42 protein-coding genes and 1 tRNA gene (2 of these 43 running past the window's edge) are annotated in these 57,671 nt (G+C 64.0%); 26 read left to right on the top strand and 17 right to left on the bottom strand.

Features of this window, described 5'->3' with window-relative positions; all coding sequences use genetic code 11:
- Nucleotides 1-2,483: the 5' portion of a FecR domain-containing protein gene (locus L867_RS0123525; RefSeq protein WP_028739108.1), read on the bottom strand. 1,126 nt of this gene lie to the left of the window's left edge; 2,483 of the gene's 3,609 nt are visible here — the first part of the coding sequence; the start codon lies at nt 2,481-2,483; its stop codon lies beyond the left edge, outside the window.
- A 114-nt stretch (nt 2,484-2,597) separates the two neighbouring features.
- On the opposite strand from L867_RS0123525, the gene L867_RS0123520 reads away from it, so the two are divergent.
- A complete protein-coding gene (locus L867_RS0123520; protein WP_028739107.1) occupies nt 2,598-3,140 on the top strand; it encodes a Pycsar system effector family protein in 543 nt (180 codons plus the stop codon).
- Between the two features lie 32 nt (nt 3,141-3,172).
- On the opposite strand, the gene L867_RS26250 is transcribed toward L867_RS0123520, so the two are convergent.
- Nucleotides 3,173-5,458: a putative bifunctional diguanylate cyclase/phosphodiesterase gene (locus L867_RS26250; RefSeq protein WP_104368058.1), complete on the bottom strand. Its 2,286-nt coding sequence runs from the start codon at nt 5,456-5,458 to the stop codon at nt 3,173-3,175.
- A gap of 343 nt (nt 5,459-5,801) precedes the next feature.
- On the opposite strand from L867_RS26250, the gene L867_RS0123510 reads away from it, so the two are divergent.
- From L867_RS0123510 to L867_RS0123435, 16 genes are all read left to right on the top strand, one after another.
- Entirely contained in the window at nt 5,802-7,877 is a 2,076-nt protein-coding gene (locus L867_RS0123510; RefSeq protein WP_028739106.1) for a capsular polysaccharide biosynthesis protein, read from the top strand.
- Between the two features lie 276 nt (nt 7,878-8,153).
- The gene (locus tag L867_RS0123505) at nt 8,154-9,245 is read left to right on the top strand and encodes a nucleotidyltransferase family protein (protein ID WP_051439181.1); all 1,092 of its coding nucleotides are present in this window, start codon (nt 8,154-8,156) and stop codon (nt 9,243-9,245) included.
- A gap of 156 nt (nt 9,246-9,401) precedes the next feature.
- Nucleotides 9,402-12,032 (top strand): hypothetical protein, encoded by a 2,631-nt coding sequence (locus L867_RS0123500; protein WP_028739104.1) that lies wholly within the window; start codon nt 9,402-9,404, stop codon nt 12,030-12,032.
- Nucleotides 12,029-13,078 (top strand): N-acetylneuraminate synthase, encoded by a 1,050-nt coding sequence (neuB, locus tag L867_RS0123495; protein ID WP_028739103.1) that lies wholly within the window; start codon nt 12,029-12,031, stop codon nt 13,076-13,078. The genes L867_RS0123500 and neuB overlap by 4 nt, the downstream gene beginning before the upstream one ends.
- Nucleotides 13,075-13,722 (top strand): acetyltransferase, encoded by a 648-nt coding sequence (locus tag L867_RS0123490; RefSeq protein WP_028739102.1) that lies wholly within the window; start codon nt 13,075-13,077, stop codon nt 13,720-13,722. Before neuB ends, L867_RS0123490 begins: the two co-directional genes overlap by 4 nt.
- 3 nt (nt 13,723-13,725) lie before the next feature.
- The gene (locus L867_RS26630; RefSeq protein ID WP_028739101.1) at nt 13,726-14,667 is read left to right on the top strand and encodes a GNAT family N-acetyltransferase; all 942 of its coding nucleotides are present in this window, start codon (nt 13,726-13,728) and stop codon (nt 14,665-14,667) included.
- A gap of 11 nt (nt 14,668-14,678) precedes the next feature.
- Nucleotides 14,679-15,848, top strand: coding sequence for a UDP-N-acetylglucosamine 2-epimerase (gene neuC, locus L867_RS0123480; protein WP_037174262.1), 1,170 nt, complete (start codon nt 14,679-14,681; stop codon nt 15,846-15,848).
- Complete coding sequence (locus L867_RS0123475; protein ID WP_037174259.1) at nt 15,848-16,531, top strand: PIG-L deacetylase family protein; 684 nt, start codon at nt 15,848-15,850, stop codon at nt 16,529-16,531. The genes neuC and L867_RS0123475 overlap by 1 nt, the downstream gene beginning before the upstream one ends.
- A gap of 197 nt (nt 16,532-16,728) precedes the next feature.
- Nucleotides 16,729-17,901, top strand: a complete 1,173-nt coding sequence (locus tag L867_RS0123470; RefSeq protein WP_028739098.1) for a glycosyltransferase family 29 protein — start codon at nt 16,729-16,731, stop codon at nt 17,899-17,901.
- The gene (locus tag L867_RS0123465) at nt 17,898-18,851 is read left to right on the top strand and encodes a Gfo/Idh/MocA family oxidoreductase (protein ID WP_169734112.1); all 954 of its coding nucleotides are present in this window, start codon (nt 17,898-17,900) and stop codon (nt 18,849-18,851) included. Before L867_RS0123470 ends, L867_RS0123465 begins: the two co-directional genes overlap by 4 nt.
- Entirely contained in the window at nt 18,836-19,825 is a 990-nt protein-coding gene (locus L867_RS0123460; RefSeq protein WP_051439180.1) for a Gfo/Idh/MocA family protein, read from the top strand. The genes L867_RS0123465 and L867_RS0123460 overlap by 16 nt, the downstream gene beginning before the upstream one ends.
- The gene (locus L867_RS0123455; protein ID WP_037174256.1) at nt 19,822-20,835 is read left to right on the top strand and encodes an NAD-dependent 4,6-dehydratase LegB; all 1,014 of its coding nucleotides are present in this window, start codon (nt 19,822-19,824) and stop codon (nt 20,833-20,835) included. Before L867_RS0123460 ends, L867_RS0123455 begins: the two co-directional genes overlap by 4 nt.
- 1 nt (nt 20,836) lies before the next feature.
- Nucleotides 20,837-22,012, top strand: a complete 1,176-nt coding sequence (locus L867_RS0123450) for a LegC family aminotransferase (protein ID WP_028739094.1) — start codon at nt 20,837-20,839, stop codon at nt 22,010-22,012.
- Entirely contained in the window at nt 22,009-22,986 is a 978-nt protein-coding gene (locus L867_RS0123445) for an SGNH/GDSL hydrolase family protein (protein ID WP_028739093.1), read from the top strand. The genes L867_RS0123450 and L867_RS0123445 overlap by 4 nt, the downstream gene beginning before the upstream one ends.
- A 92-nt stretch (nt 22,987-23,078) precedes the next feature.
- A complete protein-coding gene (locus tag L867_RS0123440) occupies nt 23,079-23,801 on the top strand; it encodes an acylneuraminate cytidylyltransferase family protein (RefSeq protein WP_028739092.1) in 723 nt (240 codons plus the stop codon).
- Between the two features lie 120 nt (nt 23,802-23,921).
- Nucleotides 23,922-25,508, top strand: coding sequence for an MBL fold metallo-hydrolase RNA specificity domain-containing protein (locus L867_RS0123435; RefSeq protein ID WP_028739091.1), 1,587 nt, complete (start codon nt 23,922-23,924; stop codon nt 25,506-25,508).
- A gap of 21 nt (nt 25,509-25,529) precedes the next feature.
- Here L867_RS0123435 and L867_RS0123430 read toward each other — a convergent pair whose 3' ends face one another.
- Nucleotides 25,530-25,892, bottom strand: coding sequence for a YbaN family protein (locus L867_RS0123430; RefSeq protein ID WP_028739090.1), 363 nt, complete (start codon nt 25,890-25,892; stop codon nt 25,530-25,532).
- A gap of 375 nt (nt 25,893-26,267) precedes the next feature.
- On the opposite strand from L867_RS0123430, the gene L867_RS0123425 reads away from it, so the two are divergent.
- The 4 genes from L867_RS0123425 (at nt 26,268) to aguB (ending at nt 31,503) form a co-directional block, all read left to right on the top strand.
- Entirely contained in the window at nt 26,268-27,521 is a 1,254-nt protein-coding gene (locus tag L867_RS0123425) for an NAD(P)/FAD-dependent oxidoreductase (protein WP_028739089.1), read from the top strand.
- 431 nt (nt 27,522-27,952) lie between these two features.
- On the top strand, nt 27,953-29,311 hold the full coding sequence (locus tag L867_RS0123420; RefSeq protein WP_028739088.1) for a glutamine synthetase family protein: 1,359 nt from the start codon (nt 27,953-27,955) through the stop codon (nt 29,309-29,311).
- Between the two features lies 1 nt (nt 29,312).
- Nucleotides 29,313-30,620, top strand: coding sequence for an NAD(P)/FAD-dependent oxidoreductase (locus L867_RS0123415; RefSeq protein ID WP_028739087.1), 1,308 nt, complete (start codon nt 29,313-29,315; stop codon nt 30,618-30,620).
- A gap of 10 nt (nt 30,621-30,630) precedes the next feature.
- Nucleotides 30,631-31,503 (top strand): N-carbamoylputrescine amidase, encoded by an 873-nt coding sequence (aguB, locus tag L867_RS0123410; protein WP_028739086.1) that lies wholly within the window; start codon nt 30,631-30,633, stop codon nt 31,501-31,503.
- A 286-nt stretch (nt 31,504-31,789) separates the two neighbouring features.
- Here the strand turns inward: aguB and L867_RS0123405 are convergent, their stop codons facing one another.
- The 3 genes from L867_RS0123405 to rirA form a co-directional block, all read right to left on the bottom strand.
- Nucleotides 31,790-32,269 (bottom strand): gluconokinase, encoded by a 480-nt coding sequence (locus L867_RS0123405; RefSeq protein WP_051439193.1) that lies wholly within the window; start codon nt 32,267-32,269, stop codon nt 31,790-31,792.
- Between the two features lie 256 nt (nt 32,270-32,525).
- Entirely contained in the window at nt 32,526-34,124 is a 1,599-nt protein-coding gene (locus tag L867_RS0123400; RefSeq protein ID WP_028739084.1) for a GMC family oxidoreductase, read from the bottom strand.
- A 224-nt stretch (nt 34,125-34,348) separates the two neighbouring features.
- Nucleotides 34,349-34,840 carry an iron-responsive transcriptional regulator RirA gene (gene rirA, locus L867_RS0123395; RefSeq protein WP_028739083.1) on the bottom strand — a complete coding sequence of 164 codons (492 nt, stop codon included), beginning with the start codon at nt 34,838-34,840 and terminating at the stop codon, nt 34,349-34,351.
- A gap of 249 nt (nt 34,841-35,089) precedes the next feature.
- Here rirA and L867_RS0123390 point away from each other — a divergent pair, with 249 nt between their 5' ends.
- Nucleotides 35,090-36,061 carry a Fe(3+) ABC transporter substrate-binding protein gene (locus L867_RS0123390; RefSeq protein WP_232364003.1) on the top strand — a complete coding sequence of 324 codons (972 nt, stop codon included), beginning with the start codon at nt 35,090-35,092 and terminating at the stop codon, nt 36,059-36,061.
- Between the two features lie 31 nt (nt 36,062-36,092).
- On the opposite strand, the gene L867_RS0123385 is transcribed toward L867_RS0123390, so the two are convergent.
- The 3 genes from L867_RS0123385 to L867_RS0123375 all read right to left on the bottom strand — a co-directional run bounded on the left by L867_RS0123385 (nt 36,093) and on the right by L867_RS0123375 (nt 39,913).
- Nucleotides 36,093-37,166: a M48 family metallopeptidase gene (locus L867_RS0123385; protein ID WP_028739081.1), complete on the bottom strand. Its 1,074-nt coding sequence runs from the start codon at nt 37,164-37,166 to the stop codon at nt 36,093-36,095.
- A complete protein-coding gene (locus L867_RS0123380; RefSeq protein ID WP_037174251.1) occupies nt 37,156-38,223 on the bottom strand; it encodes a YjgN family protein in 1,068 nt (355 codons plus the stop codon). Before L867_RS0123380 ends, L867_RS0123385 begins: the two co-directional genes overlap by 11 nt.
- 193 nt (nt 38,224-38,416) lie before the next feature.
- Nucleotides 38,417-39,913 carry a CoA-acylating methylmalonate-semialdehyde dehydrogenase gene (locus tag L867_RS0123375; RefSeq protein ID WP_028739079.1) on the bottom strand — a complete coding sequence of 499 codons (1,497 nt, stop codon included), beginning with the start codon at nt 39,911-39,913 and terminating at the stop codon, nt 38,417-38,419.
- A 661-nt stretch (nt 39,914-40,574) separates the two neighbouring features.
- Here L867_RS0123375 and L867_RS0123370 point away from each other — a divergent pair.
- A complete protein-coding gene (locus L867_RS0123370; RefSeq protein WP_028739078.1) occupies nt 40,575-41,456 on the top strand; it encodes a LysR family transcriptional regulator in 882 nt (293 codons plus the stop codon).
- Nucleotides 41,457-41,474: 18 nt separating this feature from the next.
- Here the strand turns inward: L867_RS0123370 and L867_RS0123365 are convergent, their stop codons facing one another.
- Nucleotides 41,475-42,011: a hypothetical protein gene (locus L867_RS0123365; RefSeq protein ID WP_146086606.1), complete on the bottom strand. Its 537-nt coding sequence runs from the start codon at nt 42,009-42,011 to the stop codon at nt 41,475-41,477.
- Between the two features lie 279 nt (nt 42,012-42,290).
- Between L867_RS0123365 and L867_RS0123360 the strand changes: the two genes are divergently transcribed.
- Nucleotides 42,291-42,911, top strand: coding sequence for a HupE/UreJ family protein (locus L867_RS0123360; RefSeq protein ID WP_232363999.1), 621 nt, complete (start codon nt 42,291-42,293; stop codon nt 42,909-42,911).
- Between the two features lie 25 nt (nt 42,912-42,936).
- Here the strand turns inward: L867_RS0123360 and L867_RS0123355 are convergent, their stop codons facing one another.
- The 5 genes from L867_RS0123355 to L867_RS0123335 form a co-directional block, all read right to left on the bottom strand.
- On the bottom strand, nt 42,937-43,824 hold the full coding sequence (locus L867_RS0123355) for a DMT family transporter (RefSeq protein ID WP_028739075.1): 888 nt from the start codon (nt 43,822-43,824) through the stop codon (nt 42,937-42,939).
- A gap of 35 nt (nt 43,825-43,859) precedes the next feature.
- A complete protein-coding gene (locus L867_RS27630; RefSeq protein ID WP_146086607.1) occupies nt 43,860-44,876 on the bottom strand; it encodes a class I SAM-dependent methyltransferase in 1,017 nt (338 codons plus the stop codon).
- 237 nt (nt 44,877-45,113) lie between these two features.
- A complete protein-coding gene (locus L867_RS0123345; RefSeq protein ID WP_084638701.1) occupies nt 45,114-47,609 on the bottom strand; it encodes a tetratricopeptide repeat protein in 2,496 nt (831 codons plus the stop codon).
- 266 nt (nt 47,610-47,875) lie between these two features.
- Nucleotides 47,876-47,952, bottom strand: a tRNA-His gene (locus tag L867_RS0123340).
- Nucleotides 47,953-48,089: 137 nt separating this feature from the next.
- Entirely contained in the window at nt 48,090-48,545 is a 456-nt protein-coding gene (locus L867_RS0123335) for a phasin (RefSeq protein WP_028739072.1), read from the bottom strand.
- A 248-nt stretch (nt 48,546-48,793) separates the two neighbouring features.
- On the opposite strand from L867_RS0123335, the gene L867_RS0123330 reads away from it, so the two are divergent.
- Nucleotides 48,794-52,816, top strand: coding sequence for an ATP-binding protein (locus L867_RS0123330; RefSeq protein WP_028739071.1), 4,023 nt, complete (start codon nt 48,794-48,796; stop codon nt 52,814-52,816).
- Nucleotides 52,817-53,320: 504 nt separating this feature from the next.
- Here the strand turns inward: L867_RS0123330 and L867_RS0123325 are convergent.
- The gene (locus L867_RS0123325) at nt 53,321-54,340 is read right to left on the bottom strand and encodes a helix-turn-helix transcriptional regulator (protein WP_232363998.1); all 1,020 of its coding nucleotides are present in this window, start codon (nt 54,338-54,340) and stop codon (nt 53,321-53,323) included.
- A 354-nt stretch (nt 54,341-54,694) separates the two neighbouring features.
- On the opposite strand from L867_RS0123325, the gene L867_RS26240 reads away from it, so the two are divergent.
- Nucleotides 54,695-56,269: an ABC transporter permease gene (locus L867_RS26240; RefSeq protein ID WP_084638711.1), complete on the top strand. Its 1,575-nt coding sequence runs from the start codon at nt 54,695-54,697 to the stop codon at nt 56,267-56,269.
- A 270-nt stretch (nt 56,270-56,539) separates the two neighbouring features.
- Here L867_RS26240 and L867_RS0123315 read toward each other — a convergent pair whose 3' ends face one another.
- Nucleotides 56,540-57,671, bottom strand: partial view of an acetoacetate--CoA ligase gene (locus L867_RS0123315; RefSeq protein WP_028739069.1) — the 3' portion only. Its footprint extends 821 nt past the window's final position; 1,132 of the gene's 1,953 nt are visible here — the last part of the coding sequence; its start codon lies beyond the right edge, outside the window — the gene reads right to left on this strand; the stop codon is at nt 56,540-56,542.

Here is a 57,671-nt window from a genome sequence, read left to right as displayed (position 1 = left end):
GTGGCCGTACCACCCCCACCGAGCGCAGAGGCAAACAGGTCGGAATCCGAGCCGGAATGATTGGCGTAGGCCACGAACCGGTCGTAGGGGCTCGGGCTTGCGGCCACATAGCCATTGCCCCGCAGCAGCCGTTCCTCGGTGTCGAGGTCCAGAGTTCCGCCGGCGCCCGTGCGCTGGTCGAAATCCGTCTCCCACTCGACATTACCGTAGAAGCTGATCGGGAAAGGCAGATTGCTGAAGCCCTGTGCCTCGCCTTCCGCCAAATAGCCGGTGTCGCCATTGGCCTGCGTGAAGCCGCCGCCGAGCGCGCCCTCGAAGAAGGGACGGCGGATCAGGTTTGCCGAGCGGGACCGGCCGGACAGCATGTGCGGATCGAGCAGCAGGCCCTGGATGAAGGAAGAGTAGCTCAGGCTGTTCTGCCCGTTGGTGACGACATTGCCGCCATGGACATAACTGTTGGCGAAGGGGTTGGCGCTGCCGCGCACCGTCTGGTCGATATAGGCGCTGCCGGCGAAGGGGTCGAAGACCGCATCGCCGTAATACTCGCCCCAGGCGTTCAGACCCTGCAGCCGGAAGGCGTTGTTGAGCGTCGATCCGGCATCCTGATTGGCGCTCAGCGAGCCGAAGTGGCCGCCGCGGGCCTTGGCGCGCCGAAGGAACTCCTGCGCATTGCGGATGGCGCCTTCGGAATCGTAGTCGTCGATCGCGACCGCCGCGCGGAACGACGAAATGACCGGGTCGTTGTCGTCCAGTCGGTCGGCATTGTCGAGCGCCTGTTCGGCCGGCACCCGGTCGCCCTTCTCAAAATGCGCGGCGGCGAGCAGGCCCTGCCCCTGGGCATAGGAGGGGTTGGACACGGTGCCGGCCAAGAGGTCGTCGACCGCCTTGTCCAGTTCGCCGGTCTGCATGTGATAGCGGCCGCGCGCCACAAGCGCGACGTCGAAGGTCGGGTCGGCGGCGAGCGCCAGGTCGATTTCGTGCTTCGCCTCTTCGACGCGCGACTGGTCGAGATAGAGGAGGGCGAGATTGGCATACGATACCGGATCCATCGGATCGAGCGCGATCGCCTTCTTCAGCGCCGCCTCGGCGGCCCGCATGTCTCCACGTGCCGAATGAAGATCACCGATCGCGTTCCAGATGCTGGTCGAACCGGGTGCGACCTTCAGGGCGGCCTCGAGATCGGCGAGCGCGCCGTCGAGATCGCTTTCGACGCCGGCGCGATAGTTCGCCCGCGCCTCGAGCGCGGTCGGCTCCGACGGATCGAGCGCGAGCGATTTGTCGATCGCCTCGCGCACCTGTTCCCGGTCGTTGAGCAGCAGTGCCAGCTGGGCACGATAGGCGGGAAGCGCCGGATCCTTCGGAAAGCGCCGCTCGGCCTCCTTGATCACGTCGATCGCCGCGCGGATGTCTTTCAGAAAGCCGGCGGCATAGGCCTGCATCAGCGCGCCATAGGGGCTCGACATGCGGCGCGGCTGAGGCTCCAGCCGGTTGGGATTGGCCAGCGAACGGGCATAGTAACGGCCGTAGTCTGCGATGTCGCGGCGGCGCTGATCGAGATGGGCACCGGCACTGCCGAAGAGCCTGTCGGCCTCCTCGTAGCGCAGCTCGGCGGCGGCAATGATCGCCTCGACAAGATCGGCCCGCGCCCGCTCAGTCGGCGACAATGTCCGGGCACGAAGCATTGCCAGCGTCTTCTTTGCATCCTCGCGGCTCTCAAGCGAAAGCTGCACCTCGGCCAGAACCAGAAGATCCGCGGTGCTGCGCTGATCGGCCGGGATGGCGGCGATGCGATCCGCCTCGCGCCGCATGTCGGCAACCGGCAGCGTCGAGGCCGGCATGAAGTTGAAGGCGTTGCGGGGCGCCAGATAGAACAGCATCTGCTCGCGGTCATCGGAATCGACAATGACGACCTTGCGCGGCGCCTGACCGATCGTCGCGGCGGCAGCTTCACCTTGCGCCACCTGCACGCTGCCCTGGGGGTTGCTGAGTTCGACCAGGCCTTCGAGCACGGTCAGCGACGTCTCGGCACCCTTGACCGTCATCGTCCAGTCGGTGCCGCGGATCGCCGCGGTCGCCGCCGGCGTCACCACCTCCACGCCCGGACCGCCGCGTTCGGCGCGCGCCCAGATCGTGCCGGCTTCCAGTTCGAGCACCGCATCGCTGCCGGGCTTCATCTGGCGGACCCGCAGGGAGGAATTGCGCCCGAGGCGGATCTGCGTACGATCGGCAAAGAGGATCGCCAGCTGGCCGGTCGCATTGGTGCGCAAGACGTCGCCGGTCAACAGATCCTGCTGCAGGTCGACGAAGCGCCAGTTCGACACGTCGATGAAGCGCACTTCCTCGCCGGTCTTGCGCGCAATGACGGAGGCCACAGCATCCGTTTCGCGCGCGACAGGTTCCGCCGATGCGGGTGCAAATGCCCCGCCCGCGCCCAAGAGCAGCGTCACCGCTGCCAGATTGATCTTGATGAAATCCCCCGACATACGCACACAAGTGGCCACTTCGAAAAGTTGTGTCAAGCATCTTCATCTCGGCGGCTTGCTTTTCAGGGGGGGTGTATTAACAGGAATACACGCCACAACTGGAGCCCGGCAATCGTGAGCGACTTTGACACATCAACGACGGAACTGATCGAGACGCCGATCACGATCGGCGACGTAAATCTGGAATATTTCAATCACGTCAAGAAGATAAACGACGTCTTCTACGATCAGGTAAAGATATCGGACCAGAAGGCGGCCTACATCTTCACCTTCATGCTGGCGTTCCTTGTGACATCGAGCGAAGTCCGCAACGTCTTCACGGTCGCGCGTTATTTCGAACGCGACATGGTCATCAACGGGCTCTCGGCGATGCTCGCGCTCGCCTCGACATTCTCGATTCTATCGGCCCTGCTGGTCGTCCTTCCCCGTCACATCAAGACATCCTCGTCCCTGTTCTGGGGTACCTGGCCCATTCATCGGCCCCTTCTGGAGGAAGCCGCTGAGAAGGCCGACATCAACTACCTGTTCAACGAATACCTGCGCAATGCGGACGTGCTGTCCCTGATCGCCCGGCAGAAGTACCGATTCGTCGGCTTCGCCTTTCGCGGCCTGATCGCCACGGTGCTGATCTACGTTCTGTTGCTGATCGTCAGCTGATCCTGCTTCGCAGCGGATCGCAGGCTCGTCGTTCAGCCGCGGCGGGCGGGCGCCTTGGCGCCCTGAAGAAAGCCGAGGAAATCGGCGGGCGGAACCGGTCTTCCGACGAGATAGCCCTGGATGTTGACGCAACCGCTGTTGAGGAGGAACCGCGCCTGTTCCTCGGTCTCCACACCCTCGGCAATGACCTCGAGGCCGAGCTTCTGCGCCAGGGAGACGATGGCCGAGGTGATCGCCATGTTGTCGGCATCCCCCGGGATGTCGGCGAGGAAGGAACGGTCAATCTTGAGCTGGGAGACGGGAAAGCTCTTCAGGGCGCTGAGGCTCGAATAGCCTGTGCCGAAATCGTCGATCGACAGTTTCACGCCCAGCGCCTTCAACTCGCGCATGCGCTGAAGCGCGCCGGTCAGGTCTTGCATGATCAGGCTCTCGGTGACCTCGAGTTCGAGATAGCGGGGGTCGAGGCCACATTCCTCGAGCGCGGCGGCGACCCGAACGGCCCAGGCTTTTTCCTTGAACTGCCGCGCCGAGACGTTGACGCTGACCACCACAGGTTCCAGGCCGCGATCTTGCCACGCCTTGCACTGACGGCAGGCCTCCCGCAGGATCCAGTCGCCGAGCGGCACGATCAGTCCGGTTTCCTCGGCCAGGGGTATGAAGTCGCCGGGCGACACCAGACCCCGCGTCGGGTGGTTCCAGCGAACGAGCGCCTCCGCGCCGAACACCTCGCCAGTCTGCAGGTTCTTCTGCGGCTGGAAGTGGAGGACGAACTGGCCCTCCTCCAGGGCTCGGCGCATTTCCTCGATCAGCACGAGCTTCTTTCGCGCCTTCTCCGCCATCTCAACGGAGAAGATTTCAAGGCTGTCCCGGCCGGTTTCCTTGGCGCGATACATCGCCGCGTCTGCATTCGCCACGAGATCCGTAGGATTTTCGCCATGCTGCGGGAAGCAGGCGATACCCATGCTGCAGGTCGCCTGAAAGGTCAGTCCGCCAAGCGTGATCGGGGTCGCCACCGCGTGCCGCACAGCTTCGAAGCGCGACACGAGATTGTCGGCGCCGTGACCGCTCAGAAGGACGATGAACTCATCGCCTCCGACGCGCACGGCCATACCCTGCCCGTCGATGATGTCGGTGACGCGGTTGGCGACGAGCTTCAGGAGTTCGTCGCCCACGGCGTGACCAAGACTGTCATTGATGACCTTGAAGTTGTCGATATCGAGAAACGCGACACCGACATCACGCCCGGCCGCCTTCGCTTCGGCAAGGATGGCGGGGAACTCCGCATCCAGCAGCAGGCGGTTCGGCAGGCCGGTCAGCGCATCGTGGCGGGCCATGTGGCGGATACGTTCCTCGGCCCGGTGCCGTTCAATGGCGATGCCGGCGAGGTGGACAGCGATCGCGGTCAGCTCGTCGTGCTGTGCGTCCGGAGAGCCGGGCCGGTCGACGAAGAGAGCGAAGGTTCCGAGAACCTCCCCGTGATAGGAAAGGATCGGCGTCGAAGAACAGGATCGCAGTCCCAGCCCATCGACAAGGAAGCGGAGGCTCTTGGCGAGCGGATCGGTGTGGACGTCCTCGATGATCACACGTTTCTTGCGCCACGCGGCGGTGCCGGAAATACCACACGCCGGGCCGATCTTCAGTCTGCGCATGAGATCGCGGAACGAAGCGGGCAGCGAGGGCGCCGCGGCGAGTTCCAGATCGTCGCCGTCTGCCGAGCGCAGCATGACCGAGCCTCGCGAACCGGCGTGCTGCGCCTCGATCATCAACACGAGATGCGCCAGGAAGTCGAGCAGCGGCATGCCGGTCGCAACGAGTTCCAGCAGACGCGACTGGGCCTGCATGAGCCTCTCGGCCTTCTTGCGCGCCGTGATGTCGCGCGACATGCCGACCACACCGATCGTCTTGCCGTGTTTGTCGCGCAACGGCAGGCGGGACATCATCAGCCAACGGTCGCCGTCTCCGTTCAGGGCCTGCTCTTCGATGCCGAGGTCGGACTGGCCGGTCTCCATGACTGTCCGCTCGACGGCGTCGATCGCGGTCGCTGCTTCGAAGGGGTGAAGGTCGAAGTCTGTGCGGCCGATCAGCTCGGCAACCGTCTCCAGCCCGTTGTCCACAACCACAGCGCGGTTGGCGAAGAGAAACCGTCCGGCGAGATCCTTCGCATAGATGTAGTCGGGGATCTGGTTGATCATGGCCTCGAGCCAATAGGGGCTCGCGTTGTCGGACTGCATCAGTTGGAGGCGTTCGAGCGCGCGCTGGAATGGCTCGACGGGCAGGCTTTTGCGCTGAACGTCGTCGTTCGCAAGATCGGTTGCCATTTTTCGCGTCATAGTCGCTCCCGGCTGCGTTTTTCCTGGCCAGCTGGACTCCACTCTCATTTGAACTCGCTAATCTGCCGTTAACAGGGGATTGCCTGTTGCGGCAAAATCGCCGGAGCCCAATGGCACCGGACGCCTGCAGGGGCTCCGAGAAGAGCGTGTCGCACGCCGTCCGCCGCATATGATCGACGGTGGCCACCCCATTCCCCCGTCTCGCCCCAGCCTTCCGCTTGCCGCATACGATCCCAGGTATTATGTGGTCGAGCGAGCAAGGTCTCCGGCTCGGGCGGCCTTCGGCAGGCCAGCGCGGTGCTTGCCGCAATTGGGATGTGGAACGCAGATCATGAATTCGTCCGCGACAGGCAAGATCGGTGTTACCTCCGGCGGCATAGCCAAAATACCGTTCATCGACGTGTTTCTCGGCGCCGAGGCCTGCCGCGCCTCACAGCGGTCGACAAAGGACGATCTCGTTGCAATCGCCGGCTGGGGGACGAAGCCGAGCGGGCAGCGTGCGGCCGAGCTCGCCGCCCGCCTGGATATCCCGGCAATCTTCCTCGAGGACGGCTTTCTCCGCTCGTATTTCGCCGGAAAGAACCACCCGCCGCTCTCGATCGTGCGGGACAGCGAAGGCATCTACTATGACAGCCGCCGTCCGTCGGCGCTGGAAAGCCTGCTGAATTCGCAGACCGACGTGCTCGCCGGCCTGGAAGCCGACGTTGAAAGAGCAAGAGGGCTGATCCTCGAACACCGGCTGAGCAAGTACAACCATGCGCCGGGCCTCGACGAGAAGGCGCTGCGCCCCGGCGATGTCAGGCGCGTTCTGGTCATCGACCAGACGGCCGGGGACAACAGCGTGGCGATGGGCGGGGCCACGGCCGACACCTTCGAGGCGATGCTCGCCGCAGCGCGCTCCGAAAACCCCGATGCAACCGTCTACGTCAAGACCCATCCGGAGGTGACATCCGGCCAGAAGCGCGGTTATCTCAGCCACATTCAGAACGACGAGCGCACGGTCCTGCTGCGCGATGCGATCAATCCGCTCAGCCTCATCGAGAAGATGGACCGCGTCTATGCGGTGACGTCCACCATGGGCTTCGAGGCGCTCCTTGCGGGAAAGCCGGTGTCGGTGTTCGGGCTGCCTTGGTATTCGGGTTGGGGGTCGACCGACGACCGGCAACCCTGTGCGCGCCGCACACGTCGGCGCACGATCGATGAACTGTTTGCCGCCGCCTATTTCCACTACACCACCTACCTCAATCCCGTCAGCCGAACGCGTGGCACGATTTTCGACGTGATCGACTGGCTCGTGCTGCAAAAGCGGATGGCGGCGCGCTTTTCCGGTCGGATGATCTGCCTCGGCCTGCGGCGCTGGAAGGCGGCGACGCTTCGCCCGCTCCTGTCCATGCACCCGGAACGCGTTCATTTCGTCGCCGACGTCGCGGCGGCGCAGGCAAGCGAACCACGGGCCGGCGACTGCCTCGTCGTCTGGGGCCGCGACCTTCCCCCCGGTCTCGAAGCGCTCGCGACCGCCACAGGCGCAAAGATCCTGCATATGGAGGACGGCTTCATCCGATCGGTCGGCCTGGGCTCCGATTTCATCAAGCCCTCTTCGATCGTGCTCGATTCGCGCGGCATCTATTTCGATCCGGGGCGCCCCTCCGATCTCGAATGTATCCTGAATATCGCGGCCTTTGCACCCGAAGAACTGGCGCTGGCCGCCAGGCTTAGAGCGATGATCGTCGACAACGGCATCACCAAGTACAATGTCGGGGCAGCGGATACGCCGGATTGGGGACGCGGCACGCGCCAGGTGGTGCTGGTTCCGGGACAGGTCGAGGACGACGCCTCGATCCGCTACGGCTGTCCAGGCATAAGAACCAATGCCGACCTTCTGGCCGCCGCGCGCGCCGCCCATCCCGACGCCTTCATCGTCTACAAACCACATCCGGACGTTGCGTCCGGAAATCGCGCCGGGCATATCCCGCCGAGTCAACTGGCGGCCTATGCGGACCATGTCGAGACTGAACGTTCGGTGATCGGCTGCATCGAGGCATGCGACGTCGTGCATACGATGACATCGCTGACCGGATATGACGCGCTCTTGCGCGACAAGCGCGTCGTCGTCTATGGCGTACCGTTCTATGCCGGCTGGGGCCTGACAGATGACATCGCCGGGGCGGATGCCTTTTCGCGACGAGGACGCAAACTGACGCTCGATGAGCTTGTGGCGGGAACCCTGCTGAAATACCCCCTCTATTGGGACTGGGACCTGAAAACGTACGCGTCCTGCGAAGCAACGCTACACAGGATAATGGAAACCCGCCCCAATTTGGACACGCGACGCGGCAAGGTTGCGGAATACCTTGTGCGCAAGCTGCGCAAGTTTCGCCTGGTCACGGCATCGTGGATGGGCCGCTAGCGTACCACGGACTTGACCGGGCAAAATGACGAACTACAAATATACGGAAAGTCGAAAATTCGTTTTGAACTGTCATCAAAATGTATCCTTCCGCCCGGACGTTGGGGGACGTCCGAAACGGGTGTCGATTAGCAAGGACCGAATTCCGGAGGCGGGTTCCCTGTTGATTGCCCGACAAAAACTTTAGCGCAGCAGTTGTCATTGTCCCTGTGATTTGAGAGTGGGGAGTGCAAGCTGCCGTCATGGAGCAAAGTGACCATTTGCCAGAGGATGCCAATGCACGATGATTTGTCCCTGAAACCGGTCCTGCATCCGGCCGAGCCACTGTTCGTGAGCCCCGATGCGAGCATCCTTGATGCCATCCGGGTGATCGATGCCGGGACGCAACAGATTGCAATCGCGGTCGATGAGAGCCGTCACCTTCTCGGTGTCGTGACCGATGGCGACATTCGCAGGGCCATTCTCCGCGGCGTCGATCTCTCCGGCCCGGTTTCGCAAATCCTCAATCGAAAGCCCACCGTCTGCAAGCGGACGGCAAGCCGAGAAGAACTGGCCAGAACGCTGCTCGGCCAGGAGAGAATCACGCGCCTGCCCGTCGTCGACGAGCAAGGCAACGTGCTGGGCCTCTATCGAACCGAGGACCTCGTCGCCAATCCGTATTCCCACGACCTTCCGGTCGTCCTGATGGCCGGCGGTCTCGGGACTCGTCTTAGACCATTCACCGACAATATTCCCAAGCCGATGATCGATGTCGGCGGACGTCCGATCCTCGAGCACATCATCCGCCGTTTCGTCAGCCAGGGATTCACGCGGTTCTACGTATCGGTCAACTATCTGTCGCATGTCATCAAGGAGCATTTCGGCGAGGGCGAGGCGTTCGGAGCGCAAATCACCTACATCGAGGAAACGGAAAGGCTGGGCACGGCCGGCAGTCTTCGCCTGCTGCCGAAAGACATCAGGGGGCCCTTCTTCGTCATGAACGGAGACCTTCTGACTGCAGCGAATTTCGCGGCCATCGCCAGCTATCACCTCGAAACCGGTGTCGAGGCGACGATGTGCCTGCGCGAATACACCGTCCAGGTGCCGTATGGGGTCGTGGCGCAAGCGGGAGGACGGTTCGTCGGGATCGAAGAAAAGCCGATGCACCGCCACTATGTGAACAGCGGCATCTATGTCCTCGACCCGGCAATCCTGGAATTGCTGCCGGAGAGCGGCTATTTCGACATGCCGTCGCTTTTCGACAGCCTGATGCAGAAGGATCCCAGCGCGGCAGCCGTGTTTCCCTTGCGGGAATACTGGTGCGACATCGGCCAGGTTGCCGATCTGGAGAGAGCACGCCGGGAAATCGCGAAGATTTCCAGCTATTGACGCTGGCCGACCGAGACGACGCGGTGTGCGTCGTCCAGACGCGCACCGCAGGTGAGCGACCGAAGTCGAGCCGGCTCTTGCCGGCAGCCTGACCACTACCAATTTGCCCGGGAAAAGCGATTACGCGGGACATACCGACTACAAGGAGGCTGCGATATGAAGTCGACCATCGACTACCTGGGCCAGATCGAGCGCCAGATCACCCGGTGGTCTCTCCAGGCAATTCTCATGGTGCTCGGCGCCAAAGCTGCAGGCGCCTATCTCTCCTACTCGCCGATCGTCCGACGGACCCAGGCGCGTATTCTCTGGCTGCATGAGCAAATCCGCTCTCGCTCCGGGCAGGATAGTGCGGATCGGTTTGTCTTGGACTATCTGTCCGCACGACCAAGACTTCAGGACTACCACATCGCTCTGGTGGCGACCGGCACCCACCGCCCGAGCGGCGATCGACTGGCTGCAGCTTTGCCGACGATCATCGACACCGCGAGCCAGCAGGAAGACGCCTCGATCGCGTTGATCGCCGCGCTTCTGGAGCGCGGCGACGTTGACCTGGTCCTTCAGGTCGTCGCCGCGCACCAGAACGACGCCCGTGGCAGTTCGAACGTGGACTGGTCGTCGCTGCTTCTTTCTCTTTGCCCGCGCCATCTCTACGACACGGTTTCCTCCTCCCCGGGTATCGCATCCCCGGAGCATATGCGGCCGGGGCCGTGCAAGAGCCGGCTCATCATCATGGATGACGAACTCTCGCCGGCCGCGATCAAGAGCCTGGCGTCCGGGGCGGAGAAGATCACGCTTCTGCAATACAAGGATCTCTATGGGCGGCTCGATCTGAAGGCCCTTCAGGCAGAGATCCCCGGATGCGAAATCGTGGTCGAGCATGGGCGCTCCCGCGTCGATCGTTTTCACCAGCGCTACTTCGATATGCACCAGAAGACGCTGGAAGCGGCCGAGGCTATTGGCAAGAGCTTTATCCAGGGTACACCGTGGATCGGAGAATTGGTCCCGGGCCTTCAGGACTTCGACAAGGACCTGACCCTGGAGCTCAGCGACAAACTCTTCTTCAAGACATTGCGTCTCGAAGGGGTCTTGCGGGCTGTGCTGGATCCGTCGTTCGACAGCGTCATCGTGACCTTCGGCGATGGATTCGAGCTTCTTCGCCTATTCTATTCAGACCCGGCACTGTGGCAGGATCCGCGGATTCAGGGGTGCTGCCGCCCCCGCAAGATCAGGACTGTCGTCAAACACGCTGCCCGGGTATCCGATATGCAACGACGCGCCTCTGTTGGCAGCGGCGCCTTTATCCTCGAACGCATCGCGACGCTGGAGGAAGACAGACAAGCCGATTCAGAGGTTCGCCCGCCGGAAGGCGTCAAAGAATATCTGCTGGCTGCAAGCAAAGTTCCGGAACGGACCACCCCGAGCCATCTGCCGAATCGCAAGAGCGTGGCATTCGTCGTGCAGGAGGGCAGAGCTTATGGATACACAGCCGTTCAGATGGCGACCCATCTCCATTCGCGCTACAATGTAGACGTTATTCTCACCATGGGCAGCATCAACAGCCTCCTGAAGAACTTTTCAGCGGCTCAGCAGGATCCGTTCCTGCCGAAGGTCGAGAAAGGTCGCCGGCCGGGCTACCTGAAGTTGGCCGCTCCGGTTCCGGACAAGTCGAGCGCCCATGCATTTTCAGATGCCTTTCTGCTCAGTGTGGCGGACACAACAAGGGATCTCCTTTCGAAGAATCACCTGGATCACGCGGTTCATGCCGCGATCGATTTCATGCTCACCGATGGTATGTCCCAAACCGTGCTGCATACCATGGCAAATGCCCGCGCGATCGCAGCGCTCTTCCAGCAGCAAGAGTATTCGGCCGTGGCGATATCGCCGATCCGGACTGCGCGCAACGCCCAGTTCACCACCTTGGCACGAGAAGCCGGCATCCCGAGCCTGGCGGTCGAGCCCCACTGCCTGAACGCCGCCTACTGCCGGTACAGTACGATTCTCAGCGATTATGCCGCTGTGTATTCGGACTATTATGCGCAGGAATATGACCACTATTTCGGCATCCCCAAAGAACGCTGCTACCCGTTCGGATCCCCGCGCGTCTTGCGCCCGATGAACTACGATCCGATCGCGGCCCGAAAGGACGCCCGTCGCAAGATTGGGCTCCATCCGGGCGATCCGCCGATCATCGCGGTTCCGACCCAGCCGATGCCGGCGGAGCACATCCTCGCCGTCTGGCGGATGATCATCCGGGCGGTCAAGGCGCTCGACACGCCTGTGCGTGTGATCCTCAAGGCCCATCCGGAAGAAGGTCCGGGGCATGTCGGTCGCTATCGCCAGATCATTGCCGAGGAAGAGGCCGCGGATCTCTGCTATGTGGCGGATGTCGATATCAAGGACCTGCTGATCGCAAGCGAGCTGGTTCTGACCGCCTACAGCGTCACGGCCCTGGAAGCCGTCGTGCTGGAACGCAATGTCGCAATCGTCGGGAGGGCCGGGGTTGCATACCCCGTGGAATACGACAGGATCCTCGGTATCCCGCTCTGCACCACGGAGAAAGAAACGATGGACACGATTCGCGAGGCGCTTACATTGCATCGCGATGCAAAATCCGGCGCCAAGGAATTCAAGGCAGCGAATCCTCACTTGTTCGACAACTCCACCTTTGATCGCCTCGAGACCGTCGTCGAGGACATCATCTCCAAGGGTTCCGCAGGCATTCGTCGCCATGACGAACTGCCCTCGTCCCTTTTCGTAACGGCCCCCTTTAAAGAGTATCTTGTATGAGCAAGTCATTTTCGATCGCCGACAGGACCATCGGCCGAAACAACCCGTGTTTCATCATTGCCGAAATCGGCGTGAACCATAACGGCGATCCCGAGCTGGCGGCCAAGCTCGTCAGCGCGGCGCGCGCGGCGGGAGCCGATGCGGTCAAGTTCCAGACTTTCCAGGCGGACAAGCTGGTCGTGCGCGCCACGCCGACGGCAGCCTACCAGAAGGCCAATACCAACCTGACGGACCAGCATGCCATGCTCGCCGCTCTGGAACTCAGCGAGGCGGCCCATCTCGTCCTGCTCGAACAATGCCGCGCCGAGGGCATCATCTTTCTTTCCTCGCCCTTCGACGTGGAAAGCATCGACATGCTGGACCGGCTCGACGTTCCCGCCTTCAAGGTCCCCTCGCCCGACTGCATCTCGCAATCCTACCTGGCGCATATGGGCGCCAAAGGGCGCCCCGTCATTCTTTCCACCGGCATGTGCGACCTCGAAGAGGTCGCCTTCGGCGTCGAGACCCTGCGCAAGGCCGGCAGCCAGGACATCGCGCTGCTGCACTGCACGAGCTGCTATCCGGCGCCGTCCGACGAACTCAACCTCAGGGTCATTCCCGCGCTTGCCGACGTGACGGGACTGCCCGTGGGCTATTCCGACCACTCGGACGGGATCGCCGTTTCGATCGCCGCCGTGGCGCTGGGCGCCTGCGTCATCGAAAAGCACATGACCCTCGACCGCAACCTGCCTGGCCCTGACCACAAGGCCTCGCTGGAGCCGGCCGAATTCGCGGCGATGGTCGCGGGCATCCGTAGCGTCGAACAGGCCCTCGGCAGCCCGGTGAAAGCGCCCCAACCCTGCGAAGCCTCGGCCCGCCAGCTTGGCCGGCGCAGCGTCGCCGTCAGCCGTAGCCTTCCGGCCGGCCACAAGCTCACCGCCGAAGACCTCACATTGCTGCGTCCCGGCACCGGCCTGCCGCCCCGGATGGAGGGATTGATGGTCGGACGCACGCTTGGCCGTGACATCGCCGAGAATACCTTGCTGTCCCTTGAGGATCTGGCATGAGGCGACCGAGCCGACTGATTCTCCTGGGAGCCGGCGGGCATGCGAAAGTCATCGCCGAACTCGCCCGGGCGGCAGGCTGGCAGATCGCCGGCTTCCTCGCTCCCCGCAGTGAACGGGGTGAGGAAAATCTTGGCGCTCCGCTGCTCGGCGATGGTGCCGATCTGACCGCGGACCCGTCCTGGCTTGAACAGAACGACCTGTTTCCGGCAATCGGCGAGGGCGAGATCCGCTGGCGCGAATTCGTGCGGCTTGCCGCTGCCGGCGCGCGCGTGCCCTCGTTGATCCATCCGAACGCGATCGTCTCGCCCTCGGCCCGGATCGAAGCAGGTGCCGTTGTCATGGCCGGCGCCATTATCCAGGCCGACAGCGTGGTCGGCCCTGCAGCGATCATCAATACCGGTGCACAGGTGGACCACGACTGCACGATCGGCGCTGGCGCAATGATCGCGCCCGGGGCAGTGCTGTGTGGCGCCGTCCACGTCGGAGACCACGCCTTTGTCGGCGCGGGCGCCGTCATCGTCCCCGGCATCCACATCGGCAGGGGCGCCTTTGTCGGGGCCGGAACCACCGTGGTCAACGACCTGCACGAAGGCACCCAGCTGAAAGCCTCGCGGCGATCGCAGGTTGCCCCGATAGCGGAGTAGAGGATGTTTGAGTTTCGACCCTACCGAAGCGGGGATGAGCCGGCGATTACGGCCCTGTTCGAAATCGTCTTCGGACGCCCGATGAGCCTCGAATTCTGGCGCTGGCGCTTCCTCGACCATCCGGCAGGCGGCCCGCTCGTCATGCTCGCTTTCGCCGAAGGCGCGCTGGTCGGGCACTATGCGGCGAGCCGCGCGCCTTTGAGTCTCCACGGGGAGTACCACCCTGCCGCCCTCTCCATGACGACGATGACCCACCCGGACTGGCGGGGCCGGCGGCTGTTTGAGAAGACCGCCGACGCGCTCTACGCTACGCTTCCGGAGCAAGGGATATCGGCGGTCTACGGCTTTCCCAACCCGGCCGTGCATGCGCTGCGCATCATGCGGGCCGGCTGGTATGACAGTTACGAGGTCCCAACCCTCACGCTCGACATCGCTTCGCTGCGTCACCCGGCACAAGCCGACCCAGCCGTCCAGATCGCCGAGCGCATCGACGCACGGTTCGGCCGCTTCTTTGCCAAGGTCGCGGGCGACCTGCCGATCGCACCGCACCGCGACAGCGACATCCTGGCCTGGCGGATCGATCGCAATCCCGACAACACCTACACGCGTTTCGTGCTGGAGGAAGGCGACGAGATTGCCGGTTATGCGCTGACCAAGGCCTATGGCGCGGACATGCTCGATCTCGTCGAACTGCGCGCCGCAAGCGGGGCCGCCGCCCGCGCGCTGATCAACACGGTCGCCGCGCATGCCGCCGCCTCCGGCCGCACGCGCATCGCCACCTGGTGTCTGCCCAACGACCTGCATCGCCTGCCGCTCGAAATGGCCGGCTTCAAGGCGTCGGCGCCCGTCACCTATTTCGGCGGCAGAACCTTCATACCCCTTCCCGCCGATCTGACCGACGGCCGCCTCTGGCGCCTCTCCATGCTGGATTCCGATCTCTACTGAACGAAAGCAATATGACCAGAACAGTCCATTTCCTGACCGGAATTCGCTCCGAATACGACATTCTTGCCCCCATCATCGCGGCGGTGGACGCACAGCCGGATCTCGATGCCGGCGTGATCGTCACCGGAGCCCACCTGACCGGCCTGCACGGCCAGTCGGTCCGTCAGATCGAGGCCGACGGCTATCGCATCGCCGCCCGCATCGATTCGCTGCTCGCTTCCGACGGCCTGGGCGGACGGGTGAAAGGCATGGCCCTGCAACTGGCCGGACTGACCGACCTGTTCGCCCGCGAGCGACCGGACTTCCTCGTCGTGATGGGCGATCGCGAAGAGGTCATGACCGGCGCCGTGGCAGCCATCTATCATCACATCCCGATCGTCCATGTCGGCGGCGGCGATCATGCCGACGACGGCAATGTCGACAATCTGGTCCGCCACGCCGTGTCGAAGATGGCCCATCTTCACATGGCAACGACCGAACTCAGCGGCCAGCGCCTGCGCCAACTGGGAGAAGAGCCGTGGCGCATCCACGTCACCGGTGCCTCCGGCCTCGACCGGATCATCGCGACCCCGGACATGGCGCGTGACGAACTCGAGAGCGCGCTTGGCGTCGACTGGCGCGGCGAGCCCTATGCGGTGCTGCTCTACCATCCGACCATCACCGACTTTTCCGAGGCGCGGGCGCATATGGCGTCGATCACGCGCGTGCTCGAGGCGAGCGGCCTGAACATCGCCGTGATGGCGCCCAATTCCGATCCCGGCAACCAGGCGATCAGCCTGGAGATCGACGCGCTGATCGCCCGCTGCCCGAAGGCGAAAGCCTTCACCTTCCTCGAACGCAAGGTGTTCATCAACATGCTGCGCCATGCGCGCGTGATGGTGGGCAATTCGTCCGCCGGCATCCTGGAAGCGCCGAGCATGGGCCTGCCGGTGGTCAATATCGGCATCCGCCAGAGAGGCCGCGAGCACGGCGACAACGTGATCTTCACCGACTACGATGCCGGGGAAATCGCCGCGGCCATCACCAGGGCCACGACGGACGAAGGCTTCCGCGCGCTGGTGGCGCAGCGGCGCACGCCCTATGGCGACGGCAAGGCCGGGGAGCGGATCGCCGAGGTCTTGCGCAGCGTCGAGCTCGGCCGCGGCCTGCTCGATAAGAAATGGGTTCAGGGAGTACGATAATGCTGTTGGAAAGCGGAAATGGACCCATTCTGGTCGTTGCCCCTCATCCGGACGATGAGACGCTCGGCGCCGGCGGCCTTTTGCTGCGCGCCCGCGCCGCCGGACGTCCGATCCACTGGCTGATCGTCACCGGCATCACCACCGAACAGGGCTGGCCGGCCGAGAAGGTGGCGCGCCGCGAAACCGAGATCGACGCGGTTGCCAAGGCATTCGGCTTTGCCGGCGTGCACCGGCTGGACCTGCCGTCCGCCAAGCTCGAAACGCTTGCCCTCGGCGAGGTGATCGGCGGCATCGGCAAGGTCGTCAACACGGTCAAGCCGGAGATTATCCTCGTTCCGCATCGCGGCGACGCCCATTCGGACCACCACGTGGTCCATGCGGCGGCGACGGCCTGCGCAAAATGGTTCCGCTACCCCTCGGTCCGCTGGACGCTGGTCTACGAGACGCTGTCCGAGACCGATGCCGGGCTGTTTGTGAGCGATCCCTTCCTCCCCAACATCTTCGTCGACATCACGGATCAGCTGGAGGAAAAGCTCCGGATCACCGCGATGTTCAACGACGAGATCGGTGAATTCCCCTTTCCCCGCAGCATCGAGGCCATCCGGGCGCTGGCGATGACACGGGGCGCGGCATCGGGAACGAGGGCGGCGGAGGCCTTCATGCTGTTGCGCGGGCGTTTCTGAGCACGGGCCGCCGAAAGGACGACCCTTCCGGCGACCCTTGGAAACTTGCCACCCACCCATGCTTCCACTAAGCCTTTGATCGCCACGACCATGGCGCCTAGGAACGCCGCGAGACCCGGCAAAGGCCACAGGACAACCCGAACCACATGCTTCCGACTTACCCCCACATACCCGGCAGACTTGGGCTGGAGGATGGATTGCGCAGGATCGGCCAGACCGTGCGCTGGTGGATGGACGGGGCGCCCGGACGGCAAGAGCGCAAGAAGTACCTGCGGCTCTACGAGCAGGGCGAGTTCGAGGAGGCGGCGCTTGCCCTTCGCGATGCGCTTACCGCCGCACCCACCGATCCGGAACTGATGCTGCAGGTGGCGAACCTGTCGCGCTTCGGCCTCCTGCCGCTGGAAGACGCCCTTCCCCTGCTTCGGAACGTGATCTCCAAGGCGCCGCCCGCCCTGGCACGCCAGGCGCTCATCCACCTCTTCAATCTGCTGTGGGAGCGCAAGGGGGCCGAGACGGCGATGGCCTGGTTCCCGCATCTCGTCCGCGAGAGTGAAAAATCCCCTCGCCTGCTGTTGCGTGCCGCCGCGCTTGCCAATGAAGCGGGGCACACGGCGGAAGCCTTCGACCTGCTGGCGCGGGTCGGCCGCAGCGATCCGTCGGCGCTGACCTCCATGGGCTATCTCGACCTTATTCTTGCTGCGTCGGACGCCGGCGTGGCGGAGCTTCCCCAGGCGCCGCGCGCGCGCGCGCTTGCCGCCCACCTCGCCCGCTTCGAAGGCCGGTTCGCAGACCTCGTCGCCGGCGCTGCCGGCGACGTGGCCGTCGTCGCCAATGGCCCGTCGCTCCAGGGGCTCGGCCTCGGCAGCACGATCGATTCGCACCCGCTCGTCGTTCGTTTCAACAACCACGGCTCGGCGCCGGGATCGGTCGATCTTGGTGAACGAACGGACATATGGTTTCGCCCGACCGAATTCACCCACGTACCGATGCGCGAGGCGCCCGCGCCGCAGCTCATCGCGCTGACCGGCTGCAACATCCGCAACCGCTATTCGAACGGCCTCGACGTTCTCGAGCCGTATGTGCAAGCGAGCCTGCCCGTCGAGCTGGTGCCGACGCAACTCTACAAGCGCCTGTTTGCCGCGCTCGACGCCTCTCCGAGCGCGGGCCTGATCGGGCTTGCCTGGACACAGGACGAGATCGGAAGAAAATTGTCTCCGGGACAGGTTTTCGGCTATTCGCTCGGGCACAATACTTCCGCCGTCTCGCATTATTATGGTAAGCGCCATACGGGATCCTGGCCCAGCCGTCACAACTGGCAGGCCGAACAAGCTTTCTTCCAGTCACTCATGAGCGAGGTCATATCCGCGTGATTCCAACAGTTTTGGTCGTTGGCTGCGGCAATATCGGACGCCGACACATCGAAGCGCTCGCAGCGGCCGGCCGGCCGATGCGCGTGATCGGCATCGAGCCCGGCGAGGCTGCCCGTGCCCAGGCGGCGGCGCTCCTTGCTCCCTTCGCCGAAGGATCGACGGTGCTGGCCGACATGGACGGCGTGCCGGACGTGGCGGACCTGGCGATCATCGCCACCTCGGCGGCCCACCGCCGGTCGGCCTTCGAGGCTTTGCTTGCGCGCTGCGCGCCCAAGGCCGTCATCTTCGAAAAGGTGCTCTTCACCACGCGCGCCGACCTGGATGCCGTCGGCCAGATGCTGACGGCCCGGGCGATCCCCGCCTTCGTCAACTGCGGCCGCCGCGGCTTTCCCGCCTATGACCGGCTGCGCGATCTCCTGGCAAGCCGTCGCGGCCTGTCGATGGACGTGACGGGCGCCGGCTGGAACCTCGGCTCCAACGCCATTCATTTCATCGACCTCGCCGAGCATGTGCTTGGCGACCGCACCGTCGCGCTCGACGAAACCGGCCTCGACCCCAAGCCCGAGCCCGCGCGCATCGCGGGCTGCGTCGACCTGTTCGGCACGCTGCGCGGCAAACTGGCAGGCGGCGGCACGATCGCCATCACCCAGGATCGCGCCCCGGGCGCCCCGGTAACGATCACCTTCTTCGGTGACGGGGAGAGCTGGCGCGTCGAAGAGGGGGCAAAGAGGCTCGTTCATCGCAATGCGGCCGGAGAGGAAGACGAGCAGGTCTTCGAAACCCTGTTCGTCAGCGGCATGCCCCATCTCTATACCGAAATTCTCGACGGCAAGGGGTGTCGCCTGACGCCCTATGAGCAGTCGGCGGCACAGCACGCGCTGTTCCTCGACGCCTTCCGTCGACGCCTCGACCTTTCCACCTCGGAGGATGTGCCTTGCCCGATCAGCTGACCCCCCTGCTCCTTGTCGGCACCGGCGCGATGTCGGGCGCCTATGCCAAGGTGCTGAAAGCGCTTGGACAGCCGTTCGTCGCAGCGGGCCGCGGCGCAGAGCGCGCCGAAGCCTTTGCCCGGGAATGGGGCGTCGAAGCGGGCCACGGCCCGCTGCCCGAGCAGATCGCCAGGTTCGACACCGTTCCGGAAACCGCGATCGTCGCCGTCAGCGCCGTCAATCTTGCCGAAGCGACGGCGCAGCTCATCGAGGCCGGCGTGCGCCGCTTGCTGGTGGAAAAGCCGGTCGCCCTCAATCAGGCCGATGCCGAAAAGCTTGACGCCCTCGCCAGGAATGCGGGCGCCGAAGTCCATGTCGCCTACAACCGCCGCTTCTACGCGTCGGTCGAGGCGGCGCGGAAGATCATCGACGCCGATGGCGGCGTGCTCTCGGTCAAGTTCGACTTCACCGAGGCGCGCACGCGCATCGAGGCGCTGAACAAGGATCCGGCCGAACTTGCGGGCTGGCTCTACGGCAATTCGACCCACGTGATCGATCTCGCCTTCTTCCTCGGTGGTCATCCGAAGGCGATCTTTGCCCAGAGCCGCGGCGGGCTTGGTTGGCATCCGTCCGGCGCGATCTTCACCGGCTGCGGCACGACCGACACGGGCGCCGATTTTTCCTACCATGCCAACTGGCTCGCGCCGGGTCGTTGGGGCGTCGAGGTGATGACGGCGAAGAGCCGCCTCGTCCTGCAGCCCATGGAGCAGCTGTTCCTGCAGAACCAGCAGAGCTTCGCCGTGGAAGCCGTGGCGATCGACGACACCCTGGACAAGGAATTCAAGCCAGGCCTCTACCGGCAGACGGAAGCGTTCCTGTCCGGCAAACCCGACCCCCGCCTGATGAGCCTGTCGCGACAGGCCAAGGCTTTCAAGGACTATACCGTCATCCGTGACGGCAACAGCTCGAACTTCGAAGGAGACATCCGGCCATGAGCAACCTGTCTGGCAAAACCATCCTCGTGACCGGCGCTGACGGCTTCATCGGCTCGCATCTGGTCGAGCATCTGGTGCGCCAGGGCTTCAAGGTCCGCGCCTTCTCGCTCTACAACAGCTTCGGCACCTGGGGCTGGCTCGACCGCGTCTCCCCGGATGTGCAGGGCTCGTTCGAAGTGTTCAGCGGCGATATTCGCGATCCGAACGGGGTAGCGACCGCCATGCGCGGCTGCGATATCGTGCTGCATCTGGCAGCCCTGATCGCCATTCCCTATTCCTACCATTCGCCCGACACCTATATCGACACGAACATCAAGGGCACGCTGAACGTGCTGCAGGCAGCGCGCCTCCTGGAAACCGAGCGGGTCGTTCACACCTCGACCAGCGAAGTCTACGGCACGGCCCAGTTCGTTCCGATCACCGAGGAACACCCGCTGGTCGGCCAGTCGCCCTATTCGGCGTCGAAGATCGGCGCGGACCAGCTGGCGCTGTCGTTCTACCGCTCCTTCGGCACGCCGGTCACGGTCATCCGCCCGTTCAACACCTTCGGTCCGCGCCAGTCGACGCGCGCCGTGCTGCCGACGATCATCACCCAGCTCGCCGCCGGCAAGAAGGAAGTCCGCCTCGGCAAGCTCAGCCCGACGCGCGACTTCACCTACGTCGCCGATACCGTCAAGGCCTTCCAGGCCATGGCCGAAAGCCCGAACGTGCTGGGCGAAGTGGTCAATTTCGGCAGCGGCTTCGAGATCTCGATCGAGAATGCGGTCAGCACCATCATCGACATCATGGGCGTGAACGCCCAGATCGTTTCCGAAGAACAGCGGCAGCGCCCGGAACTGAGCGAAGTCGATCGCCTGTGGGCCGGTATCGACAAGGCCAAGCGCCTGACCGACTGGAAGCCCGGCTACTCGGGTCACGAGGGATTTGCCCGCGGCATTCGCGAAACGATCGAATGGTTCAGCAATCCGAGCAATCTGGCCCTGTACAAGGCCGACACCTACGGAATCTGACATGGCAAACCTGGATATCGCACGCGCCGTCCAAATCCTGCGCGAGACAGCCGCCCCCGACGGCCAGTCCGTCGTCCTGCACGAGCCGCGCTTTGCCGGCGCGGAGTGGGAATATGTCAAGGATTGCCTCGACACCGGCTGGGTCTCGTCGGTCGGCGCCTATGTCGACCGCTTCGAGAAGGAGCTGGCGGAGGCCTTCGGCGTTCGCCGCGCCATCGCCGCCGTCAACGGCACGGCCGCCCTGCACATCGCCCTGATGCTCGCCGGCGTCAAACCAGGTGACGAGGTTCTGATCCCGGCGCTGACCTTCGCGGCAACCGCCAATGCGGTCGCCTATTGCGGCGCCATTCCGCACTTCGTCGACAGCACCATGGAGACGCTCGGGCTCGACCCGGACGCGCTCGACGCCTGGCTTTCGGAGATTGCCGAACCGGGGCCGGAAGGTCCGGTCAACCGCAAGACCGGCCGCCGACTGGCCGCCGTCGTGCCGATGCATGCCTTCGGCCATCCGATGGCGATCGACCGACTGCTCGAGGTCTGTGAAAAATGGGGCATTCCGGTCGTCGAGGATGCGGCGGAATCGCTCGGTACCCTGTCGAACGGGCGTCCGCTCGGCGGGCGCGGCCTGGTCGGCATCACCAGCTTCAACGGCAACAAGATCATCACCACCGGCGGCGGCGGCGCGATCCTGACCAATGACGAGGAACTGGGCGCCCGCGCCAAGTATCTGACGACGACCGCCAAGCGGCCGCACCGCTGGGCGTTCTGGCATGACGAACTGGGCTACAATTACCGCCTGCCCAATCTCAACGCCGCACTCGGCTGCGCGCAGCTGCAACAGCTGCCGACCTTCCTCGCCGCCAAACGGCGTCTGGCCGAGCGCTACAAGCAGGCCTTCGACGGCGTCGAGGGGCTCCGCTTCTTCGTCGAGCCTGAGGGCGCCCAGAGCAATTACTGGCTGAACGCGGTGATCCTCGACGACGCCGCGCAACGCGACGACTTCCTGGCGGCCACCAACGATGCCGGTCTGATGACCCGTCCCTGCTGGGCGCTGATGTGCGACCTGCCGATGTACGAGACCAGCCCGTCCATGCCCCTGCCCGTCGCCCGCGCCATCGAGCAGCGACTGGTCAACATCCCCAGCAGCGCCGTCCTCGCCCTGGAGCCCGCCGAATGAACGAGATGACGCGACCGAATTTTGCCGATCTGGGTTATCCTGGCACGATAGAGTTCGCCATCGACGCCGCCAATGCTGCGGGAACCAAGGGCGAGATCGACGAGGCCGTGCGGTGGTTCGACCTCTGCCGTACGCTTTTGACCACATCCACGCCAGCGGTGAAACTGAAGTTGCGCGTCGACTCCAATATGCAGACCATCTGCGACGAGACAAAGCGCTGCCACGAGGAGTTCCGGAAGCGCTCGGCGGCCGATGCCGATACACGTATGGTCATCATCGGGGACTCCCTTGCAATGCCGCGTCCGGAGGAGATGGAGAATTTCCCGGCCTGTCTGGATCAGACGTATCCGGGTCTGGTGCAGAACCGCCTGCAGTCCGCCGGGGACGACCGCAAGGTCAGCGTCTGGGCCCATTGCCAGCGGTATTTTTCAACCACCGATGCCGTGGAACTGCTCGAGGCAAATCCAGAAGTCCTGACGGGCGCACATGTCCTGCTGCATCTCGGTCTGAATGATGCGGCAATTCGCATGTTCATGGAAAACCAGCGCCTGGCCATTGCGCTGCTGCCGCCGGCCATTTCCGACAAGGTATTGGCGTTCAGCCGCCAATACCGCAAGGAGATCATCAGTTCCTTTCCGGGGTTCTGTTACGTCCCCGTGACGCAATACCGGGCCAATCTGCATCGCATCGCATCCATCGCGCAGGACGCCGGCGCAGCCAGCCTCACCTTCACGACCGTCATCGTCGTCCCGTGGAAGTTCTGGCCGGCGACACCGGGCGTCTGTCACAATTTCACCACCTACAATCTGGCGATGATGGATGTCGCATTGCAGGTCGGCGCCAATGTCTTGGATGTCGACCGGCTGATGTGGCAGAACAATGTGGTGCGGACCCTGAACAAGGACGGCATGCACCTTTCACCGGTCGGTCACGAACTCCTGGCCGATGCATGGATCAAGCAAGTGGTCGCCTGATCTCCGTTCACTGAGGGCGATCCGTTGCCCTCGGTTGCCCGGACAGGGATCACGTCATTTCCCGCATATCGTTTCGATAGGATCTTACTGCCATGACAAGCACCGCTTCATCCCCCAAATTCGTCTGCACGATCTGCGCGCGCGGCGGCTCGAAAGGTGTACCGGGCAAGAACATCCGCATGCTGATCGACAAGCCGCTGATCGCCCACACCATCGCCCAGGCAAAGGCCACCGGTCTTTTCGAGGCGGTGGCCGTCAGCAGCGACAGCCCCGAGATTCTCGAGGTTGCCGGCAAGTATGGCGCCGACATCCTGATCCGGCGTCCGGATGAACTGGCAACCGACGAATCGGGAAAACTGCCCGCCATCCTCCACGCGCTCGGTGAAGTCGAACGTCAGCTCGGCTTCGAAGCGGACTATCTCATCGACCTGGACGCCACTTCGCCCCTGCGCTTTCCCGAAGACATCAAGGCCTGCGCCGACATTCTCACGGAGACCGGATGCAGCTGCGTGCTGACGGGTTATCCCGCGCATCGCTCGCCCTATTTCAACCTTCTGGAACGGGCCAAGGACGGCAGCATTTCGCTGAGCAAGCAGCTCCCCGATCCCGTGCTGCGTCGCCAGGACAGCCCCGAATGCTTCGACATGAACGGCTCCGTCTACGGGTGGAAGCGCGAGGCCCTGAAGGTGGACCCGGGCATCTTCTATCCCGACACCAAGCTCTACGTCATGCCACGCGATCGCTCGATCGATGTCGATGAGGAACTCGATTTCGACATCATCCGCATGATCATGGAACGGCGCGCCGGCAACTAGTCCGGTTGCCGATTTGGCGGCGGGCTTCAAACAGATATAGGTTCCACTGCGGCGTAGCCGTGGTGGACGCCCTTGCCGGACACTGTCCGGAGACCGCCGCAGACAGATCAGGACCAGCCCATGACCAGCCATCCCGTCCTTCGTTTCCATGGCGCCGCCGGTACGGTGACGGGGTCGTGTTTTTTCGTCGATCTGGGCTCTGCGAAGGTGCTGGTCGATTGCGGCATGTTCCAGGGGTCGAAGAGCGAGAAGGAACTGAACTACAGGGAGTTTCCCTTCGTCGCCTCCGAGGTCGATGCGGTCATCCTGACCCATGCGCATATCGACCATTCCGGCCTTTTGCCCAAGCTCGCCAAGGCCGGCTTTGACGGACCGATCTTTGCCACGCGGGGCACCGTCGATCTGTGCTCGGTGATGCTGCCGGATTCGGCGCATATCCAGGAAAGCGAAGTCGACCAGCTCAACCGGCGCAACCAGCGCCGCGGCCGCGACACCGTCGAGCCGATCTACGATGCGGCGGACGCCGCCCGTGCGGTGACGATGATGCGCAGCGTGCCGCTCAAGAACTGGCAGCAGGCCGTGCCGGGCCTGCGCTTCCGCTTCTGGAATGCCGGCCACCTGCTCGGATCTGCCTCGGTCGAAATGGAGATCGAGACCCGCGACAAGACACTGCGGCTGATGTTTTCAGGCGATCTCGGCCCGAGCCACAAGCTGCTGCAATATGATCCGGAGGCACCGCAGGACTTCGACTATGTGATCTGCGAGAGCACCTATGGCGACACCGATCGCGAGGTCGTCGACGAGCGGGCCAGGCGTCATGCCCTGGAAGCCGAAGTGCGAATGGCGGTCAATGCGAACGGCGCGCTGCTGATCCCGTCCTTTGCCGTCGAGCGCACCCAGGAACTGCTGGCCGACCTCGTCCAGTTGATGCGCAGCGGCGCGATCGAGACCTGCCCGATCCTGATCGATTCGCCGCTCGCCACCCGCGCGAGCGAGATCTTCCGCCGCCACGCCCGTGAACTGGAAAACGGCAAGCTGCTGGCCGAGGCCATGGAGGCGCACAATGTGCGCTTCACCGAGACGGTCGAGCAGTCGAAGGCGATCGACAACATGCGCGGTTTCCACATCGTCATTGCCGCGTCGGGCATGTGCGACGCCGGACGCATCCGCCACCGGCTGAAGAACTGGCTGTGGCGCGAAGAGGCCACCGTGCTTCTGGTCGGTTATCAAGCCGCCGGGACACTGGGCCGGATCCTGAAGGACGGCGCCTCGACGGTGCGTATCCAGGGCGACGAGATCACGGTGCGGGCCCGCATCCGCGAGCTCGACATCTATAGTGGCCATGCCGATGGCCGCGAACTGACCGAATGGGTAAACAACCGCGGGCCGATCCACGCGGGAACCTTCCTCGTCCACGGCGAAGAAGGAGCGCTCGCCGCGTTCAGCCAGCGTCTGGCCGCCTTCCTGCCGCCCGAACGCATCCTCGTGCCGCGCATCGACAGCGCCTTCGAACTCACCGCCGGCGGAGCCATCGACATTTCTGAAGCCAGGCCGCCCCGCATCGACCCCGCCCGCCCCGGCCACCAGGACTGGCACAACGACCTGCAATCGCTGGTGCTCGACCTGCAGGAGGAACTGGCGAAGGCCGGCGACGACAAGGCGCGGGCGGTGATTATTCGGCGCCTGCGCCGCGCGCTCGGCGAATAGAGGGGAAGCCCGCCCCGCGCCTCAGTTGCTCGGCATCGGCCGGGTCAGGACAAAGGCGGCGCAGGCAACGAGGATGGCGCCGATCAGAAGCTTCAGCCAGAGTTGAGGCGGACCGGCGAACCAGACGATCAGATAGCTTGCCGACATCAGCGAAACCGAGGCGATCTTGGCATTGCGCGAGATCGCGCCCTGCCGGCGCCAGTCGATCAGCGGCTGGCCATAACGCGGATGGTCGAGCAGCCATTGCTCGAAGCGCGGCGAGGATCGGGCGAACAGGGCTGCCGCGAGGATCATGAAGGGCGTCGTCGGCAGCACCGGCAGAAAGACGCCGACCAGACCGATCCCGACCATCAGCCAACCGCCCGCCAGCAACAGGATGCGCATCGCTTCTCTCCATCGTCTCCCGGAACGCAGCCCGGTGACCCTTGTCCGTCCTACGCTTGATACAGGCATTCGGTTCATAAAGCACCGCAGCGCGGCAGAACCGCGGCAAGATGCGGCAGTCCATTTTCGCAGAGCCCGCCGGGATCGCTTTCGGCAAGCGACAATGGTGGTACGACGCGCCTAGGTAGCATACGTCTGATCTTTCGCAGCCGTGAGCCGCAACGACGGTCGATCGCGCTCCGGGCATAGTGATTTGCATTCTCACATTTCTGCAACGCGGGTCGGAAATCGCCGATTACGGCAATTTTTCGTTTGCACAACAAGGGGCACGATTGCATGGTCCGGGTTTCTTCATCCAGACGGAATTCAAGGATCATGACTGCAGATACCATCGTGCTCGGCGCCGGCATTATCGGCGTTTCCACTGCCATTCACCTGGCGCGTCGTGGAAGGTCGGTGGTTCTGGTCGATCGCCGCACCGCCGGCGAGGAAACCTCCTTCGGCAATGCCGGCCTGATCCAGCGCGAGGGCGTCGTGCCCTACGGCTTCCCCCAGGATCTCGGTCTGATCCTGCGCTACGGCCTCAACAACCGCATCGACGCCCACTATCACATCCAGGCGATGATGAAGCTGGTGCCTTTCCTGTCGCGCTACTGGTGGAATTCGAACAAGTCGCGTCACGACGCCATCGCGCGCGCCTATGCGCCGCTGATCGAGAACTCGATCAGCGAACACAAGGACCTGATCGAAGCCGCCGGCGCCGAGCACCTGATCCGCAAGGACGGCTGGGTCGAAGCCTTCAGAACCAATGCCGCCCGTGACACCGAATTCGCCGAGGCCGACCGTCTCGTGCGCGAATACGGCATCAGCTACACCCGTCTCGACAAGGCGGACCTCGCCAAGGCCGAGCCGCATCTGAGCCGTGATTTCGTCGGCGGCCTGAAGTGGAACGACCCGTGGTCGGTGCTCGACCCGCACGGGCTGACCGCGGCTTACCTCAAGTATTTCGAAAGCCTCGGCGGCCGCTTCGTCACCGGCGACGCGACGACGCTCACCCCCCGCGCCAGCGGTGCGGGCTGGCAGGTGAAGACGGACGAAGGTCTGGTCGAAGGCAAGGACGTCGTCGTCGCGCTCGGCCCGTGGTCGGAGGAAGTCACCCGCAAGCTCGGCTACAAGTTCCTGCTCGGCGTCAAGCGCGGTTACCACATGCACTACGCCCCCGCCGGCAATGCCAAGCTCAACAGCTGGCTGATGGACAAGGAGCGCGGCTATTTCCTCGCGCCGATGAACAAGGGCATCCGACTGACCACCGGTGCGGAATTCGCCTTCCGCGACGCGCCGAAATCGCCGGTGCAGGTCGATCGTGCCGAACGGGTCGCCCGCACCATCTTCCCGCTTGCCGAGCGTCTCGACGCCGAGCCGTGGATGGGCGCGCGCCCCTGCACGCCGGACATGATGCCGATCGTCGGCAAGGCACCGCGCCACCAGGGCGTCTGGTTCGCCTTCGGCCATGCGCATCACGGCCTCACGCTCGGCCCGGTCACCGGGCGCCTGCTCGCCGAGGCGATGACGGGGGAAAAGCCCTTCCTCGACATGTCGGCCTATCGCCCCGAGCGTTTCAACCCGTAAGGGCCGTCCAGGGACGGTGCCGAAGGAGAAAGCCCTGCCCCCGGTCCGGAAACAGACCGGGGCTTTTTCGTTTCAGAGACCCTTCCGTCGACTGCTCGCCGCGCTTTCGGACGGCGCATCAAAGCCTCCCGCCCGCGTCGAAAGCGCCCACAAGACTTTGTCTGCTGCGACGGGCTGGAAATGCCGCAAATTCGATGTTAAGGTATTTTCGGTCACCCGACCAATTTCGCCGCCCCTGCAGGCGGCAGACCGGATAACAAGCGACGCACCCGATGTGTCACCGGTCGAGGGGTTCGCAGGCACTGGCAAGGTTATGGTACGCTTTCTGATCTACAACGCGAAGTCGCCTCACCGTTAGCGGTGCATCTTCGCGCGCGTGTTTTCACGCACCTCAAGATCAGATCGACCTGTCTCCCTTATTACGGTGCCTTATGGACATTGATAGTTACGCACGAAACTTTTTTGCCGAAAATCCCGACATCGAAGTGCTGGAAGCCTTCGTCATCGACGTCAACGGCGTTCCCCGCGGCAAGTGGATCCCGCGCGAACGGGCGCTCGACGTCCTGACCAAGGGCATGGCGATCCCGCGCTCGGTCTATGCGCTCGACGTCTGGGGCCGCGACGTCAATGCCGCCGGCCTTGCCGAAGGTACCGGCGATCCGGACGGCATCTGCTTTCCCGTTCCCGGCACTCTGTCGCGCGTCACCTGGTTGTCGCGGCCGACCGCGCAGGTGCTGCTCGAAATGCGCAACTCTGACGGGTCAGGCTTCTACGCCGATCCGCGCCAGGTGCTCGCCGCCGTGCTGGAGCGCTACAAGAAGCTCAAGCTCACGCCGGTCGTTGCGACCGAACTGGAATTCTACCTGATCGACCCGGTCCGCTCGGCGCTCGACCCGGTTCGTCCGCCGAACACCCGCGACGGGCGCTGGCACACCGGCCAGACCCAGGTCCTGTCGATTTCCGAACTGCAGGACTTCGAGGAGGTGTTCTACGGCATCTCCGCCGCCGCGCGCGCCCAGAACGTGCCGGCCGACACGACGCTGCGCGAGAACGGCCCCGGACAGTACGAGATCAACCTCAACCACGTGCCGGATGCGCTGGCAGCCGCCGACTATGCCGTTCTGCTGAAGCGCATCGTCAAGGGCGTGGCCCGCTGCAACGACCTCGACGCCACCTTCATGGCCAAGCCCTACGGCATGCAGGCCGGCAGCGGCATGCATGTGCATTTTTCCGTGCTCGACGAGGATGGCAAGAATATCTATGTCGGCGAGGACGCGCCCTCGGAACGCCTGATGCACTCGGTCGGCGGCCTGCTCGAAGCCATGGGCGAGAGCATGGCAATCTTCGCCCCGCATCAGAACTCCTACCGCCGGCTTACCCCATCGGAACACGCCCCGACCTATGCGTCGTGGGGTTTCGACAACCGCTCGGCGGCCGTGCGCGTCATCACCGCCTCCAAGCCCGCGACCCGCATCGAGCACCGCGTCGCCGGCGCCGACACCAATCCCTATCTGGTCATCGCCATGATCCTTTCGGCGGCACTGGCCGGCATGAAGGAAAAGACCTCGCCCGGCGGGGCGATCTCCGGCGACGAGCACGCCGTCAGCCACGAGCCGCTGCCGACCAACTGGGACTACGCGATCCAGCGTTTCGCCAAGTCGAGCTTTGCCTATGCGGCGCTCGGACCGCAATATCGCGGGCTCTATGCGGCCTGCAAACATCAGGAACTGGCGGAATTCGCGCTGCGCGTGACCGATGTCGAATACGACGCCTACATCAGGACGGTGTGACATGAGCGACAAGAACAGGACTTCCAAGACCAATCAGGGTCATGCCCCTTCCTGGTATGCCCATTCGGCCAATGACAAGACGGTGCGTCCGAGCCTCGAAGGCGAGCACACGGCCGACGTCTGCGTCATCGGCGCCGGCTTCACCGGCGTCTCCGCTGCGCTGCAGCTGGCGGAGAACGGCTACAAGGTAATCGTCGTCGAGGGCGAGCGCGTCGGCTTCGGCGCCTCGGGCCGCAATGGCGGGCAGATCGTCAACGGCTACAGCCGCGACCTCGAAACCATTGCCCGGCGCTACGGTCCGGAGCGGGCGAAACGCCTCGGCGAAATGTCGCTCGAGGGCGGCCGGATCATCCGCGAGCGCGTCGCCAGGTACAACATCGCCTGCGACCTGGTGGACGGCGGCTTCTTCGCCGCCTTCACCGACAAGCAGGTGCGCGAGATGGCGCATGTGAAAGCCCATTGGGAGACGCACGGCCATAGCGGCCTCGAAATGGTCTCCAAGGCCGAGGTCGGCCAATATGTGAAGTCCGACCGTTATGTCGGCGGCATGATCGACAAGCTCGGCGGCCATATCCATCCGCTCAACCTCGTGCTCGGCGAAGCGGCCGCCGTCGAAAGCCTCGGCGGCAAGATCTTCGAACAGTCGCGCGTCACCGGCGTCGACATGGGCGCCAATCCCGTGGTGCGCACCGCCAAGGGTCGGGTCACTGCGAAATATGTGCTGGTCTGCGGCAATGCCTATCTCGGCAACCTGCTGCCGAAGATCACCGACAAGATGATGCCGGTCTCCTCCCAGGTCATGGCGACGGAGCCGCTCGATGCGAAACTGATCGAGGAGCTGCTGCCGGCCAATTACTGTGTCGAGGATGCCAATTACGTGCTCGACTACTACCGCCGCACCGCCGACAACCGGCTGCTCTACGGCGGCGGCATCGGCTATGGCGGCCAGGACCCGGCCAACCTCACCGGCGTCATCCGGCCGAACATGCTGAAGACCTTCCCGCAGTTGGCCAACACCAAGATCGAGTTCGCCTGGAGCGGCAATTTTGCGCTGACCCTCACCCGCATCCCGCACATGGGCAAGCTCGCCGACAATGTCTACTTCTCGCATGGCGACAGCGGCCATGGCGTGACCACGACGCACCTGCTCGGCAAGATCCTCGGCGAGGCGGTCGCCGGCCATTCCGGCCGCTACGACGTCTGGTCGTCGCTGACCGCACTGCCCTTCCCCGGCGGCAAGACCTTCCGCGTGCCGCTCACCGTGCTCGGCGCCTGGTGGTACGGCATGCGCGACAAGCTCGGCGTCTAAGGAGAACCCCATGCGTACAGTCACAGTCGCAGCGACCCAGATGGCCTGCACCTGGGATATCCCCGGCAATATCGCCCGCGCCGAAAACCTGATCCGCAAGGCCGCCGCCAAGGGCGCCCAGATCGTGCTGATCCAGGAGCTGTTCGAGGCCCCCTACTTCTGCCAGGACCAGATCGGCGAATTCTTCGACATGGCCAAGCCCTTCGAGGACAATCCGCTGATCGGACATTTTTCCAGGCTCGCCGCCGAGCTGAACGTCGTTCTGCCGGTGAGCTTCTTCGAGAAGGCCGGACAAACCTACTTCAACAGCGTGGCGATCGTCGATGCGGACGGCACGGTGCTCGGGCTCTACCGCAAGAGCCATATCCCCGACGGGCCGGGCTATACCGAGAAATATTATTTCTCGCCCGGCGATACCGGCTTCCGGGTCTGGCAGACGAAACATGCGGTGATCGGCGTCGGCATCTGCTGGGACCAGTGGTTCCCGGAGGCCGCGCGTGCCATGGCCCTCCAGGGTGCCGAGCTGTTGTTCTATCCGACCGCGATCGGCTCCGAACCGCAGGACCCGACCATCGACAGCGCCGCCCACTGGCAGCGCGTCATGCAGGGCCATGCGGCGGCCAACATCATGCCGGTGATCGCGTCCAACCGCATCGGCATGGAGCAGGGCCGCAAGGGCACGGAACTCACCTTCTACGGCTCCTCCTTCATCGCCGACCAGACGGGGAACAAGGTCGCCGAGGCAGACCGGGCGAGCGAAGCGGTCCTCACCGCCACCTTCGACCTCGACGGCATTGCCCGCCAGCGCAGCAACTGGGGCCTCTTCCGCGACCGCCGGCCGGAGCTCTATACGCCGCTTTTGACGATGGACGGGCGGGTTTAGGGCGGGCATTGGGTTGAACCCCACCTCGGGATAGCCCCCTCACCAAGAAAATCTGCGACTTGAGCCCTTCGGGCCAAGATCGCGATTTTCTATCCTCTCCCACAAGGGGAGAGGAAACCTGCCGCCCTGCACGACGCTCCGCCTCTCCCCTTGTGGGAGAGGTTACAAAATCACGATCTTAGCGCAGCTAAGTCGTAGATTTTGTTGGTGAGGGGGAGGCAGGGGAAGCCCAGGCTTCGGTATCCTGCAGCCCGCCAGCACATTGTCGACGAGGCCCCGTGGCCAACTACCCCAACCCCCGCATCGCATCCGCGACAATCCCCTCGACGCTCTGGTCGATATCGACCGTCACCACGCCCGGCTCGCCAGTGGGGATTTCGAGCGTGGCGAGCTGGCTGTCGAGCAGGGAGAGCGGCATGAAATGGCCGGTGCGGGCGCCCATGCGTTCGGTGAGCAGCTCGCGGGAGCCGTGCAGATAGACGAAGGCGAGCGCACCGCCGGTCGCGGCGCGCAGGCGGTCACGGTAGATCTTCTTCAGCGCCGAGCAGGAGACGACGATGCCCTCGCCGCGCCTAAGCGATGCGGCCATTTCCGCGCCGATGATGTCGAGCCATGGCCAGCGGTCGTCATCGGAGAGAGGCGTGCCCTTGGCCATCTTCTCGACATTGGCCGCCGGATGCAGCGCATCGCCCTCGATGAAGCCGAGGCCCAGCCGCTCGGCGAGCAGCGCGCCGACCGAGGACTTGCCGCAGCCGCTGACCCCCATGACGATGATCGCCGCCGGGCGGCTGGTCGAAAATTCCTGCAAGTTCGCGTGCTCCCCGATACGGCGCCGTGCCGTTTGGCGCGACCTTACCGGGCGGTGCCGTGAATTCAACCCACCGGATCCGGCCATCCACGACGCGTACGGCGAAGGTCCGAATGCCACACCCAGGCTCGGGTTTGGGCCCGGGCTCCCGCTGAGGTTTGGGCTGGGGCTCGGGCTCGGGCTGGGGCTTGGGCTTGGGCTTGGGCGCCATGTCCTAGCCGGCACGGATCTCCGCCGCGATCTTTTCCGCCATGGCGATCACCGGGGCATTGGTGTTGCCGCCGATCAGGGTCGGCATGACCGAGGCGTCGACGACGCGCAGGCCGTCCACCCCGCGCACCTTGAGATCAGGATCGACGACCGAGGCCTCGTCGCCGCCCATGCGGCAGGTGCCGGCGGGGTGATAGATGGTTTCGGCCCGCGCCCGGATGGCGGCCTCCAGCTCGGCATCCGAGTTGCCGACCGGGTAGAGTTCGCGACCGCGATAGCGGGCGAGCGGACCGGCCTCCATGATGTCGCGCATCAGCCGTGTGCCGGCGATCAGGCCGTCGAGGTCGCGCCGGTCGGACAGATAGGCCGGATCGATCAGCGGCGCCGCCATCGGATCGGCGCTCTTCAGGCCGACGCGGCCGCGCGAATGGGGCCGAAGCAGGCAGACATGGCAGGAATAGCCGTAGCCCATATGCATGCGCCGTGCATGGTCGTCGACCATGGCAACGACGAAATGCAGCTGAATGTCGGGGCGATCGAGCGCCGGATCGGTCTTGAGGAAGGCGCCGGATTCGGCAAAGGTCGAGCGCAGCAGGCCGGTTCCTTCGCGCTTCCACTCACCCGCCGCCTTGCCCATGGCCTTGAGGCCGGTGAAGCCGATGCCCAGCAGGTCGGTGTCGGCGGAACGATAGACGCTGGTGTAGTCGAGATGGTCCTGCAGATTGGCGCCGACCTCCGGACGGTCGGCGACGACGGCAATGCCGTGGCGCCGCAGTTCGTCGGCCGGGCCGATACCCGACAGCATGAGAAGCTGCGGCGATTGCAGCGCGCCGCTTGAGACGAGCACTTCGCGGGCGGCAAGCGCAGTCTCCTCGCGACGCCCGATGCGATAGGCGACGCCGGTGGCGCGGCCCTTGGTCGTGAGGATGCGGCTCGCCCGGGCGCCGGTGACGACGGTGAGGTTCGACCGGTCGAGGTGATCGTGCAGATAGGCCGCGGCGGCCGAACAGCGCTCGCCCTTCTTCGGCCCCTTCCAGAACTGCGTCGCCTGGTAGAGGCCGAGCCCCTCCTGGTCCTCGCTGTTGAAATCGTCATTGGCCCGAAAGCCGCGCGATACACCCGCCTCGATGAAGGCCTTGTTGATCGGCCGGACCCAGTCGGCGTTGGAGACCTGCAAGGGGCCGCCCGCGCTATGCAGGGCCGATGCGCCGCGCTCGTTGTCCTCGGACTTCAGGAAATGCGGCAGCATGTCGGCGAAGGACCAGCCCGTGCAGCCCCGAGCCGCCCAGTCGTCGTAGTCCGAGGCGTGGCCGCGCACGTAGAGCATGGCATTGATCAGGCTCGAGCCGCCGAGCCCGCGGCCGCGCGGCTGGTAGGCGCGGCGGCCGTTGAGTTCCGCCTGCGGCTCGCTCTCGAAGCACCAGTTGGCCGAGCGCAGCCGCCCCGGCACGATGGCGGCGGCCCCTGACGGCACCCGCAGCAGCAGGTCGCGACCATTGCCGCCCGCCTCGATCAGGCAGACCTTGACGGCCGGATCCTCGCTCAGCCGCGCCGCCAGCACCGAACCTGCCGAACCACCGCCGGCGATCACATAATCGAACATGTCAGGCGCTCCTCCCAAAGCCACCCAGCGGGCGTCTGTCCACGCCCTCTGCCTGCGGACAGACAGCATACGTCTTCCGTTTACGTAAACGTATTTCGGTCCTCGCCGCACCTCAAGGGGCTGACTCGCGATCGGCCGGACTTTTTCTGCGAGATGCGGTGAAGCTGCAACGAAAAACCCCGCCGCTTGGCAAAGCGACGGGGTTTTATGGGAAGCGGTATTGGTCAGGCGGCCGGGACGGAGACCGGCGGCACCGGAATGACGTTCTGCCGTCCGAATTCGTTGATGCCGAGCAGGAAGTTGATCTGCGGGCGCGCCTTGACCAGATCGTCGATCGTGTATTCTGTCAGCACGTTGAAGAAGGCGTTGAGCGCCTTGCGCAGTGCCGAGTTCAGGCCGCAGCTGTCGATCAGCGGGCAGTCGACGTCGCCATCGTCCTCGAAGCATTCCGCCATGGCGAAGCTGTCCTCGGTGACCTTGACCACGTCGAACAGGGTGATCTTGTCGGCGGGCCGACCGAGGCGCACGCCGCCATTGCGGCCGCGCACGGTTTCCACCAGTCCGGCCTTGTTGAGAGGCTGGAGAATCTTGAACAGGAAGAGCTCGGAGACGCCGTAAGCCTTGGCGATTTCCGGAATACGGCTCAGGTGATCCTTGTTGGCCGCACAGTACATCAGCATGCGAACCGCGTAATTCGTCTGTTTTGTCAACCGCATGCGTCACTCCATGGACTCGTCTTCCGCCCCGTATAGCGGATTCCGCAGTTTTGAACAATTCCAAAATACTCAAGTTCACGCTTCACGTGTCTGTGAGCCCCGAACGGTCGCATTGACAGCTTGGAAAATCCTGATTATCAGGCTCAACAAATATAGTCACTCTCGCAAGGAGATACCATGCTTCCGGTCAAATTTATCCGCAGTGCGCTTCTCGGCTCCGTCGCCTTCGCCGCAACGGCCGGCACGGCAATGGCGGACGGCGAGGTCAACATCTATTCCTATCGCCAGCCGGAGCTGATCCAGCCGCTGATCGACGCCTTCACCGCGGAGACCGGGATCGAGGCCAATGTGCTGTTCCTCGACAAGGGCCTGGTCGAGCGCATCGCCGCCGAGGGTGCGAACTCGCCGGCCGACGTCATCCTCACCGTCGACATCGGCCGCCTGGTCGAGGCCAAGGACGGCGGCGTCACCCAGCCGCTGGCAAACGACATCATCAACAAGGACATTCCGGCGCAGTATCGCGATGCGGCCGGCGAATGGTTCGGTCTCACCACCCGCGGCCGCGTGGTCTACGCCTCCAAGGAGCGGGTGTCCGAAACGGCCATCACCTATGAAGAACTGGCCGACCCGATGTGGAAGGGCCGGATCTGCATGCGCGACGGCCAGCATTCCTACAATATCGGCCTGTTCGCCTCGATGGTCGCCCATCACGGCGCCGAATACACCGAGAAGTGGCTGACGGGGCTCAAGCAGAACCTGGCGCGCAAGCCCGACGGCAACGACCGCAGCCAAGCCAAGGCCATCATGTCCGGGGAATGCGACATCGCGCTCGGCAACACCTATTACGTTGGCCTGATGGTCACCAACGAAAAGGATCCGGAAGAGAAGGAATGGGCAGCCGCCACCAAGATCCTCTTCCCCAATGCCGCCGACCGCGGCACGCACGTGAACATTTCCGGCATGGCGCTCGCCAAGTATGCGCCGAACAAGGACAATGCCGTCAAGCTGATGGAATTCCTGTCCTCGGGCAAGGCGCAGGAGATCTATGCCGAGCAGGTGTTCGAATATCCGGTGCTGCCGGGCGCCAAGGTCTCCGACGTGGTCGCTTCCTTCGGGCCGATCAAGCCCGATACCCTGCCGCTTTCCGACATCGCCGCCAATCGCAAGACGGCCTCGGAACTGGTCGACAAGGTCGGCCTCAACGACGGCCCGACCCAGTAAGAGATCGCAACGACACGCATTCGAAGGGCGGCTACTGGCCGCCCTTTTTCGTTGCGGCCTCCGCTGCCCATTCGTCGATCTGCCGGCGGCGGTCCGGCGTGCCGGGATGGGTGGAGAAAATCGTCGTGTCGCCGCCGTCGCCGAGTTTTTCCTCGATGATCTCGAAGAAACGGCCGATGGCCGCCGGATCATGGCCGGCCTTCGCCATCAGGTCGACCGAAATCCGGTCCGCCTCGCTCTCGGCGGAACGGGAATAGGACAGCGTCAGGAGTGCTGCGCCGTCGGTCAGGATTTCCTCGCCGGCGCTGCCGATGTCGCCGGCGATCAGCATGACCAGGGCCGCGGTTCCGGCCGCCCGATAAAACTGCCGCAGCGAATGGTCCCGCTCGACATGGCCGATCTCGTGGGCCAGTACGCCGAGGATCATTTCGGTGTCGCCCGCGGCGAGCTCCACCAGTTCGTCGGTGATCACCAACGTGCCGTCCGGCAAGGCAAAGGCGTTCGGCCCGATCAGCCCGCCTTTGCGGAAATGCAGCGCGTAGCCGTCGGCGCCCCGGTCGGACAGCGCGGCGATCTCCTCGAACTTCGCCTCGATCTCGCCCTGGCGAGCCTGCGGCAGTTCGCTCTCGGTGAAGACCGCCTGATCCAGCGAGGCGAGCGTGCCCGAGGCCATCATGTCGGCCACCGCCGGCGGCGTCACCAGCACCGCCACCTCGACCAGCGCCGGCAGTGCATAGCGATAGATGGCGCCGGCCAACAGGAAGACGGCGACCACCAGGCCGAGCAGCCGGGGATGGAACCGCTCCAGTTCATGGACCAGCCCGCCCCGGTGCAGCCGGCGAGCGCTGAGCCAGGCGTCGACCGCATCATTGTCCTCGGTCTCGAACAGGGAACCGTCGCCGAAACCGATGCGCCGCGGGATACGGCCGACGCGCGCGGAAATGCGCACGGCGTCCACGTCATTGACGGAGACCGGATCGCCGGCCACGCCGTCGAGCCGCACGGAAAGCGTCCTGCCATGCGACAAGAGCCGCGCCGCAACCGTGCGGCTGGAGCGCGGCGGATGCCAATGGCCGACGGCGATGATTTCTCCCTCAGAAGCCAAAGTCGAAACCTTCCATGTCGAGATATTCGGCGGTGACCGCCGAGCCGCTGGCCTCGATCGAGGCAAGCACGTCGCCGATGTCGCCGTCTATGATCATGCCGGAATGCCCCACCACGTAACGCTGCTCGCGCACGGCCGCCCAAGGGCGCATCAGGCCGAGCGTCAGCACGGTGACGAGCAGGTTGGAGACGACGATCCACAGATAGCGCAGGCGCCCCATGTCGCTGAACAGCCGGTGACGGCCATCGAGAAGCGTTGCGTTCATCACCACATTGCGCACGCCGACGCGGTAGAGCACCGCAGCGATCGTATAAACGATAAGGAACGGGATCAACGTGCCGTAGACCATCGCGATGCCTCGCAAGGCAATCCCTTCCTTGCTCGCGGCGTCATCCATGGCACCGCTTGCCGCATAGATCATGACGCCCAGACCGACCGCGATCGCCGCGCCGATCAGCGTGACAATGATCGCCGGAACCCAGGCACGGTAGAGCTTGCCGATCCGCGGGTCGGTGGCGAAGGAGCGGTCGCCGTAGCGCAGGTTGTTGAAGACGTAGCGGTAGAGCCAGCGGCTGGCGAGCGGCGCCAGGAGACCGAGGCTGAAGAAGGCGACCAGCCCGCCGAGGATCACCGAGACAAAGGCACCCCAGGGCGTTCCCTTGAAGTCGAAACGGATGTTGCGGTAGCTCGTCACCCGGGCGGAAAATCGCAGGCCCCGCGACAGCAGCCACGGAAGAGCGAGCAGCACGACGAAGGGCAGGACGATACCCACCAGCGGATAGAACACGCTGACGATCTGCACGACGACGAAAAAGATGAAGACGATGGCGCGGCCGATCAGGATCTGCAAACCGCGCGCATGATAGTCGAAGGAATGGTTGTCGATGAAGCTGTTGCCATAAAAGTAGCGGTTACGGCGCACCTTGGCCCAGGCGGAATAGATGCCGAGCGTGACGATCGTCAGAAGGATATTGACGATCCAGATGCCGAAATACTCCCCGGCCTGCCCACGGAATTCTCCCCGCGTCACCTGCGACACAGGTCTTGTCTCTGTCATGCCCCCGGCCCTTTCGTCGGCGAATCTGCACATGCATCCCCCGACGCACGCAACCGCGACAGACGTGCCACGGCTTTTCGTCTATCGCAAGTTGACCCAACGGAAGACGGGCCCCTTTCGGGACCCGTTTCCAAGACTATTCCGCTGTTTTCGAACCAAGGCCGGAAAGATCAGCCTCGGCTTGTGACCGGCGTCACTTCATCGTCGGGATGGAGAACTCGGCGCCGTCCTTGATGCCCGACGGCCAACGCGAGGTGACCGTCTTGGTGCGGGTCCAGAACTTGATCGAGTCCGTGCCGTGCTGGTTCAGGTCGCCGAAGGACGAGGCCTTCCAGCCGCCAAACGTGTGGTAGGCGAGCGGAACCGGGATTGGAACGTTGACGCCGACCATGCCGATGTTGATGCGGCTGGTGAAGTCGCGGGCGGCATCGCCATCACGGGTATAGATCGAGACGCCGTTGCCGTATTCGTGCTTCATCGGCAGCGAGAGGGCCTCTTCGTAGTTCTTGGCGCGAACGACCGAGAGAACCGGCCCGAAGATCTCGGTCTTGTAGATGTCCATGTCCGGGGTGACGTCGTCGAACAGGCAGCCGCCGACGAAGTAGCCGTTTTCATAGCCCTGCAGCTTGAAGCCGCGGCCGTCGACGACGAGCTTGGCGCCTTCCTCGATGCCGCGGTCGATCAGGCCGAGGATGCGGGTCTGGGCTTCCTTGGTGACGACCGGGCCGAAATCGGCCTTTTCGTCATTGTACGGGCCGATGCGCAGCTTCTCGACCATCGGGGCGAGCTTGGCGATCAGGCGATCGGCGGTTTCCTCGCCGACCGGAACGGCGACCGAGATCGCCATGCAGCGTTCGCCGGCCGAGCCGTAGCCTGCGCCGATGAGGGCGTTGGCAGCCTGGTCGAGGTCGGCATCCGGCATGATGATCATGTGGTTCTTGGCGCCGCCGAAGCACTGGGCGCGCTTGCCGCTGGCGGTCGCCGTCGCATAGACGTAGCGAGCGATCGGGGTCGAGCCGACGAAGGAGACGGCGCCGATGTCGGGATGGTTGAGGATCGCGTCGACCGCGCCCTTGTCACCATTGACGACGTTCAGGACGCCGGCCGGAAGACCGGCTTCGATCATCAGTTCGGCAAGACGGATCGGCAGCGACGGGTCGCGTTCCGACGGCTTGAGGATGAAGGCGTTGCCGCAGGCGATTGCCGGGGCGAACATCCACATCGGGATCATGCCGGGGAAGTTGAACGGGGTGATGCCGGCGCCGATGCCGACCGGCTGGCGGATCGAGTACATGTCAATGCCGGGGCCGGCACCTTCGGTGAACTCGCTCTTGGAGAGATGCGGAATGCCGATGACGAATTCGCAGACTTCGAGACCGCGGATGATGTCGCCCTTGGCGTCCTCGATCGTCTTGCCGTGCTCCTTGGAGAGCATTTCGGCCAGTTCGTTCATGTTGTCGTTCAAGAGCTGGACGAACTTCATGAAGACGCGGGCGCGGCGCTGCGGATTGGTGTTGGCCCAGCCGATCTGCGCGGCCTTGGCGTTCTGCACGGCGGCGTCGAGTTCGGCGACGCTTGCCAGCGCCACGGTCGCCTGGACCTCGCCGGTTGCCGGGTTGAAGACGTTGCTCGAGCGACCGCTCGTGCCGGCGACGTGCTTGCCGCCGATGTAATGGCCGATTTCACGCATGGATGTGCCTCCTCAGGGGTCTTTTGACTGGCTTGGAGTATGCGCTTCGATTTGCACAACGCAACAGGATGTTCTACGCATCCGTTGTGCAGGAATTGATGTTCGACGGAAAGGAAGTCTCAAGTGCGTAGGCAGAAGTGCGCGCGGTTTACCCCCCTCTGTCACTTCGTGACATCTCCCCCTCAAGGGGGGAGATTGACCACCTCCGCTCGCCTCACCGCTCCTCAAGCCCGACCTCTGCCTCGGTCAAACAGGATTGTCGGCCCGCTTGCAGGCGATGCGGCCGGCCCCAAGCCGGTCTCCCCCCTTGAGGGGGAGGCTCATCGCATATGGAGTACCGGAGGCGGCTCCGGGCTCCCTCTTCTCCCCTCGGGGAGAAGTGCCGAGCGTATGCGAGGCGATGAGGGGGCTGCCCGGCACAGCTTTTGCGCTTCGCGCCCCCCTCATCCGGCCCTGCGGGCCACCTTCTCCCCGTTGGGGAGAAGAGGGATACCGCTTCGTGCGCCGCTCAAAATCCAGATGGAATCGCCCAGCCTTGAGGGGCGTGAGGAGCCATCCGCGCAGCGGAGCAATCGATCCTGTGAATCGATTGCAGCGACGAACGCCGGCAGGGCAGAGGGGGGTAACCCCGGCGCCAGCCAGCCGGTCCCGGAGGTCCCCCATGAACTGGGATGACGTACGCATGTTCCTCGCGGTCGCCCGCTCGGGGCAGATCCTTTCGGCCTCGCGGCGGCTCGGCATCAACCATGCCACGCTGTCGCGCCGCATTACCGCGCTCGAGGAATCGTTGAAGACCCGGCTTCTCATCCGCCGCACCAATGGCTGCGAGTTGACGCCCGAGGGCGAGGTGTTCAGCCGGGCGGCGGAGCGCATGGAGACGGAAATGCTGGCCGCCCAGTCCGACATCGGCCGGGTGGACAGCGCGGTGGCCGGCACGGTCAGGATCGGCGCCCCGGACGGGTTCGGCGTCGCCTTCCTCGCCTCGCATCTCGGCACGCTGACGCGGCGCTATCCGGCCTTGAAGATCCAGCTCGTTCCGGTGCCGCGCGCCTTCTCCCTCTCCCAGCGCGAGGCCGACATCGCCATCACCATCGAGCGGCCGGAACAAGGCCGCCTCATCTCATCCAAGCTCACCGACTATACGCTCGGGCTCTACGGCTCGGAGGCCTATCTGGCCGAGGCCGGCACGCCGTCCGACAGGGAGGCGCTGCGGACACATACGCTGATCGGCCATGTCGAGGATCTCGTCTATTCCGCCTCGCTCTCCTATACCGGCGAGATCATGCGCGGTTGGGAATCCTCCTTCGAGATTTCCTCGGCGATCGGCCAGACGGAGGCCGTGCGCGCCGGTGCCGGCATCGGCATCCTGCACGACTACATCGCCCGCCAGCATGCCGAACTGGTGCGCATCCTGCCCGAGGTCACCATCCGCCGCGCCTACTGGACCACCTATCATGAGAGCGCGCGCGAACTGGTCCGGGTGCGCACCGTGGTGCAGTTCCTGCAGGAACTGGTCGACGAGAACCGGCGGATTTTTGTGTGAGGCAAACGCGCCCGGGCTTCAGTGCCCCTGGATCGTGCAGGGTCCCCAGCCTGAGCCTTCCCGGTAGTGCTTCTCATTCTGGCAGGGCTGGCCCTCCTGGGTTTCCGAGCCGCACTTTCGCGCCTCCCCATTCTTGCCGATCCCTTTGGCCCGCTCCTGACGCAGGTATGTGACCCACTTCTGCCGCTTGTCCCGCTCCGCCATCCATTCCGCCTTGTGGGCGGGCAGAAGGGACAGTACCTTCTGGCTGTCTGCGATCAGTTCCTGCGCATTGGCGATGTTGCCGGCCGTCTCCGGCGGCACCTTGTGGCCCTTGCGGTTGCACTCGGCGATCATCCTGTTCTGGCGGGCGATATATTGCTGGTGCTCGCGGATATGCCGCTTCTCCATCGCCTCCGCATCGCCGTTCCGCTGGATCTGCGAGCGGGCATCCGCCAGTGCGTTGTCGTACTCGCTGATTCTTTTGTCGAAATCGCTGATGGAGCCGGGAAACCGACTGGGTTTCCCAAGCGGTTCGACGGGCCACAAATTGTCCCACCCCGGAATTCCTGACATGCTCTCCCCCCTTCGGTATGGAGGGTGAAGGCGCCCTCCCCAATGCCGCGCGAGGACTATCGGCCCGAGCCGCAACCCGCGTCAAACACTCTTTCGTATAGGTTGTATCGACTGTCCTTTGAACGGGGCCGGGCTTCGACCTTGGCGCGGAGAGAGGACCACCGCCCGCGGCACGGCAGGGCCGGCAGACGCCGGCCGACCTGCGCAATTGCCGCTCCGCGCGGTTCGGATTATACAGCCTCAAGCCCCAGCATGGGAGCGGCGATCAAGAGGACGGATATGGCACGCATGAGAGACGCAACGAAACGCAGCGGGGCGCGAGCCGCGTTCCTGTTCGCTTCCTCGCTCGGCATCATCCTCTCCGCCGGCCCGGCCTCCGCCCATGCGCTGGGCGGCGTGATGGGCGGTTTCGGCAGCGGTTTCGGCCATCCGCTCGCCGGTTTCGACCATTTCCTCGCCATGCTGGCGGTCGGGCTCTGGGGCGCGCAGATGGGCGGACGGTCGGTCTGGACGCTGCCCGCCACCTTCCCGCTGATCATGTGCATCGGCGGCATTTTCGGCATGCTCGGCATCGGTCCCGGCGCCTATATCGAAACCGGCATCGCGCTCTCGCTGATCGTGCTCGGCGGCTCGATCGCGGCGCGCTGGATCGCCCCGGAATGGGCGGCGCTCGCAATCGTCGCGGTCTTCGCCTTCTTCCACGGCTATCCGCACGGACAGGAGGCGCCGCGGGCCGTCGATCCGGCCGCCTATACCGTCGGCTTCGTCGTTTCGACCGGCCTCATCCACATCCTCGGCATCGGCGTCGGCTTCGGTCTCGGACGGTTCTATGAGGGCTATCTGGTGCGGGCGCTCGGCCTGTTCATCGGCGCCTGCGGCGTCTATTTCCTCGTCACCTGAACGCACCGGCGCGGCCTTCGCCGCCTCACGCCTTGGCGCGGACCGCCCTGCGGCCCGGCACCAGGCCGAGCACGATCGCGCAGCCGCCGATGATGACGGCGCCGCCGATCATCTGCACGAGCGACAGCGGCTCGCCGAGGAACAAAGCGCCGACCAGCACGGCTACCGCCGTGACGGCAAATTCGACGCTGATCGCCCGCGTCGCGCCGATCGAGGCGACCAGGCCGAAATAGAGCACATAGGTCATGGCGCTCATCACGCCGGCGAGCACCAGCAGATAGCCATAGTCGATCAGCCGCGGCACGCCCGGCACCGGCACGGCGAGAAGCAGCGGCAGGGTCATCAGCCCGCCGAACAGGAAGGCGCCGATTGTCACCTCCCAGGCGCCGACGCCCTGGAGGCGATGGCTGGCATAATTGCTGCCGAAGGCGGCGCAGAGGCAGGCAAACAGCGTTCCGGCGCAGCCGAGCACGAAGGCGGCATTGACGGGTGCCGCCGGAAAGCCGACCAGCAGCACCACGCCGACGAAACCGATCAAGAGGCCGAGCAGGCGCTGCGGCGTGATGCGCTCGAGGCCCCAGACCTGGCCGATCAGCATGGAAAACATCGGGATCGTCGCCACCAGGATCGCCGCCATGGCCGTGCCGATCAGCGGGGTGGCATAGGAGAGCCCGACCAGCTGGCCGGCGACCGTGGTGGCCCCGACCACGGCAAAGGGCCACCAGCCGGCGCTAAAATGCAGGCCGCGGCCCGTGGCCCGGGCGATGAAAAACAGCGTCAGCCCGGCGACGAAACAGCGAAAGGTCACGGCCCCCACCCAGCCGAAGGCGGACACCACCTTCAACAGCAGCAGGAAGGACAGGCCCCAGGCCAGAGCCAGGAACAGATAGGCGGCAACATCCTTGGGCTTCATCGGGGGGCCGGGACTTGGTGGGCCAGAGGTTCAGCTCAAATATTGGGAGTCTGTCGGGGAGCAGCGTCAAGCAGTGCTGCCAACGCCAACCGGCTACTCTCTCGTCCGGTGACCGTCTCCAGATAGGCTCCCGCTGCGACGCCTGTGAGGCAAATGGATGTCTCGAACGTGCTAGCGGTGGTCCCATCAAACCATACCCGGCGTGTCGACCGTGTAATATGGACGTCCGAAACCGAAGCAGTCCAACTCACGTCGATCTCTTGATGGGTCGAAGGCCTGTTGTCCTTTGTCAGAACTGGCCGATATGTAGTGGAACCGGTCGCGTATCCAGGCTTGGTGGCTACGTTTGGTATCTTCTCATCGAGCACTGGGTGCACAATGGCCGTGCTCCCATTCTTACGGAAATGCACATCATCAAGGTCCGTGGGGCGCAAATCGCGCCAGCCTTCCTCGCCAAGATGGCGAAAGCAGTGCGCCGTCACTCCTGCTCCATTCACCCCGGAGCAGAGGAGGCGGCCCTCCGTGTCAAACACATCGACAAAATTCGGCCCCAGCAGCAAAGGACTGCGAAGAGGCTCGTAGTCGTCGGCCACGCCGTGCATACGAAATGGAATATTCGAATTCACAATCTGCAGTATTCCACCGGGCTTCAAGCACGCATGCATCAAATTGACAATGTCAGACCACAATTGGGGATCGATACCGCTCTTTCGACCGTTCACCATGGTCGATGGGCGAAGCAACACGGAATTGCACAGAATGATGTCGTATGGCCCATGTGCAATGACTTCGGCTTCCGTAGAATGAAAAATACTCGCACAGCTTCCGACCAATCCTCTGGCTAAGCGCAGATTGTACCAATCGTGGTCACAGCCAAACAGCTCAGCCTGAGGGAACAGCGCCTTAATTGTGTAGATTTCTTCTCCCGTCGAGCAGCCGAAAGAGAGAATGGACAAGCCGCGATCAGTGGGGAAATATCGCCTCAGGACGTTATACTCACTCCAGTAACGACCTGCAAAAGTGCTATTGTTAGTTTGAAGCTGCGGCAACATTCCGTTCACCCCCTGATTTCATGATCTAGTGCACTTTTGGTCTATCAGATCGGTTGAACGGTCGCCGGATAGGCAGGTTTCCACAGATCGTACACGATTTGCTGATATTCGCCCTGACTGGCCTGCGGAGGCAACGCGTCTTTCGCGATGACGACAAGGCGACTAGCATCCGGGGCGGGTACAGAACAACCAAAATCTCAGTCACTACGAGAAACGATCAAAACTCGGCCAATGTCGTCATGCCGTCTCTTCGACCATGGAGTTGACTGCGTAGATTTCATTCAACTGCTGACCTACAGTGAGAAACAGGTCTTCCCATTCGCTATCAGCGGATTTTCGGAGAAGTTGAATGGTTGGGAACCAAACCGAATATCGCTGAGTGATACCCCATGTCCAATGGGAGTTGGTAGGCAGCAAGGCGAAAGCGGGTTTCTGCAACAAGCCCGCAAAATGCAGGGTGCTATTGTCCGCACTTACCACGACATCCACCGATTCAATAGCGTCGACCAGCGCATCCGGCCGATCAAAGTAGTCTATGCTATCATTGAACTCAATGGACCTTTGGAAGGACCCTTCAAATCCGCGGATCTCAGCTTTAACGTCGCCATATTGCAGATTTACGAGCTTGATCGGCAAGGATGCTGAATCTATCAAGGCATGGAATTTTTCCAATCCGATAGACCTATCTGGGCCACTCGCCGGATTTTTGCTTTTCCACGACACCCCGACTCGCAAAGGATGTGAATGGCTCACCGACCTCACGGGGGAGCCCACGCTCCGAGCGGGCGGGAAGTCAGCTTGCTGGCGCCGAAGCAAGGCACAAGCTTGGGTAAAATACGCTTGCGCGTCAACCTTTGCCTCATGAAGGTCCGGGTCGCCTTGCTTTGAAAAGGGGAAGAAGCGGGCGGACGGATACATCTTCGTGAAGACCGGCAGCATCTTGGGTGTTGCCTCGAAAAGTACCTCGATTCCCTTCTTTTCCAGCGCCGGTATGAGGCTTGAAGCGAGCATCTCAAAACCAATGCCTTGCTCGGTCTCAGGCAGGAGAAGCACGGTACCAACTCCCTCCTGACCGGTCCAGATCTTGTGCGCAAAGGGGCGGCGAAACGGGCCGAAAAGCCGATCAGAACTTAGACGACTCTGGTAACTATCGAAGCCCGATGCCCAGCGGCCCAAATGCAGGCACGCTTCGCCGTACACCCGTCGTGCATCGAGATCATCGGGAGACAGGTCCAGCGCCGCCCGGGCATGGGCTAGCGCCTTGCGCCATTGCCCTTTTCGCGACCCCAGGGTGCTGGCCAGAAGAAGTTGGGCCGGAAAGTTTTTTGGGTCCAGAGAAATCGTACGTTCCAACAGTCTTATGGCTACATCGCTCTCTCCTGCGGCGATGGCTGCCCTGCCGGCATATAGCAGAACCCCGCCGACGGACCAGCACGTCGCCTCAGCCTGTCTTGCCGCCTCAAACGCCTCGTCGATCCGCCCCGCGGCCAAGAGCGCAGTCAGCAAGCTGGAATGGGCAGTGGGCATATTCGGCGTCAATGACAGTGCCGCACGAAACATCTCTATCGCCTGCATTGGCGATCTCAACGCTGCATATGCTCGGCCAGCGCATAGGAAGCCATTTGCATCGACCATAGAACGTTCGGCTTCCGTTAATCCTTCGTAGAGGCGGACGGCACCTGCCTGATCACCAGACCTTATGCAATCCACGAGAGCCTTGTTTACATTGACCAATACAGCCCCGGTCGACCTCAAGTCGACAGAACGCGAAGCGACCTCCTGCGAGCGGTTGGCCTTGGATCTGCTCGAACTGCGGTATCGCTCGAGCGCCGCCCACACGCCTTCTTTGGCTTGGGAAAGCAGGCTTGACCGAACCTCGTCGATGTCAACCGCGGCAGGGTCCCAGTCAATCTCTCCGAAGTCCGCTGGAGTGTGAACCCTCATCAGCTTGCTGAGGAAGCTGAAGCGGTCGTCAAGGTCACGACGACAAAGGACCACAGGAACTCCCGATGATATGCACGGCGTGGCTGCGTGGTGAAGCGGCGTAATAACGAGAGAAGCCGACGACCGGTATCGCTCCAGCAGTGCAAGCGCGTGTTGTTCGGCTTCCATCATCTCAGTCGGGGATAGTGGGAGCTTGTGTATGGGCTTGCGCTGGAACACAAAATCCAAGCGCTCGTAAAACGGTTTAGGCAAAGAAGACAGCGCACTACCGGGCAAGGCGCCGGAGCCCTCGCCATACACGACCACAACGCGACCATCCAACGGCTCGATCGGCCTCTTATCGAAGCTAAGCGTCAGACAGCCGGTTACGAACGCGGAAACACCGTGGGTGATGAGGTAGTTGCAGGTGGCGACATCTCGACACCCTATTGGTTCAAATCGCTTCAAGTACTCCTTATTATTAGCAATAACATCTTCCGCCGCCTGAAACCCGACAAATACCGGAATTATGTTTTCAGGAATTGGAAAGCAGTGATTGTAAAAACAGGCATTACATATAAGCACAACATCGTCGCCATCATAATCTCGAATCCTGTCTCGATCTATTGCGACAACATCTTCATCTCTTACATTCGCCTTACTATAAACATTTCTTGCCGCCAATGTTTGCATATAGTCGCCAAGATTTATTGTGGCCATTCGATTTTTCGCTATCAGCTTCTCAAACGAAAAATCTGAATAACTAAAATGCAACACGCCAAATTTCAGGCCAGAATTCTTAGTTTGCATCACCACACTATTTTTTCACTCTGTCGACCAAGGGCATTCCCGGATGCATCCATTGAAGGCTAGGCGACTGCGGATGATGCAATCACGTCACCAGGATAGTTAAGCTTAAACTTCGATAACGGCAGTTGGTTGGGATGCAAAGCGCCCGGGACAACTTGGGGCAAGAGATGCGTAGTTGCAAGTTTGAAGTGCCCAGTTGCATGCGAACCCGCCCTGCGATGCCCAATTACATCGAGGTGCCCACTAGCCGACATGTGGAGAAAAAATGGTACGGTTGGGGGGTCTCGAACCTCCGACCTCAGGTGCCACAAACCTGCGCTCTAACCAACTGAGCTACAACCGCACATCGGGCGTCCAAGACGCCTTGAGGGGTCACATACGGACAGTTGGCGTCTTTTTCAAGCCTTTTTTGCACCAAACGAAAAAAGGCCGGGACAAGTGCCCCGGCCTTCAAGTCCTTGGGAGGACATGCGTCTTTGATCAGGCGGCCTTGAAGGTCGACATGACCTTTTCAGCGGCTTCCTTGCCCGGCTTCACCACGGTGTCGGCAACCTTCTTGGCGGCTTCCTGCATGGCCTTGGCCTGCTCCACGGTGACTTCGGCCTGCTTGCGGATGAAGGAGGTCTGCAGTTCGACGAGTTCGGCGATCGACTTGACGCCGAGCAGGGCTTCCATGTGCGACAGCGACATTTCGGCATTGGTGCGCAGCGCGTCGATGGCCTTGAGGCCGAGTTCGACGGTGCCGGCCTGGGCGGTCTGGAGCGTCGTTTCGACGGTCTTGGTGGCTTCTTCGGTCGCGGTCTTCATCTTGGCATAGGCGTCCTTCGACTGGGCTGCGCCCTTTTCGGCGAAGTCGCGGAAGGTTTCGGTGACCTTAGCCGGGTCGAATGCGGTGGCGGAGAAGGAGAATGCGTCCTTGGTGGTATTGGCAGCCATGTGAGTGATCCTCGTTTGAGCGGGTCAGCTATCGGCGGGCCCGGTTGTGTTCTGATGAATTGTATATAGCACCGTCTATTGTGCATTGCAATATGATTGTGCAGTGCAGCATACAATTTATCCGCGTCTTGCGGATTAACCCTGTTGGGCGAAACCGGCGCGCCTTGCTGGACCCGAAAGCCGTGGCTAGGTATTAAAAATCTGTTAATTTGCCGCCTGTGACGGCAATTGCTAAGACAGGTCCCACGATGCCCGCTCCATACCCGTTCATCGATGTCGCAGTTCACGACAGCATCCGCCCGCGCTTTGCCCGGGGCGAGGCGCTCGTCGTGTTTTCGCCCGCGCTCGACCGGGTGTTGTGGGCCAATGGCGCCGGCGCGCGCTTCTTCGGCAATGCCTCGATCTACGATTTTCTCGAGGAAGGCCCCAACCGCGGCGACGTCACCTTCCGCCAGATCGAGGGCGTGGCCCGCCAGCTCGGCGCCGTCGGCGACAGCCGTTCGCTGCTGCTGCGCATCGCCTCGGGCTTCCAGCGCGTTCCCGTGACCGCGACGGCACAGATGGTCGAGATCCGCTCCGGCGAGCCCGTCGTGCTGCTCGCCGTGCCGCCGATCGGCAAGGCCGGCAGCCTGGCCGAGCGCGCCGCCGAGATGCTGACCGGCTTCGACGATCCCGACACCCATATGGCCGTGCTCGACGGCGAGGGCCAGGTGGTCGTCGCCTCGGCGAAATTCGCCGGCCTCGGCATTACCCCGCAGACCGCCCGGACCTTGGTCACGCTGGCCGGCACGGATGCCGACCATCTCGTCAAGCGGCCGATCCCGACCGGACGCGGCCATCTGCCCGCCGCCATCGGCAAGCTGTCGGACGATCCGGCGCTGCACCTTTTGTTCACCGTCGAGACCATTCTCGGCCACATGGACCCGACCGACAGCTTCGATACCGAAGAGCCGACCGGCCCGACCGCCCCGCTTCCCGCCGCCCTCGACGAACCGGCGGCCGAGCCGATTGTTTCCCCCGAGGCCGCAGCCATCGTGACCGCCGGCGTGGTCGAGGCCGAGGCCGGCTTTGCCGAGGTCGTCGATGCGATCGGCGAGATCGAGGAATTCGAGGCCGACGAGGTCGAGGCACTGGACGAGACCGACACCGACGAGACGGGCGAAGAGGCCGTTGCCGACGCCGTTTCGAGCGAAACCGCTGCTCCGGGCGACGCCGTGCTGGCGGAAGCCGCAGCCGAGGTGGTGGAGACCCTGGAGAACGAGGTCGGCCCCCTTGCCGACACCGAGGCCGCCGAGCTTTTCCCGGATGCCGACGAGACGGTTGAGGTCCCCTCCCCGCAGGCCGAGCTGCCGCTGGCAGCCGAAGCAATGCCGGAGATTGCCGCCGAGACCCTGTCGACAGGCGACGCGGAGACCGACACGCCCGTCGTCGATGCGCAGACAGACACGCCGGTCGACAGTGCGCTGGCTGACGACACCTTGGCTGATGCCGAGCTACCGACGCCGGCGTTTGCCGCCGCCGAATCGGCAGCCGCTCCCGACGAAGCCCCGGTCGCCGAAGCCGCCGCCGCGATCGCCGCAGTCCCGGCCGCGCCGTCGAGCGAAGCCCCGGCCGGCGCCTTCGTCTTTTCGCCGGAACGTCGCGCCACGCGCTTCGTCTGGAAGATCGACGCCGACGGCCGGTTCTGCGACGTCTCGCACGAATTCGCCGAGGCCGTCGGCCCGCATGCCGCCGACATCAACGGTGTCGCCTTCACCGATCTCGCCGCGCTGTTCAACCTCGACCCCGAGGGCAAGATCGGCGAACTGTTGAAGAAGCGCGACACCTGGTCGGGCAAGACCATCCACTGGCCGGTCGAAGGCACGAGCCTGATGGTGCCGGTCGATCTCGCAGCCCTTCCGACCTATACCCGCAGCCGCGATTTCGACGGCTTCCGCGGTTTCGGCATCGTGCGCATGGCCGACGCGGTCGAAGACCCGAACCGCACCGGAATGACCTTCGTGGGCGAGGCAGCACCGAGCGAGCCGGAACAGCCAGAGATCAGCGAAGCCTTGGCCGAGACCGTTCCCAGCTTCTCGCTGCTCGACGACGAAGCGGACGAGGCTGATGACGCCGGCTTCCCGGCGGCCGAAACCGCACCGGGCGACGAGAGCGCCGACCTGCTTTCGGGCACGTCCGAAGGCGAAACAGTCTCCGACCAGGACATGCCGGCTGCCAATACGGCTATCGAGGACGAAACCACGGCCGCCGCCGAGGACGACCTGCCGCGCATCGGCGAGCCGGAATTCTTCGAACCACCGGCCGAACCGCCCCGCAGCCCCGCCACGGAACCGCCGGCGCTGCAGATCGTCGAGACCCCCGGCCGGCGCCATTCCGACAAGGTGGTGCAGCTCGAGGAGCGCCGCGCCCGCGGCAAGGACGGCCTGACCCCCGGCGAACAGGCGGCCTTCCTGGAGATCGCCCGCAAGCTCGATCCGCAGGGCCTGCGCGAAAAGGCCGCCGAGGCGCTGAACGAGATCCGCCGGAACGAGACCGCCACTGCTGCCGCCGAGGAAGCGGCCAGCTCCGCCGCGACCGAGCAGGCCGAAGCAGACAGGGAGCCGACGGAAGCCGCCGAAGCGCCGACCGTGCCCGAGACCTCCCCCGCCGAGCCCCTTGCCCTGGACGTCGCCGCCGAAAGCGCGCCCGAGCGGGAAGAGACCACGGTCGAGGAATTCGCCACGTTGCGCCTGAAGCGCGACAATGCGCTCACCGCCGAGATCGTCGACCTGATGCCGGTCGCGCTGCTGGTCCATGTCGGCGACCGCCTGATCCACGCCAATCCGGAATTCCTGGCGCTCACCGGCTACGCTTCGGTGGAAGAGCTCGACACCGCCGGCGGGCTCGACGTGCTGATCCAGCAGCAGGACCTCGAAGGGGCAAGCGAGGAGCCCGGCCGCGTCGTGATCGTGCGGGCCGACGACCAGCTCGTGCCCGTGACCGCGCGGCTGCAGTCCATCCGCTTCGAGCGGGCGACCGCGCTGATGCTGGCGCTCATCCCGGCCGGCGGTACGACCCAGGCCGCGGCGGAAAAGCCGGCAGCGCCCCATGCCGTTGCCGCGCATCCGGTTGCCGAACCGCAAGGCCAGGCTGGCGCCGAACAGCTCGCCCGGCTGCAGGTCGAGGTCGACGAACTGCGCGCCATCCTTGAGACCGCGACCGACGGCGTCGTCATCCTTGGCGCCGACGGCGACATCCGCTCGATGAACCGGGCGGCGAGCGCCCTGTTCAACTTCGACGAGGCGGAGACGCGCGGAAAACCCTTCGTCATGCTGTTTGCCCATGAGAGCCAGAAGTCGATCCTCGACTATCTCGGCGGCCTGTCCGGCCATGGCGTGGCGAGCGTGCTCAACGACGGCCGCGAAGTGATCGGCCGCGAGGCCTCGGGCGGCTTCCTGCCGCTGTTCATGACGATCGGCAAGCTCACCTCGTCCAACGGCTATTGCGCCGTGATCCGCGACATCACCCAGTGGAAGCGGACCGAGGAGGAACTGCGCAACGCCAAGCGCGCCGCCGAGACCGCCAACGCCCACAAGAGCGACTTCCTCGCCCGCGTCAGCCACGAGATCCGCACGCCGCTCAACGCCATCATCGGCTTTGCCGACATGATGGCCAACGAGCATTTCGGCCCGGTCGGCCATCCGCGCTACGGCGAATATGCCAACGACATCGTCCGCTCCGGCCGGCACGTGCTCGACATCGTCAACGACCTGCTCGACATTTCCAAGATCGAGGCCGGCGAGATGGATCTCGACTTCACCGCCGTCGGGCTGAACGAGACGGTGCAGGCGGCGGTCTCGATCGTCCAGCCGCAGGCCAACGGCCAGCGCGTCATCATCCGCACCGCGCTGTCGCAGGCCGTGCCGAGCGTCGTCGCCGACATGCGCTCGATCAAGCAGATCGTGCTCAACATCCTGGCGAACGCCATCCGCTTCACGCCGTCCGGCGGGCAGATCATCGTCTCGACCGCCTATGAGCCGAACGGCAGCGTGGCGCTTCGCATCCGCGACACCGGCGTCGGCATGACCCGCACCGAGCTGGAGCAGGCGATGAAGCCGTTCCGCCAGGTGCATGCCGGCACGCGCAGCCGCGGCGACGGCACCGGGCTCGGCCTGCCGCTCACCAAGGCCATGGTCGACGCCAACCGCGCCACCTTTGCCATCTCCTCGGCGCCGAACGAAGGCACGCTGGTCGAGATCACCTTCCCCTCGCAGCGCGTGCTGGCTGACTGAACCGTCGACAGAGGTGCGGCGTTGCGCTGGCCGGCAATGCGGGCCGCGCGCTCCCGCGTCTCCGGGTGAGACATCACGACCGATCGGGTGGTGGAGCGGCCGGTTGCCGCCAGGGTCGGGAGGATACCTCGGCCCCGCCGCTCCACCTTCGCCATCCTTGCGGTATCAAGAGGACGCAAGGCGCCGCCGCGCGCCTTGCCTGCCTCCACCGCAGACGGCTTATCGGTTGCGATCGCGTCGGTTGACGCGCGGCGCAAAGAGACGAAGGATGAAGACGAGAACGAATGCATTCATTTCGATGATCCTCGCGGACGCGGTGAACCGGTCTCGGTGCGCAAGGCTCCTATTGCCTGCAGGTTGTGGAACCGATCAACGCGAGGATCAGCCACGCATAAGCATTCGCGGCCGCGCATAACTCATTCTTCGCTTGAAAATGGGCGCAAAGGCCCACCTGCCCCGCCGTGACGGCCACGAAGGCTACCGCCGGGCTCCTGGAGAAACGCTCTAGTCCGAACCGCCGTCGCGCCGGTGCCGGCCGGGCGGTACGCCGAAGCGGCGGCGGTAGGCGTTGATGAAGTTGGACAGCTGGCTGTAGCCTACCATCCACGCCAGATGCTTGAGGGGTATGTCCTGCCTTTCCAGAACCAGGGCGTGGGCCACCTTCATCCTCGCCTCGAGCAGCACCTCGAAGACCGTCATGCCGTAGAGCTGGCGAAAGCCCTGATTGAGTCGGCGCGAGGGAAGCTTCGCCTGGGCCGCCAGCGCTTCGAGGCTCGGCGGTGCGCGCAGGTCCGCCACCAGAAGCTGGTGGGCCTCGCGCACCCGCGCGAGATCCCGCGTACTCAGCGCGACCGGCGGCGGCGGACTGCCGGAGAGATGATCCAGCTGGTGCGCCAGGAGTTCCAGCGCCTTGCTCTCGCGCCAGAGCGTCGCCATCGCGCCGCGGTAGGCGGGGCACATGAGGTCGCTTGCCGCGCGCGTGACAGCCCGGTCGCTCTCCAGCACGTGCGAAACCGGCAGTTGGCCGTCCTCCAGCACCGCGCGGGCCAAAGGCGGCAGCCCGTCCTGAAAGGCCAGCGTCTCAAGCGCTTCGGCCTCCAGCAGCAGGGTCACGGCGCGCCACGGCTCGCCCGGTTCCAGACAATAGGCGATTTCGCGCTCGGCCAGACTGACCACGAAGGGGCGGCCCGGCGAATGCCAGACCTGCCTCTCATTGCCGTCGGCCTCGATCGCGCCGGCGCCGCCGAGCATGGTGCCGAATACCAGATTGCCGGCGGGCGCATCCCCCAGCGCCTTCAGTGTCCAGGCATGGCTCGATGTCCCCTCGACACGGTAGAGGGCCATGCCCGGCCGCAGGGGCACGCGCTCGATGAAGCCCGCAAACGGACCATCGTCGAAAGTGATGCGGCCCTCGGGATCGAAGCCCTGCGCTTCGCTCTCCACTGCCGTTTCGGCGACCCATGCCAATTCATCCATGCGATCTTCTCTGCCCGAGTGGTTGTCGAAAAACGATGCGCCGTTCATGTATTTTGTCGGAATGGTTCGCTGTCAACCAGCCCGGCCGGGACGTCGCGCCGGCCAAGAATAGTCTTCAAGCGCCGGCGAATGCAATCAACGGTAGCTCTGGCCCCGCATTGCCGGCACGCTCCGCGGCCGAATTTGCCACCTCTCAGCGCCCGCCCGTTCCCTTCCCGGCCGGTTTCGGCTAGACCGGCTGCATCGGAGCCGGTACCTCGCGCGACTGGCCGACGCAGAGAATACGGAGACGAAGCCTTGGCAGCGGAAGCGCGCGTTGCGCAGAGAACGGTTCATGGCCCGGTGCGGCGCAGGCTGTCCGGCGCGACGCTTGCCGCGCTTGTCGTGTCCGCCTTCGTCGCCATGCCGATCGTCGCCATCTTCCTGATCGGCCTGTCGGGCGACGGCGAGAACTGGCAGCACATGCTGTTCAACGTCGTGCCCCGCGCCGCCAGCCGCACGCTGCTGCTGCTCGCCCTCACCGGCGCGCTGACCGCGTCCATCGGCATCGTCAGCGCCTGGCTGGTGGCGTCCTGCGATTTCCCCTTGCGCCGCCTGCTCTCGGTGGCGCTGGTGCTGCCGCTCGCCATCCCTTCCTATCTGGCCGCCTATGCCTTCGGCGAGTTCCTCGATTTCACCGGCCCGGTGCAGGGTCTCTATCGCAGCCTGTTCGGCTTTACCTCGGCGCGCGACTACAGCTTTCCCGACGTCCGTTCGCTCGGCGGCGCGGTGCTGGTGATGTCGGCGGTCCTCTACCCTTACGTCTATCTCGCCTGCCGCTCGATGTTCCTGATGCAGGGCCGTGCCGCTGCCGATGTCGCCCGCACGCTCGGCGCCGGCCCGTTCCGGGTCTTTTCCCGGGTGCAGATCCCGATGGCGCGACCCGCCATCATGGTCGGGCTGACGCTGGTGATGATGGAGACGCTGAACGATATCGGCGCGGTCGAATATCTCGGCGTCAACACGCTGACCTTCTCGATCTACGACACCTGGCTCAATCGCGGCAGCCTCGCGGGTGCGGCGCAGATCGCCTCCGTCCTGCTCGTCTTCGTCGTGCTCCTCCTGTGGATCGAGCGCCGTGCGCGCCGGCGCCAGCGCTTCGCCAGCCAGAAGACGACGGCCGTCACGATCGACGCGGTGCGCCTCAAGCTGTCGGGCTGGCGCGGCTGGGGTGCGGCGCTCCTCTGCGCCCTGCCCGTCATCGTCGGCTTTGTCGTGCCCGTCGCGGTGCTTGCGGGCTTTGCCGCGCGCCGCCTTGGCGATTTCACCGAGCCGCGCCTGATCAAGGCGCTTGGCCATTCGGTCGCCGTCTCGTCATCCGCGGCGCTCCTGACCGTCATCCTCGCCTTCGTGCTGGCCTATGCCGCCCGCACCGACCGGTCGCGGCTCACGGCCGGCGCCAGCCGGCTTGCCTCGCTCGGCTACGGCATCCCCGGCACCGTTCTGGGTATCGGCGTGCTGATCCCGCTTGCCGGCTTCGACAATTTCCTCGACGGAATGCTGCGCCAGAGCCTCGGCATTTCCTCGGGCCTGCTGCTTTCCGGCACCGGTTTCGCCATCGTCTATGCCGCCACCGTGCGGTTCCTGACCATGGCCGAAGGCACGATCGACGCCGGGTTCCAGAAGCTGTCGCCGCATCTCGACATGGCGGCGCGCACGCTCGGCCGCAACGGGCTGCAGACGCTTTCCCAGGTGCTCCTGCCGAACATGCGGCCCGCCGTTTTGACAGCGGCACTGCTGGTGTTCATCGAGACGCTGAAGGAACTGTCGGCGACGATCCTGCTTCGCCCGTTCAACTTCAATACGCTGGCGACGCTGGTCTACGAGGACGCCTCGCGTTCGAAGGTGCAGGATGCATCGGTCGCGGCGATCATCATCATCCTGGCAGGTCTGATCCCGGTGATCCTGGTGTCGCGCTCGCTCGACCGCCCGCGCTGATCCGCCGGCTCCCCCCTGAGGGCATGAAAAAAGGGCGGCTATCGCCGCCCTGAAATTTCATGCTGTTCAACTCAACTGGAGCTAGGCGTCGATCAACATCATGTATCGTGAACCAAAGGTTCCAAGCCGCACGTTCATTGTGGGCCTCCAAGTTGGTCAAGGTATGCCAAATGCGCCTTAACAAGTCGTTACCTTCGGTGACGGATGTCACCCTAACTGACGCATTTTTAAGCCGACGCCTCTGCCTTTGGCAGCAAAACCCCTTGTTTCTCAGGCTTTCAGCTCGTCGAGCCCGGCAAACAGATCGAGCGCTTCGGGATTGGCGAGCGCCTCCTTGTTCTTGACCACCCGGCCGTGCACCACGTCGCGCACCGCCAGTTCGACGATCTTGCCGGACTTGGTGCGCGGAATGTCGGCGACCTGGATCACCTTGGCCGGCACGTGGCGCGGCGAGGCGCCGGTGCGGATGCGGGTCTTGATCGCCTTGACCAGATCGTCGTCCAGTGTGCGCTCGGCGGTGAGCCGGACGAACAGCACGACGCGCACGTCGTCGTCCCAGTCCTGGCCGATGCAGAGCGCCTCCAGCACCTCTTCCATCTGTTCGACCTGGTTGTAGATCTCGGCCGTGCCGATGCGCACGCCGCCCGGATTGAGGGTGGCGTCGGAGCGGCCGTGGATGACGATGCCGTCATGGGCGGTCCATTCGGCAAAGTCGCCATGGCACCAGACATTGTCGAAACGCTCGAAATAGGCGGCGCGATACTTGGCGCCGTCCGGATCGTTCCAGAACATGATCGGCATGGAGGGGAAGGCCTTGGTGCAGACCAGTTCGCCCTTCTCGCCGCGCACCGGCCGGCCCTCGTCGTCCCACACGTCGATCGCGAGACCGAGGCCCGGCCCCTGGATCTCGCCGCGCCAGACGGGCTTCAGCGGATTGCCGAGCACGAAGCATGAGACGATGTCGGTGCCGCCCGAGATCGAGGCGAGATGGATGTCGCTCTTGATGCCTTCGTAGACGAAGGAAAAGCCCTCCGGCGACAGCGGCGAGCCAGTCGAGGTCATCATCCGCAGCGACGACAGATCATGGGTGGTCTTCGGTGTGAAGCCGCCCTTGCGCACGGCGTCGATATATTTGGCCGAGGTGCCGAAGAAGGCGAACTGCTCCTCCGCCGCATAGTCGAACAGCACATTACCGTCGGGATGGAAGGGCGAGCCGTCATAGAGGCAGAGCGTCGCGCCGGAGGCCAGCCCCGAGACCAGCCAGTTCCACATCATCCAGCCGCAGGTGGTGAAATAGAAGAACCGCTCGCCCTTCTCCAGCCCGCAATGGAAGCGCTGTTCCTTGAGGTGCTGCAGCAGCGTGCCGCCGGCCGAATGCACGATGCACTTCGGCACGCCGGTC

This window comes from Paenirhizobium selenitireducens ATCC BAA-1503 (assembly GCF_000518785.1).
Taxonomy (GTDB): Bacteria; Pseudomonadota; Alphaproteobacteria; order Rhizobiales; family Rhizobiaceae; genus Allorhizobium; species Allorhizobium selenitireducens.
The sequence above is the reverse complement of the archived record's forward strand: the minus strand, read 5'-3'. Positions and strand labels throughout refer to the sequence as shown.

What these genes read in the sequence shown, in the direction of transcription:
- L867_RS27630 (WP_146086607.1), bottom strand. Translation starts at nt 44,876, where the DNA reads ATGTTGCCGCAGCTTCAAACTAACAATAGCACTTTTGCAGGTCGTTAC.
- L867_RS0123335 (WP_028739072.1), bottom strand. Translation starts at nt 48,545, where the DNA reads ATGGCTGCCAATACCACCAAGGACGCATTCTCCTTCTCCGCCACCGCA.
- L867_RS0123445 (WP_028739093.1), top strand. Translation starts at nt 22,009, where the DNA reads ATGAACGAGATGACGCGACCGAATTTTGCCGATCTGGGTTATCCTGGC.
- L867_RS0123420 (WP_028739088.1), top strand. Translation starts at nt 27,953, where the DNA reads ATGGACATTGATAGTTACGCACGAAACTTTTTTGCCGAAAATCCCGAC.
- L867_RS0123360 (WP_232363999.1), top strand. Translation starts at nt 42,291, where the DNA reads ATGGCACGCATGAGAGACGCAACGAAACGCAGCGGGGCGCGAGCCGCG.
- L867_RS26630 (WP_028739101.1), top strand. Translation starts at nt 13,726, where the DNA reads ATGTTTGAGTTTCGACCCTACCGAAGCGGGGATGAGCCGGCGATTACG.
- L867_RS0123505 (WP_051439181.1), top strand. Translation starts at nt 8,154, where the DNA reads ATGCACGATGATTTGTCCCTGAAACCGGTCCTGCATCCGGCCGAGCCA.
- L867_RS0123325 (WP_232363998.1), bottom strand. Translation starts at nt 54,340, where the DNA reads ATGAACGGCGCATCGTTTTTCGACAACCACTCGGGCAGAGAAGATCGC.
- L867_RS0123330 (WP_028739071.1), top strand. Translation starts at nt 48,794, where the DNA reads ATGCCCGCTCCATACCCGTTCATCGATGTCGCAGTTCACGACAGCATC.
- L867_RS0123390 (WP_232364003.1), top strand. Translation starts at nt 35,090, where the DNA reads ATGGCGGACGGCGAGGTCAACATCTATTCCTATCGCCAGCCGGAGCTG.
- L867_RS0123500 (WP_028739104.1), top strand. Translation starts at nt 9,402, where the DNA reads ATGAAGTCGACCATCGACTACCTGGGCCAGATCGAGCGCCAGATCACC.
- L867_RS0123455 (WP_037174256.1), top strand. Translation starts at nt 19,822, where the DNA reads ATGAGCAACCTGTCTGGCAAAACCATCCTCGTGACCGGCGCTGACGGC.
- neuC (WP_037174262.1), top strand. Translation starts at nt 14,679, where the DNA reads ATGACCAGAACAGTCCATTTCCTGACCGGAATTCGCTCCGAATACGAC.
- L867_RS0123415 (WP_028739087.1), top strand. Translation starts at nt 29,313, where the DNA reads ATGAGCGACAAGAACAGGACTTCCAAGACCAATCAGGGTCATGCCCCT.
- L867_RS0123435 (WP_028739091.1), top strand. Translation starts at nt 23,922, where the DNA reads ATGACCAGCCATCCCGTCCTTCGTTTCCATGGCGCCGCCGGTACGGTG.
- L867_RS0123510 (WP_028739106.1), top strand. Translation starts at nt 5,802, where the DNA reads ATGAATTCGTCCGCGACAGGCAAGATCGGTGTTACCTCCGGCGGCATA.
- L867_RS0123440 (WP_028739092.1), top strand. Translation starts at nt 23,079, where the DNA reads ATGACAAGCACCGCTTCATCCCCCAAATTCGTCTGCACGATCTGCGCG.
- L867_RS0123355 (WP_028739075.1), bottom strand. Translation starts at nt 43,824, where the DNA reads ATGAAGCCCAAGGATGTTGCCGCCTATCTGTTCCTGGCTCTGGCCTGG.
- L867_RS0123370 (WP_028739078.1), top strand. Translation starts at nt 40,575, where the DNA reads ATGAACTGGGATGACGTACGCATGTTCCTCGCGGTCGCCCGCTCGGGG.
- L867_RS0123380 (WP_037174251.1), bottom strand. Translation starts at nt 38,223, where the DNA reads ATGACAGAGACAAGACCTGTGTCGCAGGTGACGCGGGGAGAATTCCGT.
- L867_RS0123345 (WP_084638701.1), bottom strand. Translation starts at nt 47,609, where the DNA reads ATGCAAACTAAGAATTCTGGCCTGAAATTTGGCGTGTTGCATTTTAGT.
- aguB (WP_028739086.1), top strand. Translation starts at nt 30,631, where the DNA reads ATGCGTACAGTCACAGTCGCAGCGACCCAGATGGCCTGCACCTGGGAT.
- L867_RS0123400 (WP_028739084.1), bottom strand. Translation starts at nt 34,124, where the DNA reads ATGTTCGATTATGTGATCGCCGGCGGTGGTTCGGCAGGTTCGGTGCTG.
- L867_RS26240 (WP_084638711.1), top strand. Translation starts at nt 54,695, where the DNA reads ATGCCGATCGTCGCCATCTTCCTGATCGGCCTGTCGGGCGACGGCGAG.
- L867_RS0123425 (WP_028739089.1), top strand. Translation starts at nt 26,268, where the DNA reads ATGACTGCAGATACCATCGTGCTCGGCGCCGGCATTATCGGCGTTTCC.
- L867_RS0123365 (WP_146086606.1), bottom strand. Translation starts at nt 42,011, where the DNA reads ATGTCAGGAATTCCGGGGTGGGACAATTTGTGGCCCGTCGAACCGCTT.
- rirA (WP_028739083.1), bottom strand. Translation starts at nt 34,840, where the DNA reads ATGCGGTTGACAAAACAGACGAATTACGCGGTTCGCATGCTGATGTAC.
- L867_RS0123430 (WP_028739090.1), bottom strand. Translation starts at nt 25,892, where the DNA reads ATGCGCATCCTGTTGCTGGCGGGCGGTTGGCTGATGGTCGGGATCGGT.
- neuB (WP_028739103.1), top strand. Translation starts at nt 12,029, where the DNA reads ATGAGCAAGTCATTTTCGATCGCCGACAGGACCATCGGCCGAAACAAC.
- L867_RS0123405 (WP_051439193.1), bottom strand. Translation starts at nt 32,269, where the DNA reads ATGGGGGTCAGCGGCTGCGGCAAGTCCTCGGTCGGCGCGCTGCTCGCC.
- L867_RS0123490 (WP_028739102.1), top strand. Translation starts at nt 13,075, where the DNA reads ATGAGGCGACCGAGCCGACTGATTCTCCTGGGAGCCGGCGGGCATGCG.
- L867_RS26250 (WP_104368058.1), bottom strand. Translation starts at nt 5,458, where the DNA reads ATGGCAACCGATCTTGCGAACGACGACGTTCAGCGCAAAAGCCTGCCC.
- L867_RS0123475 (WP_037174259.1), top strand. Translation starts at nt 15,848, where the DNA reads ATGCTGTTGGAAAGCGGAAATGGACCCATTCTGGTCGTTGCCCCTCAT.
- L867_RS0123450 (WP_028739094.1), top strand. Translation starts at nt 20,837, where the DNA reads ATGGCAAACCTGGATATCGCACGCGCCGTCCAAATCCTGCGCGAGACA.
- L867_RS0123375 (WP_028739079.1), bottom strand. Translation starts at nt 39,913, where the DNA reads ATGCGTGAAATCGGCCATTACATCGGCGGCAAGCACGTCGCCGGCACG.